Origin of the sequence: Amycolatopsis sp. DSM 110486, from assembly GCF_019468465.1 — a bacterium.
Classification (GTDB): Bacteria; Actinomycetota; Actinomycetes; order Mycobacteriales; family Pseudonocardiaceae; genus Amycolatopsis.
Genome location: NZ_CP080519.1, coordinates 506,495 through 561,891 on the forward strand (window position 1 = coordinate 506,495; position 55,397 = coordinate 561,891).

56 protein-coding genes and 1 pseudogene (2 of these 57 running past the window's edge) are annotated in these 55,397 nt (G+C 69.1%); 23 read left to right on the forward strand and 34 right to left on the reverse strand.

The window, feature by feature from the left end; genetic code table 11:
• The 7 genes from K1T34_RS02505 to K1T34_RS02535 form a co-directional block, all read right to left on the reverse strand.
• Nucleotides 1-255 carry the beginning of a CGNR zinc finger domain-containing protein gene (locus K1T34_RS02505; protein ID WP_220242685.1) on the reverse strand. 336 nt of this gene lie to the left of the window's left edge, so only the first 255 of its 591 coding nucleotides appear in the window; its start codon is at nt 253-255; its stop codon lies off the left edge, out of view.
• Nucleotides 252-1,214 carry an alpha/beta hydrolase gene (locus tag K1T34_RS02510; RefSeq protein ID WP_220242686.1) on the reverse strand — a complete coding sequence of 321 codons (963 nt, stop codon included), beginning with the start codon at nt 1,212-1,214 and terminating at the stop codon, nt 252-254. Before K1T34_RS02510 ends, K1T34_RS02505 begins: the two co-directional genes overlap by 4 nt.
• A gap of 27 nt (nt 1,215-1,241) precedes the next feature.
• Complete coding sequence (locus K1T34_RS02515) at nt 1,242-2,147, reverse strand: NmrA family NAD(P)-binding protein (protein WP_220242687.1); 906 nt, start codon at nt 2,145-2,147, stop codon at nt 1,242-1,244.
• Between the two features lie 191 nt (nt 2,148-2,338).
• Nucleotides 2,339-3,106, reverse strand: coding sequence for an SDR family oxidoreductase (locus K1T34_RS02520; RefSeq protein ID WP_220242688.1), 768 nt, complete (start codon nt 3,104-3,106; stop codon nt 2,339-2,341).
• Nucleotides 3,107-3,195: 89 nt separating this feature from the next.
• A complete protein-coding gene (locus tag K1T34_RS02525) occupies nt 3,196-4,104 on the reverse strand; it encodes an MBL fold metallo-hydrolase (protein ID WP_220242689.1) in 909 nt (302 codons plus the stop codon).
• A gap of 55 nt (nt 4,105-4,159) precedes the next feature.
• Nucleotides 4,160-4,927, reverse strand: coding sequence for an SDR family oxidoreductase (locus tag K1T34_RS02530; protein ID WP_220242690.1), 768 nt, complete (start codon nt 4,925-4,927; stop codon nt 4,160-4,162).
• 266 nt (nt 4,928-5,193) lie between these two features.
• Entirely contained in the window at nt 5,194-5,781 is a 588-nt protein-coding gene (locus K1T34_RS02535) for a TetR/AcrR family transcriptional regulator (RefSeq protein ID WP_220242691.1), read from the reverse strand.
• A 187-nt stretch (nt 5,782-5,968) separates the two neighbouring features.
• Here K1T34_RS02535 and K1T34_RS02540 point away from each other — a divergent pair, with 187 nt between their 5' ends.
• The 3 genes from K1T34_RS02540 to K1T34_RS02550 all read left to right on the forward strand — a co-directional run bounded on the left by K1T34_RS02540 (nt 5,969) and on the right by K1T34_RS02550 (nt 7,979).
• A complete protein-coding gene (locus K1T34_RS02540; protein ID WP_220242692.1) occupies nt 5,969-6,274 on the forward strand; it encodes an alcohol dehydrogenase catalytic domain-containing protein in 306 nt (101 codons plus the stop codon).
• Complete coding sequence (locus tag K1T34_RS02545) at nt 6,264-6,977, forward strand: zinc-binding dehydrogenase (RefSeq protein ID WP_220242693.1); 714 nt, start codon at nt 6,264-6,266, stop codon at nt 6,975-6,977. The genes K1T34_RS02540 and K1T34_RS02545 overlap by 11 nt, the downstream gene beginning before the upstream one ends.
• A gap of 123 nt (nt 6,978-7,100) precedes the next feature.
• Nucleotides 7,101-7,979: a patatin-like phospholipase family protein gene (locus K1T34_RS02550; protein WP_255638258.1), complete on the forward strand. Its 879-nt coding sequence runs from the start codon at nt 7,101-7,103 to the stop codon at nt 7,977-7,979.
• Between the two features lie 159 nt (nt 7,980-8,138).
• On the opposite strand, the gene K1T34_RS02555 is transcribed toward K1T34_RS02550, so the two are convergent.
• On the reverse strand, nt 8,139-8,486 hold the full coding sequence (locus tag K1T34_RS02555) for a DUF1330 domain-containing protein (RefSeq protein WP_220242695.1): 348 nt from the start codon (nt 8,484-8,486) through the stop codon (nt 8,139-8,141).
• A 260-nt stretch (nt 8,487-8,746) separates the two neighbouring features.
• Here K1T34_RS02555 and K1T34_RS02560 point away from each other — a divergent pair, with 260 nt between their 5' ends.
• The 5 genes from K1T34_RS02560 (at nt 8,747) to K1T34_RS02580 (ending at nt 13,142) form a co-directional block, all read left to right on the forward strand.
• Nucleotides 8,747-9,964 carry an MFS transporter gene (locus tag K1T34_RS02560; RefSeq protein WP_220242696.1) on the forward strand — a complete coding sequence of 406 codons (1,218 nt, stop codon included), beginning with the start codon at nt 8,747-8,749 and terminating at the stop codon, nt 9,962-9,964.
• 20 nt (nt 9,965-9,984) lie between these two features.
• Nucleotides 9,985-10,461 (forward strand): helix-turn-helix domain-containing protein, encoded by a 477-nt coding sequence (locus K1T34_RS02565; protein WP_255638259.1) that lies wholly within the window; start codon nt 9,985-9,987, stop codon nt 10,459-10,461.
• Between the two features lie 13 nt (nt 10,462-10,474).
• Nucleotides 10,475-10,993: a hypothetical protein gene (locus tag K1T34_RS02570; protein WP_220242697.1), complete on the forward strand. Its 519-nt coding sequence runs from the start codon at nt 10,475-10,477 to the stop codon at nt 10,991-10,993.
• 73 nt (nt 10,994-11,066) lie between these two features.
• On the forward strand, nt 11,067-11,651 hold the full coding sequence (locus K1T34_RS02575; RefSeq protein WP_220242698.1) for a TetR/AcrR family transcriptional regulator: 585 nt from the start codon (nt 11,067-11,069) through the stop codon (nt 11,649-11,651).
• 81 nt (nt 11,652-11,732) lie between these two features.
• Nucleotides 11,733-13,142 carry an amidase gene (locus tag K1T34_RS02580; protein ID WP_220242699.1) on the forward strand — a complete coding sequence of 470 codons (1,410 nt, stop codon included), beginning with the start codon at nt 11,733-11,735 and terminating at the stop codon, nt 13,140-13,142.
• Between the two features lie 113 nt (nt 13,143-13,255).
• Here the strand turns inward: K1T34_RS02580 and K1T34_RS02585 are convergent, their stop codons facing one another.
• Together K1T34_RS02585 and K1T34_RS54590 are read right to left on the reverse strand one after the other, a co-directional pair.
• Nucleotides 13,256-14,170 carry a 2-dehydropantoate 2-reductase gene (locus tag K1T34_RS02585; protein WP_220242700.1) on the reverse strand — a complete coding sequence of 305 codons (915 nt, stop codon included), beginning with the start codon at nt 14,168-14,170 and terminating at the stop codon, nt 13,256-13,258.
• A gap of 271 nt (nt 14,171-14,441) precedes the next feature.
• Nucleotides 14,442-14,813: pseudogene (locus K1T34_RS54590) on the reverse strand (maleylpyruvate isomerase N-terminal domain-containing protein); the annotation flags it as partial.
• 103 nt (nt 14,814-14,916) lie between these two features.
• Here K1T34_RS54590 and K1T34_RS02595 point away from each other — a divergent pair.
• From K1T34_RS02595 to K1T34_RS02615, 5 genes are all read left to right on the forward strand, one after another.
• On the forward strand, nt 14,917-15,747 hold the full coding sequence (locus K1T34_RS02595) for an alpha/beta fold hydrolase (RefSeq protein WP_220242702.1): 831 nt from the start codon (nt 14,917-14,919) through the stop codon (nt 15,745-15,747).
• A gap of 98 nt (nt 15,748-15,845) precedes the next feature.
• Nucleotides 15,846-17,585: a protease pro-enzyme activation domain-containing protein gene (locus K1T34_RS02600; protein WP_220242703.1), complete on the forward strand. Its 1,740-nt coding sequence runs from the start codon at nt 15,846-15,848 to the stop codon at nt 17,583-17,585.
• Nucleotides 17,586-17,841: 256 nt separating this feature from the next.
• Nucleotides 17,842-18,378: a hypothetical protein gene (locus K1T34_RS02605; protein WP_220242704.1), complete on the forward strand. Its 537-nt coding sequence runs from the start codon at nt 17,842-17,844 to the stop codon at nt 18,376-18,378.
• Nucleotides 18,378-18,605 (forward strand): hypothetical protein, encoded by a 228-nt coding sequence (locus tag K1T34_RS02610; protein WP_220242705.1) that lies wholly within the window; start codon nt 18,378-18,380, stop codon nt 18,603-18,605. Before K1T34_RS02605 ends, K1T34_RS02610 begins: the two co-directional genes overlap by 1 nt.
• Nucleotides 18,559-19,770 carry a flotillin family protein gene (locus K1T34_RS02615; RefSeq protein WP_255638260.1) on the forward strand — a complete coding sequence of 404 codons (1,212 nt, stop codon included), beginning with the start codon at nt 18,559-18,561 and terminating at the stop codon, nt 19,768-19,770. The genes K1T34_RS02610 and K1T34_RS02615 overlap by 47 nt, the downstream gene beginning before the upstream one ends.
• Before the next feature lie 575 nt (nt 19,771-20,345).
• Here the strand turns inward: K1T34_RS02615 and K1T34_RS02625 are convergent.
• Nucleotides 20,346-21,578 carry an epoxide hydrolase family protein gene (locus tag K1T34_RS02625; protein WP_220242706.1) on the reverse strand — a complete coding sequence of 411 codons (1,233 nt, stop codon included), beginning with the start codon at nt 21,576-21,578 and terminating at the stop codon, nt 20,346-20,348.
• A gap of 144 nt (nt 21,579-21,722) precedes the next feature.
• On the opposite strand from K1T34_RS02625, the gene K1T34_RS02630 reads away from it, so the two are divergent.
• Complete coding sequence (locus K1T34_RS02630) at nt 21,723-21,887, forward strand: hypothetical protein (RefSeq protein ID WP_220242707.1); 165 nt, start codon at nt 21,723-21,725, stop codon at nt 21,885-21,887.
• Nucleotides 21,888-21,981: 94 nt separating this feature from the next.
• On the opposite strand, the gene K1T34_RS02635 is transcribed toward K1T34_RS02630, so the two are convergent.
• From K1T34_RS02635 to K1T34_RS02665, 7 genes are all read right to left on the reverse strand, one after another.
• Nucleotides 21,982-22,431: an ester cyclase gene (locus tag K1T34_RS02635; protein ID WP_220242708.1), complete on the reverse strand. Its 450-nt coding sequence runs from the start codon at nt 22,429-22,431 to the stop codon at nt 21,982-21,984.
• A 221-nt stretch (nt 22,432-22,652) separates the two neighbouring features.
• On the reverse strand, nt 22,653-23,276 hold the full coding sequence (locus K1T34_RS02640; RefSeq protein WP_220242709.1) for a DNA-3-methyladenine glycosylase I: 624 nt from the start codon (nt 23,274-23,276) through the stop codon (nt 22,653-22,655).
• A complete protein-coding gene (locus K1T34_RS02645; RefSeq protein WP_255638261.1) occupies nt 23,273-23,929 on the reverse strand; it encodes a hypothetical protein in 657 nt (218 codons plus the stop codon). Before K1T34_RS02645 ends, K1T34_RS02640 begins: the two co-directional genes overlap by 4 nt.
• Before the next feature lie 115 nt (nt 23,930-24,044).
• Nucleotides 24,045-24,779 (reverse strand): 2OG-Fe(II) oxygenase, encoded by a 735-nt coding sequence (locus tag K1T34_RS02650; protein WP_220242710.1) that lies wholly within the window; start codon nt 24,777-24,779, stop codon nt 24,045-24,047.
• Nucleotides 24,776-25,390, reverse strand: coding sequence for a methylated-DNA--[protein]-cysteine S-methyltransferase (locus tag K1T34_RS02655; RefSeq protein WP_370643608.1), 615 nt, complete (start codon nt 25,388-25,390; stop codon nt 24,776-24,778). The genes K1T34_RS02650 and K1T34_RS02655 overlap by 4 nt, the downstream gene beginning before the upstream one ends.
• The gene (locus K1T34_RS02660; RefSeq protein ID WP_255638262.1) at nt 25,387-25,884 is read right to left on the reverse strand and encodes an RNA polymerase sigma factor; all 498 of its coding nucleotides are present in this window, start codon (nt 25,882-25,884) and stop codon (nt 25,387-25,389) included. The genes K1T34_RS02655 and K1T34_RS02660 overlap by 4 nt, the downstream gene beginning before the upstream one ends.
• A 43-nt stretch (nt 25,885-25,927) precedes the next feature.
• Nucleotides 25,928-26,437 carry a methylated-DNA--[protein]-cysteine S-methyltransferase gene (locus K1T34_RS02665; RefSeq protein WP_220242711.1) on the reverse strand — a complete coding sequence of 170 codons (510 nt, stop codon included), beginning with the start codon at nt 26,435-26,437 and terminating at the stop codon, nt 25,928-25,930.
• A gap of 429 nt (nt 26,438-26,866) precedes the next feature.
• Between K1T34_RS02665 and K1T34_RS02670 the strand changes: the two genes are divergently transcribed.
• A complete protein-coding gene (locus K1T34_RS02670; protein WP_220242712.1) occupies nt 26,867-27,208 on the forward strand; it encodes a hypothetical protein in 342 nt (113 codons plus the stop codon).
• Nucleotides 27,209-27,338: 130 nt separating this feature from the next.
• On the opposite strand, the gene K1T34_RS53040 is transcribed toward K1T34_RS02670, so the two are convergent.
• The 4 genes from K1T34_RS53040 to K1T34_RS02685 form a co-directional block, all read right to left on the reverse strand.
• Nucleotides 27,339-27,893 (reverse strand): IS5 family transposase, encoded by a 555-nt coding sequence (locus K1T34_RS53040; protein ID WP_255637898.1) that lies wholly within the window; start codon nt 27,891-27,893, stop codon nt 27,339-27,341.
• Complete coding sequence (locus K1T34_RS53045; RefSeq protein ID WP_255637899.1) at nt 27,841-28,248, reverse strand: transposase; 408 nt, start codon at nt 28,246-28,248, stop codon at nt 27,841-27,843. The genes K1T34_RS53040 and K1T34_RS53045 overlap by 53 nt, the downstream gene beginning before the upstream one ends.
• A 101-nt stretch (nt 28,249-28,349) precedes the next feature.
• Nucleotides 28,350-28,847, reverse strand: a complete 498-nt coding sequence (locus K1T34_RS02680) for a nitroreductase family deazaflavin-dependent oxidoreductase (protein ID WP_255638263.1) — start codon at nt 28,845-28,847, stop codon at nt 28,350-28,352.
• A complete protein-coding gene (locus tag K1T34_RS02685) occupies nt 28,844-30,169 on the reverse strand; it encodes an erythromycin esterase family protein (RefSeq protein ID WP_220242713.1) in 1,326 nt (441 codons plus the stop codon). Before K1T34_RS02685 ends, K1T34_RS02680 begins: the two co-directional genes overlap by 4 nt.
• 171 nt (nt 30,170-30,340) lie before the next feature.
• Between K1T34_RS02685 and K1T34_RS02690 the strand changes: the two genes are divergently transcribed.
• The gene (locus K1T34_RS02690) at nt 30,341-30,961 is read left to right on the forward strand and encodes a TetR/AcrR family transcriptional regulator (protein WP_220242714.1); all 621 of its coding nucleotides are present in this window, start codon (nt 30,341-30,343) and stop codon (nt 30,959-30,961) included.
• Between the two features lie 354 nt (nt 30,962-31,315).
• Here the strand turns inward: K1T34_RS02690 and K1T34_RS02695 are convergent, their stop codons facing one another.
• From K1T34_RS02695 to K1T34_RS02740, 10 genes are all read right to left on the reverse strand, one after another.
• Nucleotides 31,316-31,564: a hypothetical protein gene (locus tag K1T34_RS02695; protein ID WP_220242715.1), complete on the reverse strand. Its 249-nt coding sequence runs from the start codon at nt 31,562-31,564 to the stop codon at nt 31,316-31,318.
• 174 nt (nt 31,565-31,738) lie between these two features.
• Nucleotides 31,739-33,730 (reverse strand): right-handed parallel beta-helix repeat-containing protein, encoded by a 1,992-nt coding sequence (locus K1T34_RS02700; RefSeq protein ID WP_220242716.1) that lies wholly within the window; start codon nt 33,728-33,730, stop codon nt 31,739-31,741.
• A 196-nt stretch (nt 33,731-33,926) separates the two neighbouring features.
• Nucleotides 33,927-34,697 (reverse strand): SDR family oxidoreductase, encoded by a 771-nt coding sequence (locus K1T34_RS02705; protein WP_304504303.1) that lies wholly within the window; start codon nt 34,695-34,697, stop codon nt 33,927-33,929.
• Nucleotides 34,694-35,761 carry a zinc-binding dehydrogenase gene (locus tag K1T34_RS02710; RefSeq protein WP_220242717.1) on the reverse strand — a complete coding sequence of 356 codons (1,068 nt, stop codon included), beginning with the start codon at nt 35,759-35,761 and terminating at the stop codon, nt 34,694-34,696. The genes K1T34_RS02705 and K1T34_RS02710 overlap by 4 nt, the downstream gene beginning before the upstream one ends.
• Nucleotides 35,758-36,618: an amidohydrolase gene (locus K1T34_RS02715; protein ID WP_220242718.1), complete on the reverse strand. Its 861-nt coding sequence runs from the start codon at nt 36,616-36,618 to the stop codon at nt 35,758-35,760. The genes K1T34_RS02710 and K1T34_RS02715 overlap by 4 nt, the downstream gene beginning before the upstream one ends.
• Entirely contained in the window at nt 36,615-37,559 is a 945-nt protein-coding gene (locus tag K1T34_RS02720) for an aldo/keto reductase (protein WP_220242719.1), read from the reverse strand. Before K1T34_RS02720 ends, K1T34_RS02715 begins: the two co-directional genes overlap by 4 nt.
• On the reverse strand, nt 37,556-39,487 hold the full coding sequence (locus K1T34_RS02725; protein WP_220242720.1) for a hypothetical protein: 1,932 nt from the start codon (nt 39,485-39,487) through the stop codon (nt 37,556-37,558). Before K1T34_RS02725 ends, K1T34_RS02720 begins: the two co-directional genes overlap by 4 nt.
• A gap of 94 nt (nt 39,488-39,581) precedes the next feature.
• Nucleotides 39,582-40,403: a carbohydrate ABC transporter permease gene (locus K1T34_RS02730; RefSeq protein WP_255638264.1), complete on the reverse strand. Its 822-nt coding sequence runs from the start codon at nt 40,401-40,403 to the stop codon at nt 39,582-39,584.
• A 118-nt stretch (nt 40,404-40,521) separates the two neighbouring features.
• Nucleotides 40,522-41,442 carry a carbohydrate ABC transporter permease gene (locus K1T34_RS02735; protein WP_255638265.1) on the reverse strand — a complete coding sequence of 307 codons (921 nt, stop codon included), beginning with the start codon at nt 41,440-41,442 and terminating at the stop codon, nt 40,522-40,524.
• The gene (locus K1T34_RS02740) at nt 41,439-42,806 is read right to left on the reverse strand and encodes an ABC transporter substrate-binding protein (protein WP_220242722.1); all 1,368 of its coding nucleotides are present in this window, start codon (nt 42,804-42,806) and stop codon (nt 41,439-41,441) included. Before K1T34_RS02740 ends, K1T34_RS02735 begins: the two co-directional genes overlap by 4 nt.
• 327 nt (nt 42,807-43,133) lie before the next feature.
• On the opposite strand from K1T34_RS02740, the gene K1T34_RS02745 reads away from it, so the two are divergent.
• Both K1T34_RS02745 and K1T34_RS02750 read left to right on the forward strand, forming a co-directional pair.
• A complete protein-coding gene (locus K1T34_RS02745) occupies nt 43,134-43,913 on the forward strand; it encodes a FadR/GntR family transcriptional regulator (RefSeq protein ID WP_255638266.1) in 780 nt (259 codons plus the stop codon).
• 418 nt (nt 43,914-44,331) lie between these two features.
• Complete coding sequence (locus K1T34_RS02750) at nt 44,332-45,993, forward strand: long-chain fatty acid--CoA ligase (RefSeq protein WP_255638267.1); 1,662 nt, start codon at nt 44,332-44,334, stop codon at nt 45,991-45,993.
• Nucleotides 45,994-46,002: 9 nt separating this feature from the next.
• Here K1T34_RS02750 and K1T34_RS02755 read toward each other — a convergent pair whose 3' ends face one another.
• Nucleotides 46,003-47,826 carry a GAF domain-containing protein gene (locus tag K1T34_RS02755; RefSeq protein ID WP_255638268.1) on the reverse strand — a complete coding sequence of 608 codons (1,824 nt, stop codon included), beginning with the start codon at nt 47,824-47,826 and terminating at the stop codon, nt 46,003-46,005.
• Between the two features lie 103 nt (nt 47,827-47,929).
• On the opposite strand from K1T34_RS02755, the gene K1T34_RS02760 reads away from it, so the two are divergent.
• Together K1T34_RS02760 and K1T34_RS02765 are read left to right on the forward strand one after the other, a co-directional pair.
• The gene (locus tag K1T34_RS02760; RefSeq protein WP_220242724.1) at nt 47,930-49,318 is read left to right on the forward strand and encodes an MFS transporter; all 1,389 of its coding nucleotides are present in this window, start codon (nt 47,930-47,932) and stop codon (nt 49,316-49,318) included.
• Between the two features lie 51 nt (nt 49,319-49,369).
• The gene (locus tag K1T34_RS02765; RefSeq protein WP_220246963.1) at nt 49,370-50,983 is read left to right on the forward strand and encodes a tannase/feruloyl esterase family alpha/beta hydrolase; all 1,614 of its coding nucleotides are present in this window, start codon (nt 49,370-49,372) and stop codon (nt 50,981-50,983) included.
• Between the two features lie 300 nt (nt 50,984-51,283).
• Here K1T34_RS02765 and K1T34_RS02770 read toward each other — a convergent pair whose 3' ends face one another.
• Nucleotides 51,284-52,384, reverse strand: a complete 1,101-nt coding sequence (locus tag K1T34_RS02770; protein ID WP_220242725.1) for a LacI family DNA-binding transcriptional regulator — start codon at nt 52,382-52,384, stop codon at nt 51,284-51,286.
• A gap of 228 nt (nt 52,385-52,612) precedes the next feature.
• Between K1T34_RS02770 and K1T34_RS02775 the strand changes: the two genes are divergently transcribed.
• The 3 genes in view from K1T34_RS02775 to K1T34_RS02785 are tightly spaced (at most 33 nt apart) and all read left to right on the forward strand, a layout consistent with a single transcriptional unit that may run on beyond the window.
• On the forward strand, nt 52,613-53,869 hold the full coding sequence (locus K1T34_RS02775; protein WP_220242726.1) for an ABC transporter substrate-binding protein: 1,257 nt from the start codon (nt 52,613-52,615) through the stop codon (nt 53,867-53,869).
• 33 nt (nt 53,870-53,902) lie between these two features.
• On the forward strand, nt 53,903-54,862 hold the full coding sequence (locus K1T34_RS02780) for a carbohydrate ABC transporter permease (protein WP_220242727.1): 960 nt from the start codon (nt 53,903-53,905) through the stop codon (nt 54,860-54,862).
• Nucleotides 54,859-55,397, forward strand: partial view of a carbohydrate ABC transporter permease gene (locus K1T34_RS02785; RefSeq protein WP_220242728.1) — the 5' portion only. Its footprint extends 343 nt past the window's final position; the window shows 539 of its 882 coding nt (coding positions 1-539); the start codon lies at nt 54,859-54,861; the stop codon falls past the right edge of the window. Before K1T34_RS02780 ends, K1T34_RS02785 begins: the two co-directional genes overlap by 4 nt.

Here is a 55,397-nt window from a genome sequence, read left to right on the forward strand (position 1 = left end):
CACGAGCTGGTCGCGGAACGCTCGGAGCTCCTCGACGTCGGCGGCCCTGAGCCGAACACCACGGCCGCGGCCACCGCCGGCGACCGCCCACTCCACGATCGCCGCGCTCGCCCACTCCTGAGCCGAGCGGACCGACGACAAGAGGTCACCCGAGGTCCCCTGCGGGCTGCGACGGGTGTTGAGCAGATCCTGGACGAGGGCGAGCCCGCCCGGCGCCGGCGCAAGACCGTAGCGCTCGTTCCCGCGCCACGTCATGGCAGCCGCGCAGAAGCCGGCAGCGCCAAGGCCGACGCTCGCCGCAGTACGTCGACCAGATCGGCCGTCATTCGGCGGGACACCGCGGCGCCGGCGACGAACGTCGATCCGTGGAACGTGCCCGGGTACAAGTGCAGTTCCACCGGCACGTTCGCCTGCGCGAGCCGGCGCGCGTAGTCCAGCGCCTCGTCCCGAAACGGGTCGAACTGGCTCGCCGTGACGTACGCCGGCGGCAGCCGGGTCAGGTCGGTGGCGCGCGCGGGTGCGGCGTACGACGACACGCGCGGACCGCCGGCCTCGTCGCCCAGGTAGGCGGCCCAGCTCTGCTTGGCGTTGCCGCGGTGCCAGACCGGAGTGTCCACGCAGGTCCACATCGACTCGGTGGCGAGCCGGTCGTCAAGCTCCGGGGTGCCGAGCGCCTGGAACGCGAGTGCCGGGCCGCCGCAGTCGCGGGCCAGCAGCGCGACGGCTGCCGCGAGCCCGCCGCCGGCGTTCTGCCCGGACACGGCGATCCACGCCGGGTCCACCCCGAGGTCTTCCGTTTCCGCCAGCCACAGCAGCGCCGCGTAGCAGTCGAGGAGCGCGGCGGGATGCGGGTGCTCGGGCGCGAGCCGGTAGTCGACGGAGACGACCACCGCGCCCACCGACTCGGCGATCGCCGCCGCACCGGCGTGTTCGGTGTGCAGGCCACCGGTGACGAAGCCACCGGAGTGCATGTGCAGAACCGCCGGCAGGCACCCGCTCGCCTGCCGCGGCCGGTACACGCGGACCGGCACCGACGGCGCGCCGTGGCGGCCGGGCACTTCGCGATCTTCGACGGTCAGCCCGGCCAGATCCGGTTCCGGGCACTGCGCCGACAGGGAACGCTCGGTCTCACGAGCCTTCCGGGGATCGCCGAGGTCGATCTCCGGGATCCCCGGCAGCCAGGGCGCCAGCTCCGGATCCACCGCGTAGGACAAGGAAAACTCCTCGGTTGGGCCCGCGCGTCAGGCGGCGGGGACGAAGCGTGGTCCGCTGGTCTGGAAGTCGGCGCGCTTCGCACGGACGAACTCTTCGACAGAAAGCGGGGGCCGGCCGCCGATCTTCTCGATGACGTCGTTCGTCCCGGAGAACACGCCGTTGAGGTAGTCGAGCGCGACGCTGCGCAGGTGCTGGACGAGGTGCGGGTCGTGACCGCGCTCGAGCATCGACGCGGAGAACTCCTCGACGCCGATGGGCTCGTAGTGCACCGGGTGGCCGAGCTCGCGGGCCATGGCCCCGGCGATGTCGTGGTGGTTCATCTCGACCGGGCCGTGCAACGGGTAGATCGCGCGGTCGTGCTGCTCGGGTTCGACCAGGAGAGCCGCGATCACCCGGGACTGGTCGGCCGAGGCGATCGGCGCGTGCCGGCCCTCGCCGAACGGGAGCCGCAGGTAACCCTCGCCGTCGCGCATCTCCCACGACACCGTGAGCCACTCGGCGAAGAACGTCGGCCGGATGTGCGTGGTGAGCAGATCGGTCCGATCCAGCAGGCGCTCGCACAGCCAGTGCTGGCGGGCGGCGTTGCTGCCGGCCTCGCGGCGGGCGGGGATCTGCGACATGTTGACCACCGAGCGCACCCCGGCCTCGGTCGCCGCCTGCGCGAAGATCACCGTCGACTCCACCAGGCCCGGCAGGATCGGGTGACAGAAGTACGCGCCGGTCACCCCTTGCAACGCGGTCGTCATGCCGTCGAGGTCGTGCAGGTCGGCCACGACCACCTCGGCACCGGCCTCCGCCAGCGCACGAGAGCGCTCGTCCTCCCGGTGCACCATCGCGCGGGCGCGATGGCCGCGCTCGAGGAGCAGCTTGATCGCCCCTCCCCCCGTCCTGCCGGTCGCCCCGGTCACCAGGAACAGCCTGTCGTCGGACATGTGAACACCTTTCGTAGAGCCGAAAATCGTGATCTGGGAGAAGTGCGGTACTCAGCCTGCAGCGGCACGGCGAACCCGGCGCCTCAGTCGCGAGGGCATGCTCAGCCACGACGACAGGAGCTCCGAAACAATCGAGTACGTGCTCACCGACAGGGACAAGCGCCGGGCGGGTGCGCCGCTCAGGCGGACGGTCACCAGTCGATCTCGCGCATCAGGAAGGGCTTGTCCTCCGGCGCCGACTTGCGCGCTTCAAGGACCTGCTTGGCCGGCACGCCGGCCGGCACGCGAAGCGCGGGTTCGGCTTGCTCGATCGTGTCGGCGACCGTGACCGCCACCGCCTCCTGGGTGACGGCCTCACCGCGGAGAACGGCCAGCGCCCCCAGCAGCGGCGTGTACGGATCACCGTCCGGCAGGGACACCTTGGCCGGCTCGCCGCTGCCCGAGGAAACTACGCCGGGCTGCACGATGCTCACCTTGATCCCGAAGTGACCGGTCTCGATCGCCAGGGTTTCGGCAAGCGCCTCCAGTGCCCACTTCGTCGCACCGTACGGACCGACCAACGGCAGCACCATGCGCCCTTGGATGCTCGAGACGAACACGAGCCGCCCCGCTCCCCGCGCTCGCATGGCCGGCAGAACTCCCTGCGCCACGCGCAGCGCCCCGAGGGTGTTGAGCTGGAAGAGCCGCTCCACGTCGTCGAGCGGAACGCTCTCCAGCGGCACGCGAACGGTCGCGCCGGCATTGCTCATCAGGACGTCGACTTCACCGGCGTCGCGGATCGCCGCGTCGACGCTGTCCTGATCGGTGACGTCGAGGCGCAGCCGCTGGTCCACCGGCAGGTCTGCGAGCGCCTCCGGACGACGCGCGGTGGCGATCACGCGGTGGCCGCGACCGGCCAGCTCGATCGCGATGGCATGGCCGATGCCCCTGGACGCACCGGTGATGAGGACGGACGACATCGTGATTCTCCTTGTTCCTTAATGAGGTTCGCCGCGCGAGCGTGACCACAGTGGACGCGAAGGTGAGGCGACCGGAACGGCACCGGCCCTCAGACGGTCGTCCAGGAGTCGATCCGGAACGCGCCGCCGGCGGCACTGATCCGCGCGCCCCGGCCACCGGGGAAATGACCGCCGAACACGGGTGCGGAGTGCTCCACCGCCCAGCCGAGCATCCGGATCCGCGATTGCGCGGCAGCCTCGGCATCGGCGTCGAGCGCGTTGCGCTGCTTCGGGTCGAGGATCTGCATGGGATGGTGCACGAGATCGCCGGCGAGCAGCGCGTGGTCACCACCCGAAGAGATCGTGACGGCGGCCGCGCCCGCCGAATGCCCCGGAACGGCGACGAGCCGGAGGGCATCGTCGATCACGTGTTCTTCGCCGTCCCACAACTGCGTTTCGGCGTGCTCCACGACGGGCGCGACGCTGTCGAGGAACGCGGACACATATCCGAGCGGGTCCGGCGCATCCCCGCTCTTCGCCATGCCCGACAACAGGTCGAAGTCGGCTTTCGGCAGCAGGTGCGTCGCGTTGGGGAAGGTCGGGCGCCACTCCTCGCTCTCCAGGGTGGTGTTCCACCCGATGTGGTCGGGGTGCAGGTGTGTGCACACCACCACGTCCACGTCCTCCGGCCGCACGCCGAGCGCGGCGAGGTTGGCGAGGTAGCCGGTGTCGAGATGGTCGAACGGCGGTACGCCCGGGCGCGGCTTCCCGTTGCCGATCCCGGTGTCGACCAGAATGGTCCGGCCGCCGCTGCGCACGAGGAAGCTCTGCGAGCACAGCCAGGCGTCCTCGGACTCTGCCGACCAGAAGACCGGCTCGAGCCAGCCCTTCTCCGCCTCCCACTCCGCGCGCCCGGAGTCCGGCAGGAGCTCCGGCCGGGAGAACAAGTGATCGCTCCACTCGGAGACGCGGGTGACTTCGACGTCGCCGAAGGCGGCCGAGGTGGTCTTGTCGGTCATGGGATTTCCTTCCCACTGTGATGGCGGACGGACGCGGGCCGGACCAGCCGACGCTTCACCAGTTGATGTCGTAGGGGAAGAAGACCTCGTCCTCGGGCGCGGTCTTGCGGGCGGCCAGGACCTTGGTCGCGGTCGCACCGGCCGGCACGCGCAGCGGCGGGTTCTCCTGCTCGATCGTGTCGGCCACGACCGTGGCCACTTCCTCAGGCGTCACAACGTCGCCGCGGGTCTTGACCAGCTCGTCGAACAGCGGACCGTACGGGTCGTCGTAGGCCCGGTAGACCTTGGCCTTCGCGCCGCCGTTCGTCGCCACCACACCCGGCTGGACCAAGCTGACCTTCACCCCGAAATGGCCGGCCTCGATGGCCAGCACCTCGGCCATGGCCTCCACCGCCCACTTGCTCATCCCGTACGGGCCGATGATCGGCAGCACCATCCGGCCCTGGATGCTGGACAGGAACACCAGGTGGCCGGAGCCACGTTCGCGCATGCCGGGCAGCGCGGCCTGGACGACGCGCAGCGCTCCCAGCGTGTTCAGGTCGAACAGCCGGGCGACCTCGGCCACCGGGACGCTCTCCAGCGGGGCCCGCATGGTCTCGCCGGCGTTGTTGATCACGACGTCGATCTCGCCCGCAGCGGCGATCGCAGCGTCCACACTGGACTGATCGGTCACGTCCAGCCGGAGGCGCTGGGCGGTCGGCAGGTCGGCCAGGCTGTCCGGATTGCGGGCCGTGCCGATGACACGGTGACCCCGCTTTGCGAGCTCCAGCGTCATGGCGCGACCGATTCCCTGCGAAGCGCCGGTGATGAGGATCGAAGACATGTCTGGAATCTCCAGTTCGCTGATGGGCTGGTGAGGTTTGCGGTGGTGGACGACACGTCGCAGCGAGTACGCCGTTCGACCAGGACCCATCCACGTCAGGCAGCCATTTATGTCTCACCGATCCGACGTGGACTCGGCCGGACCGGCGAGACACCCTTCCGGTCCTCCGATGGCGGCGTGCGCCAACACCAATGAGGCTAGCACGTATATATACCGACCGACATAATTGAAGCGCCTTGTTCGGGTAATTCACCTAACTCGCGGTGTCAGTCGCGGACTGCGGTGAGAGCGCGGGCTCGGGCGACCACGGTGTCGCGGATCGCGTTGAACGGCTCGGGGCTGCGCAGTGCGCGCGAGGTCACCATCGCTCCCTCGACACCCGCCACAGTCGCGTGCGACAGCTCCCGGGCGTCGGCAGCCTCAGCGCCGAGCACCACAAGCTGGAGCGCGAGGGTCTCGGTCATGAGGACGAAGGCCCGCCGGCTGGCGGCGCCGAGTTCTTCCGAGGTCTCCCCGACCTCGAGCACCAGTGGCGCAATGGTGCAACCGCGCCCATAACCGCTGTTCAGCATGCCTTCACGGGCCAGCTCGACGTACGCCCGGACCAAGTCCTCGGCCGACGAAGCCTCGCCGGCGAGCTGGTTGATCAGGTCGACCTGCTCGCGGGTGTGCGCTTCGGCCGCTTCGGCGGCCATCTGAACCTTGCCTTGGGGAAAGTGGTAGTAGACCGATCCGCGGGGGGACGCACTGCGCTCGACCACGTCGGACAGCGCCATGGAGTGGTAGCCGTGTTCGCGGATGAGCTGGCGAGCGGCCCCGATCATGCGCCGCTTGGTGTCTGACCGTCTGACCATGCCGCGAGTGTACCGCGGTTGCCTGCATGACGCCCGACATATATAGTCGCTCTCAGTGTTATGCCGGTCGACATAACCCGGCCGCCCACAGGCGATCCCGTCCGGAGCCGTTGCTCGCCATCTCCCGGACTGCACTCGCGTCGGCCAGTCAAATCCGAATGAGCCCAGTTTCACGAGGAGTCACACCATGAGCCGTGCCGTCCGCTTCCACCAGATCGGCGGTCCTGAAGTACTGCAGATCGAAGACGTGCCCGAGGCGAAGCCGGGAGCCGGCGAGGTCCTGATCGACGCCCGCGCTTGGGGGCTCAACCGAGCGGATTCGCTGTTCCGCCAGGGACTTTACAGTGTCGCCCCGGTCGTCCCGGCCGGCCTCGGATTCGAGGTCGCAGGGCTGATCGCGGCCGTCGGCGACGGAGTCGGCGAGTTTCACGTCGGCCAAGCCGTCAGCGTATTGCCCGGCTTCAACCTGCTTCGAGTACCCGATGCACGGTGAAGCGGTTCTCGCACCCGTCCACGCCGTCGTGGCCCACCCCGAAGAGCTCTCCTTCGAGCAGGCGGCCTCGACGTGGATGCAGTACATCACCGCCTACGGCGGCCTGGTGGAGATCGCGAACACGCGACCCGGGGACACCGTGGTGATCTCAGCCGCGTCCAGCAGCGTCGGTCTCGCGGCCATTCAGATCGCCCGGCGGGCGGGCGCGAAAGCCGTCGCACTGACCCGTACCGGCGCAAAGCGGCAACAACTGCTGGACGCCGGAGCCGACGTGGTGATCGCCACCGCCGAGGAGGACGTCGTCGGGCGAATTCGAGAGCTGACCGAAGAGCGGGGCGCGAGGGTCATCTTCGACCCGGTCGGCGGCGCCACCCTCGCGACCTTGATCGAGGCCGCCGCCCAGGACGGGGTCCTTGTCATCTACGGCGTGCTCGACTTCACCCCGGCAACCGTGAACGTGATGGACGTGCTGCTCAAGCGGCTCACCATTCGTGGTTTCGGAGTCGCGGAGCTCGCGTCGGACAGCCTGCGCCTGGCCCCCGCGGTGGACTACGTCCGGAAGGGCATCGTCGACGGCGACCTCGTCCCCGTCATCGACAAGGTGTTCCCGCTGGAGGACTACGCCGACGCGCACCGTCACCTGGAGCGCAATGACCAGGTCGGCAAGATCGTTGTCTCCGTCGACGCCCACACGGCCGGCTGACCGGACAATCGCCGCGTGGCGTCAGCGTGGTTCTGTCCGAAGTGGACCTGGCCCGCGTCCGCCAGGTCCACTTCGGCACTGTGCAAAACGAACACCGCGCACAAACGAAAGGTTCTTCCTCGAATGAACGAAAGTCGACAACCGGGTTCTTCTCCGAGGAGAGCATTGGTACTGGGTGGCGGAGGACCCGTTGGCGCATCGTGGGAGGCAGCCCTGCTTCTTGCCCTCGGCGCGGCAGGATTCTCGGCAGCCGATGCTGATGTCGTCCTGGGGACGTCGGCCGGCTCGATCGTCGGCGCTTGGCTGACGATGCGCCCGGAAGGCCTCGCCGGGCTGCCCGACCGGATGCGCGCACGAGCGGCCTGGCACGCCGACCGCGCGGCGAACGGTCGCAGCGACCGCGAGAAGCTGACGCGCCTCATGACCAAGAGGTCCGATGCCGGCGCACCTTCGATGTTGGCCATGGCCCGGGCCGCGGTCGAAGCGGAGCCGCCGCTTTCCGCCGGCGAGGCCGAAGAACTGTGGAAATTGGGCGCGCCCGAGGGCTCGTGGCCGCGAAACCTGGTGATGGCGGCGGTGAACGTCAGCACCGGCGCGGCACACGGGTGGTCGGCCGACGACCACCTCCCGGTAGCAGTCGGCATCGCGTGCTCCACCGCGGCGCCGGGCGTCGCACCGGCCGTCGACGTGGCCGGTTCCGTCTGGGTCGACGGCGGTGTGCGCTCCGCCACCAACGCCGACCTGATCGTCGATGCGGACGACCCGCTCCGCAGCGGGGGCAAGGTGCTGATCGTGGCGTGCAGGCCGGCGGACGACATCGCGCGCGAGAAGTCCATTCTCACCGAGCACGGCTACGACGTGCGAGTTCTCGTCTCCGATCCCTACTACCGGAAGTCCACTGATCTGCTCGACTCACTCTTCGTCGACGCAGCCACGCAGGCCGGCACACAGCAGGGGCGCGAGGCCGCCGAAGATCTCGAGAAATGGTGGAACGAAGACTAAGTCTCCTCCTCGACAAGCCGCGCGGAGTCCACTTCGGACACCCCCGACAAACGGCGAAATCGCGTACGTCGCAACGATCGCGGCGTCCGCGAATGCCGGGCGAGCACTCCAGCCCACGGTGTCCGAAGTGGACTTCGGGGCCGATTCAGGGGGCGGGAGTCACGCCTGGGGCCGCAGCAGCGGGCGCAGGTCGTCCAGCCGGTCGAACAGGTGCCAGACGTAGGAGGACGAACCGTTCTCCCGGTGCGGGTGCAGATCGGCCAGCGCCGGGTCGGCGCGGTAACTTTCGAACGCCGCGCGCGACTCCCACTCCACGACGATCATGACCTTGCGCGGCTCGATGTCCCCGGTGACCGACTCCCGGAACTGTCCCAATGCGACAACGCGGCCGCCGTGTGCGGCGACCTCTTTCGGCGATCGCCGAGAGTAGGCCAGGTACTCCTCGCGATCGGCGATGTCGAACAGATTCAGCGCGTAGACCGGTCCTCCGTCGTGCGGCTGCGCCATGTGTGCTCCTCGGGTCGAGTCGGTGGTGTCCGGATGGGGAAGCCGGCGGCTGTCGTGGTGTCTTTCTACCCGGCCTGGCTTTCGCCGCCACCGTAAGCCTGTGCGCGCTCGGGTTCACGGGCGCTTGTGCGCCGGATCACGGAGCGAGCCGCACTTCCCGAGTGACGAACCGGCTCTCGGCGACGTCAGTCTCCCCCACTTGACCAGGGCAGACGCCGAGTTGACTTGCGTAGAGAAAGCCAGCACTCTACGGTGCCCCCATGTCGGAGACTCGATTGAACGCGGCCCCCGTGTCCGCCGGGCACAGGGCGTTCGCGGCCGGGGCGGCGACGCTCGCCGCGTTGTACGTCGGGAACAACTTGCCGAGCGCGTTGTATGCGTTGCTGCGGACGACGTTCGGTTTCTCGGCGTTGGTGCAGACGTTGCTGTACGCCGTGGCCGTGGCGGTGATCGTGCCGGGCCTGCTGGTGGCTGGGCCGCTGTCGGACGCGGTGGGGCGGCGGCCGTTGATGCTGGTGGCGCTGACGGCGTTCTTCGCGGGCGACGTAGCGTTCACCTTCGCGACCGGGACGGGTTGGCTGTTCGTCGCGCGGATCCTGCAGGGGCTCGGCATGGGCGCGGGCGCCGCGGCGGCCCAGGCGATGCTGAGTGACAGCGCGGGGCAGGATGCCGGTGGCCAGCGGCGCGCGGCGATGACCGCCACGGCGTGCGTCACGTTCGGGCTGGCGCTCGGCCCGGTGGTCGGTGGCCTGCTCGCTCAGTACGGCCCGCTGCCGCGGCACTTGTCGTTCGTGGTTCACGCGGCGGCCGTGGCGGCGGTGGCGCTGCTGGTGCTGAGGACGCCCCAGCCGGTCCGCGCCGAGGGCGTGCGCTGGCGCCGGCCGAGGCTCGGGGTGCCGGCGGAGATCCGGCGGACGTTCGTGGTGGCCGGGGCGTCGTCGTTCCTGGCGTGGGCGGTGCTGGGCGTGTTCTCCGCGGTGGTGCCCTCGCTCGTGCAGAGCATGCTGGGCTCGACGAACCTCGCGATCGCCGCGGCGGCACTCGCGCTGATGATCGCCACGTCGGGGTTCGTCCAGTTCGGAGCCCGCAAGCTGCCGCCGATCGCGGCGCAGGCGAGCGGGCTCGTGGTACTCGCCGCCGGCCTGGCGTTGCTGGTGCTCGCGAACGGGACCGGCGCCACGTGGCTGGTGGTGCCGGCGATGCTCGGCACGGGAACCGGGCACGGGCTCGTGTTCACGGGCGCGCTGGCAGAGCTCACCGTCGTCACGCCGCCGGCCGAGCGCGGCGCCGTGATCGGGACGTACTACGTGGTCAGCTACGTCGGCCTCGGCGGACCGGTGGTCGTGGTCGGGCTGCTGTCGCTCGCGCAGGGCCTGCCCGCCGCGACCGTGCTCGTCGCGGCGGTCATCGGCGTGTTGTGCCTGGTGCTGGCGCCGCTGGTGTTCCTGGAGACCCGCCGCCGGGCGGGTGTCCGGTGACCCGTCCGGCAAGGATCGTCGTGGCCGGCCAGCCGTGCCCGATCGGCCGCGCGGCCGATGTCCTCGGTGACCGGTGGACCCTCCTGATCCTGCGCTCCATCACCGCCGGCGCCACGCGGTTCGATCAGCTCCACAACGATCTGGGCGCCTCGACCAACGTGCTCTCGAGCCGGCTGGCGGGCCTCGTCGGCGCGGGGGTGCTGACCAAGGTGCCCTACCGCGACGACCACCGCACCCGCCACGAGTACCGCCTCACCGACGCGGGCGCCGACCTGCTGCCGGTGCTGCACGCGCTCGCCCGGTGGGGCGAGGACCACACCCGCTCCGACCGGCACACCCGGCCGATGAAGGCCGTCCACGCCGTCTGCGGCGCGGAAATGCCGTTCGGCGACCACTGCCCGCACTGCGATCGGACAGTGGCGCGGACCGAGCTCTCCTGGCTGCGGCCCTGGCGCTCGGCCGCCCCGGTGCCGCTTGCCGAACCCGTTCACGATTGAGGAGAGCACACCGATGGCCACTGGACTTCCGGTCACCACGACCACCCACGAGGTGCGCCGGCTCGCCGTGCCGCTCGGGCGGCCTTACGCCGAAGCGATCCGCCTGTTCGAGGAAACCGTGCCGGTGCTGGACCGCACCCGCTTCGACGGCTTGCCGGACTGGGCCGCGGTCGTCGCCAAGGCCGACGAGGTCGCGCCACTCGGCTTCCTGCGGTTCGCGAGCATCGAGGTGCCGCCGTTCATGGCCGGTTCCGGATTTTCCTGGGACTGCACGGAATACCTGATGGGCAACCACGTGATCGCCGAGCAGATGTACCGCCACAACCCGACAGTGATGCTGCACGCGCCCCTGCGGCTGCTGATCCAGGCCGACGAGCACGGCGACGGCGTGTTCGTGACCGACCAGCCCGGTACGCTGTTCGCGAGCTTCGGAGATCCGCGGGTGACTGCGGTCGGCCACCTGCTCGACACGAAGCTGGCCGGGCTGTTCACCGCGCTCGGGGCCGAACCGCCGGCGGAGCTGACGCACTGAGGGTGATCTTCAAAGGAAACTCGCACGCCAGAGGCTATAGACGACTGGTCTAATCGGCTGCTACGGTGGTGCCATGCCAGCCAAGGTGGACACACGCAAAAGCCTTCTGGACACCGCTCGGCGGATCGTCCTGGCCAAGGGTTACGCCGCGGTCGGCATCAACGAGGTGCTCGCCGACGCCGGCGTTCCGAAGGGGTCGTTCTACCACTGGTTCGATTCCAAGGACGCCTTCGGCGAAGCGATGATGAAGAGCTACTTCGACGATTACTTCGCCACCATGGACCGCATCGTCGCCGACAAGGCGAAGAACTCGGGCGAGCACCTCATGCAGTACTGGCAGTACTTCCACGACACGCAAGCCGCGGACGACTGCCAGGGCGGCTGCCTGGTCGTCAAACTGGGCGCCGAGATCGCCGACCTGTCGGAGGCGATGCGCGTCACGACGAAGACCGGGACCGCGGCGATCGTCGACCGGATCGAGCAGATGATCACCGACGGTGTGGCGGACGGGTCCGTGTCCATTCAGGACACCCCGCGCGCGACGGCCGAGACCCTGTACGACCTGTGGCTCGGGGCCAGCATGATCGCGAAGATCCACGGCAACCCCGGCCAGCTCGACCGCGCCATGGCGGTCACGCGCCAGGTCCTTCACGTCTGACGAACCACCACTGACCGCGGGTGTACCGGGCCCGAGTCAGTGCTGACCACTACTAGTAGACCGGTCTAAGAGAGGAATCCGATGTCCACCGAGCTCACCCGGTCCGACGCGACCGAACTCGCGGAGCTGATCCGCACCAAGAAGGTGTCCTCCGTCGAGGTGGTGCAGGCGCACCTCGACCGCATCGAGGCCACCAACCCGAAGGTCAACGCCATCGTCACGGTCGCCGAAGGTGCACTGGAAGCCGCGAAAGCAGCGGACGAGGAGCTCGCCTCGGGTGTCGAGGTGGGACCGCTGCACGGCGTGCCCTTCACCGTCAAGGACTCGTTCGACACCGCCGGAGTGCTGACCCAGCGCGGTTCGCCGATCTTCGCGGGCCGCGTCCCGGACACGGACGCCACCGCGGTGGCGCGGTTGAAGAACACCGGCGGGATCCTCCTGGCGAAGACCAACCTTCCGGAGTTCTCCTACGCCGTCGATTCCGACAACCTGCTGACGGGCGACACGAACAACCCCTGGGACCTCGGCCGTACCGCCGGCGGTTCGAGCGGCGGCGAGTCCGGGGCGATCGCCGCCGGCATGTCGCCGCTCGGTCTCGGCAGCGACCTGGCCATCTCGGTGCGCGGGCCGGCCGCCCTCACCGGCATCGCGGCCCTCAAGCCGACGCACGGGCGCATTCCGATGACGGGGGCCTGGCCGCGCGAGCCGCGCCGCGACTGGCACGCCGGTCCCATGGCCCGCACCATCCGCGACCTCGCGCTGGCGTACTCGTTCCTGGCCGGCCCCGACGGCGCCGACGGCTTCTCCTCCACCGTCCCCGCCGGCCTCGACGCTGGCCTGGGCAGCTCGCCGCAGCGGACCGTCCGCGTCGGCTGGCTGGTCGACTCCGGGCTCGGCCCCGTCCACCCCGAGGTCGCGGCGACGGTGCAGGCGGCCGCGGAAGCCTTGCGGGGCGCGGGAGTTCACGTCGACGCCGTGAGTATCCCCGCTCTCGAGCGGGACACCCCGCTCGAACTGTTCAACCTTCAGCACGTGATGGAGGTGAAGCCCGCCTACGCCGAGGCCACCGCGGGCCACGCGGACCAGATGTACACGGCCACCAAGTTCATGCGCGACGCCCCCGAAACGTCCATTCAGGACTACGTGCACGCCGAACAGGGCGTCGAGCGGCTCCGCGACGGTTTCGCGGCGTACTTCCAGCAGTACGACGCGCTGCTGCTCCCGGTGACGACCGTTCCCGCGCACAAGCACGGGACCACGGAACTCACCCTGGACGGGAAGACGCTCAGCATCTTCCACGTGATGTCCACGACCGCCCCGTTCAACCTGACCGGGCTCCCCGCCCTGTCCATGCGCTTCGGGACGACCACCGAGGGCCTGCCGATCGGTGTGCAGCTGGCGGCCTCCTGGCACGCGGAGTCGACGATCCTGCACATCGCCTCGCTGCTGGAGACGCTGAGCCCGGTCCGAGGACTGCACCCCGTCCTCTGACGCCCCACACACGCCGGGCGCTTCGAGGGAGCGGACTACCGACCCCTCGAGGCGCCCGGCCACGTCTCAGCTCCAGTCTTCGATGTGGTTCGTTCGATGCGCTGTTGTGCCGATCAGGCGGCTGAGACGCGATTCTGGTGCACCCGCAGGTTGATGGTCGCGAGCTTCAGCAAGGGGGTGTCAACCCCAAGCTTCTCGCCGCGCAGCACGAGGTCGGCGAAAACGTGTTCAACCTCGGTGGGCAGGCCGCGGGAGAGATCCCGGTAGAAGGAGGGCGCGAAGGCCGAGTCAGGCGCCGTGAGCAGCTCCCTGGTGGTCGCGAACTCCCGGCCGGTCATCGGATGGCCGGCCGCGGCGGACACGGCCGCCGCTTCGGACAGGACCGCCGTCGCGAAGTCCGCACCACCGGGAACGGCGGCGATTTCGCCGATGTTGCCGTGCATCAGAGTGGTCACCGCACCGGCCGAGGCGATGAAGACCCATTTGTGCCACATCTCCGTGACGATCCGGCCGGATGTCGCGAAAGGGAAGCCGGCGGAGCCGAAGTCGTCCGCGAGCGCGGCCAGCCGCGGCGTCTGCTCGCCGGTTTGCTCACCGATGACCATGTCCGCGAGCGCTGCCAGCTGGCGGATGTCGCCGTTCTCGTCGACGAAGGTGACGACCTTGACCACCCCGCCCAGCACCGAACCGGTTCCGAACCGGTCGTTGAGGACATCGAGGTGGGACATGCCATTCAGGAAGGGGATGATCCCCACTCCCGGTCCTACTGCCGGTGCGAAATCCTCGATCGCAGCCGGTAGCGCGTCGGCCTTGACCGACAGCAAGATCGCGTCGTACGCCTCGGAGAGCTCCCCCGCGACAAGCAGCTCGGGGTGCAGCACCTCCGTGCCCTCCGCGCTCACGATGCGCAGGCCGCGCTCACGCAGCACCTCACGACGCCGGGGCCGAACCAGGAAAGCCACCTCGTTGCCCGCCTGCAAGAGCCGCGCACCAAAGAAGGCGCCCGTTGCTCCTGCGCCGACAACCAATACTCGAGCCATGCCGAAACCTCCGAGAAGTCAACGCGCGGCATCACAGCGCAGCACCGCGGCAGCGTAACACTGCTGGCTTTCAATAAACAAGCCAGAAGTCGCCAGCGCGATCGCTGGTCAGAGGTGCGCTTCGCGGGCCCAGACGTCCAGTGCGCGTCCGTCTCCCCGCACGTCCAGCCCTGTGGCCTTGCGACGGTTCCAGAGCAGCAGAAGCAGCTCCCCCGACTGGGCGGTCACCTCTGTGTCCACTGTGGCAGGTCCGCGGCCGAACTCCGGCGCGTGTCGACGCCGTCCGCTCGGCCGGCGCGGTCCTGAGGGCCTCGAGCACGTCGTGGTGAGCCGCGCTCAGCGCCTTCCCGGGGTCGGCGAGAGGATCGGATTCCGGCTCCGGCAGGGCGGGTGGCCTGTTTCGCGCACCCCGGACGATCAGCTCGACCCAGCGGTACACGCTCGTGGTGTGCGTGACGAGGTCGTCGCGTGTCCAATCAGGACAGCACGGGATGCGGTCGCCGGCGTCGGCCCGGTGGGCCGCGGCCACCAAGACTGGACCCCGTTGTGCCAGAACGTCGAGGTAGTACCCGACGTTCGACTGCGGACGATGGACGGCAGTCCGGGCACCAGGACTGGGCTGAAGAGGCATCGATGTGCCCCGATTTCCGCCTGAGGCTTCCTATGTATGTCAACCGACATAGTATCGGAGGCGTGATTCGGCGACTTCGCCCGAACCTCCTGAGGAGCAAGAGATGCGCACACGTACTCGCCTGACCCGGATCGCCGCCGTCACGACCGCGCTGGCCGCAGCCGCCGTGGTCGCCGCGGTGCCGTCGTCGGCGGAGCCACAGCAGGCCGACCACCACGCCCCGGCGAAGCCGAAGCCGACAATCGTGTTGGTGCACGGCGCGTTCGCCGACACGTCCAGCTGGAACGGTGAGATCACGCGGCTCGAGCAGCGCGGCTACAACGTGATCGCCGCCGCCACCCCACTGCGCGGCGTCGCGTCCGACGGCGCCTACAGCAAGGCCCTGGTCGACAGTGTCGACGGACCGGTCGTGCTGGCCGCACACTCCTACGGCGGCTCCGTGATCACCGACGCCGCGCTGAACGACCCCAAGGTGCAGGCGCTCGTCTACATCGCCGCATTCCTCCCCGACCGAGGGGAGAACGCGCTCGATATCACGAAGAAGTTCCCGGGCAGTACGCTCAGCGCGTCGCTGCGACAGGTCACTCTCCCCGACGGCGAGACCGACCTCTATGTGAAGCAGGACCTCTTCCCGGAACTCTTCGCTGCCGACATCCCGCTGCCCCAGGCCCGTCAGATGGCCGCCGGCCAGCGCCCGGTCACCGCGGCCGCCGTGAACGAGGTATCGGGCGCGCCCGCGTGGAAGAACATCCCGACCTGGGACCTGATCCCGACCGCTGACAACAGCATCCCGTTGGCCGCGCAGGAATGGATGGCCGAGCGCGCCCACGCGCACACCGTCGTCGTGCCGGGCGCCGCGCACGACGTGTACGTTTCGCATCCTGACAAGGTCACGGACATCATCGTGGACGCCGCGGACGCGACCACCGAGTGACCCGCAGGCCAAGCAGTCCCAGCTACCTCGGCCGGCTTGTGCACCGGGAAAACAATTCTCTGACAAGTCGCTGACATCCGCGCCCTACGGTCGCGACCATGAAGTACTCCAGGTGGTTTGCCGTCCTCGCTGCGGTTCCGCTTCTCGGGGCGGGAGCGGTCCCGGCGTCGGCGGCACCACCGCAGATCTCCGCACGAGCTTATCTTTCGGGACAGAATCCGCAGGGCATGGCCGCCCTGGCCAAGGCGGTGTCCGATCCGGCCGGCCCCGCGTACCGGCATTTCCTGTCGGCCCAGCAGTTCTGGCATGATTTCGGCCCGACCCCCGCTCAGACCACCGAAGTGCAGGACGAGTTGCGAGCGGCGGGTGCCACCGTGACCGGGGCGACCTCTCACTACGTCGCGTTCACCGCATCGCCCGCCCAGGTCGAAGCGTGGGCGAAAGCCGCGCCGGACCACGTGATCGCCGTGGTGCCCGTAGCGGGGAACGGCTCGCCCGCCCAGCAGGCGAATGACGCCGAAACGGACGCGCCGGCCACCGCCTGTTCCCACTACTACGGCGAGGTCGTCGTGAAGTCCCTGCCGGAGGCGTACGGACGAACCGAGTTCCCCGCAACCTCGTGCGGTTACCTGCCTTCACAGCTTCGCAAAGCATACGGTGTCACGCACTCCGGTCTGACCGGCAAGGGTGTCAAGATCGGTGTCGTGGGCATCGGCACGGACCCGCAGTTCGAGAATTCCCTCAACGCCGACGCGACCGCGTTCGGCGACAAAGCCTTTGCGCCCGGCCAGTTCGCCCAGCGCTACCCCACCGGCCAGTCCTCCGTCTGCGACGAGCCGACCTGGGGAATCGAGCGCGAGATGGACGCCACCATCGCGCACGGCATGGCTCCCGACGCCGACGTGGTCTATTCGGCCGCGAACTGCGCTGCCGACAAAACCGATCCCCAAGCCACCATGATCTCTCTGCTCGACGGTCTCGACCGGCTGGTCGACGATCGGGCCGTCGACGTGGTGTCGACGTCCTGGACCACCCTCGACTCGAACGTCTCGCCGGCGATGATCGCGGCGTGGGACCAGACGTTCCAGCAGTCCGCGATCGAGGGCATCGGCCTCTACTACAGCTCGGGAGACAAGGGCGACAACTCTGCCGGAGGAACCCGCGCCCCGCAGACCGAGTACCCCGCGTCGGATCCGTGGGTGACCGCCGTGGGCGGGACGACACTGGAAGTCGACAAGAACAGCGACTACTTGTTCGAAACCGGCTGGGGCACCACCGAAACCGACTCTTCGGGCGACGGGAAGACGTGGAGCACCTCACCTCCCGGCTCGTTCAACACCGGCACAGGAGGGGGCCGCAGCGCCCTGTTCCACCAGCCGCCGTATCAAAACGGGGTAGTTCCGGCGGCACTGTCCAAGGGGGACCGAGTCGTCCCGGACGTGGCCGTGGACGCCGACTTCTACGCCGGCCTCGCGGTACCCGATCCGTTGCCCGGCGGCCTCACCAACGGCGGAACAAGTCTTGCCAGTCCCTTGTTCGCCGCGATCCAAGCGGACGCGCAACAGGCGGCCGGCACCCCGATCGGATTCGCCAACCCGCTCCTCTACGCCCACCACGGCTCAGCGTTGTTCCATGACGTCACCGACCACCCGTTCGGCGGCACAACGGTCGCCCGCGTCGTCTCCGAGACCGACGAGCACGGCAACGCACTCCCCGGCACGGCAACCTTGATCACCGACGGCCACGACGGCGCCCTCACCGCGACGCCTGGCTACGACGACGTCACCGGGTTGGGCTCGCCTGCGCTCGGCTATCTCGCCGCCTTCTCGACCAGATGACCTCTTCGCAATGGACTGCGGAATACGAAAGTGATCTCGTATCCGAGCGCTCCAGCCGCGAACCGGTAGCTCGCCGCGGGAAGCCGTTCGGAGGTAGCGGTACGCCAGCACCACTGAGCCAGAGCCGAGCCGGCCAGGGTGACGCGAAGCTGGGTCAGAACGCCGGACAGGCCCGTTCGGTTGCCTTCGCGGGCGGTGTTTTCGATCGCAGAGACTCCCCTGGTGGAGCTGCACTTCTCGGTCGTACTCTCTGCTGATGGATCTGGGGATGACCGGCGCGGGCGAACCCCCGCGCCAAGAAGACGACGAACCTCTCTTAGCCCGCACCGGGCGGCTGCAGAAGCCGGACCCGGTGACCTCGGACCGAGCCGTCCGGGTGCGCATCCGCCAAGCCGTCGGGGCCGTGGTGAACGTCGGCGAAGTGACGGCGTACGCCGACCCGGCCGATCCGTCGCATGTGCGCACCGCGGACGAGCCCAACGGCGACGACTCCTGGACCTGGGGCTCGAACACCGTGGTCGTCCCCGAGGCGAGCGCGCTCCCCTGGGCCGGCGCGTACACGGTGGTCCAGCATCGTCATTGCGGACCGTCGGCTCCAAAACGCATCCGCGCGCTGGCGAGGAGAACCTGCTGCCTCCGCGGGCGAGGCCGGCGCCGGGGTGGTGTGGTTCTGCGCTGGTGGCCGGTATGCCGCCGTGGGACACTTGACATTGATCGTTCCCATGGTGCCGCGCAGGCTCTGAACCTCGGCAGGTGGGACACCACGCCCGATTTGTCCGGAGGTGTCGGGTAATGGACTCCAATCGATCGCCGGAAGGGCAAACCGGCGTGCTGCTCATCGGCACCCGCGGGCCGGCGGGACCGGGTGAGGTCCTGCTCCGGATCCGCGGAGGCACCGAGACCTACCGGGCCTATTCCGAGGTACCGCTCGCGAAGGGCACGACCGTCCTCGTCGTCGAGTCCCTCCCCCATCGTGCCGTCGAGGTCATCGCCTGGACGGATCCCTTCACCAGCAACTAGGAGAACGACGATGTTCGGTTATCGCGTGCCCGCGCCCGACGAGGCGATGCTCATTTCCGGCGGGAAGAGCAATGGCACAGGGGGAGCGCCGTTCCGGGTGGTCACCGGCCACGGCGCGTTCGTCATGCCGTTCTTCCGGAAAGTGCGGTTCCTGACGCTGAGCATGTCCGAAGCCGAGGTATCGGAAACCTGTGTGACGAAGCAGGCCATCGCGCTCAACGTCCGTGCGGTCATCGCGTTCAAGGTGGGCAATGACACCGAGAGCATCGTCAACGCCGGCCAGCGATTCCTGTCCGACCAGGAGCAGATGTCGATCCTGACCGGCCGGATCTTCGCCGGCCACCTGCGTTCGATCGTCGGCTCGATGACCGTCGAGGAAATCGTGACCGAGCGGCAGAAGCTCGCGACCGAAGTCCTCGACGGGTCGGCCGCGGAGATGGCGAAGATCGGCTTGACGATCGACTCGTTGCAGATCCAGTCGATCGACGACATGAAACTCGGCTACATCGCCGCGATGGCCGCACCGCACAACGCCGCCATCCAGCGCGAGGCCCAGATCGCGCAGGCCCGGGCCGACCAGGCCGCGGCCGAGGCAGCACAGGAATCGCAGCGGCGGCAGGCGGAGTACGCGCGGCAGACCTCGGTCGTGCAGGCGCAGTACAAGGCCGAAATCGACCGGGCCCAAGCCGAGGCAGCGCAGGCCGGGCCGCTGGCGCAGGCCACCGCCCAGCAGGAGGTGATCGACGCCAGGACCTTGCTGGCGCAACGGGAAGCGTTGTTGCGCCAGCAACAGCTGGTGGCAGAGGTCGTCAAGCCCGCCGAGGCGCAGGCCGAGCAGGTGCGGATCATGGCGCGGGCGGACGCCGAGGCGACAGAGGTCACGGCCGCGGCTGCAGCGTCCCACAACCGGGTCGCGCTCGATCGATTGCTCATCGAGCAACTGCCGCAGATCGTGAAAGAAGCAGCCGCGGGCCTCAGCGGCGCGAACGTCACCGTCCTCAATGGAGCCGACGGAATCGGTCAGGTCGCGGCCGGGCTCGTCGGTCAGGGGCTGGCGATCCTCGAATCCGTGAAGAAGAGTGTCTCCGACTCCGGCACGCAGCGGCCGGCGGTGTCGGAGAACGGACCTGCGGAGCGGGAGAACAACCACACCGTGACGAGCTGACGACACCAGCGCCGGTGACCCGGCGGCGGCCTGGCCGGATCATGACTCCGGCCAGGCTGGTCAGGACGTCGGCAACCCTGGCGCACTGAGCCGACGTCGAACACGCGGATCACGTCGGCACCTCGGCTGGGCAAGCGCGCCCGCGTCACGTCAGCGCGGTGTCAGGGCAGTGTCAGGCCGGCGAGCGAACCGGGATGGGACGTCGACGGCAGTCCGACCACCGCGGAGTGGCACGGTGACCTCGCACGCGGAGACTGGCGGATCGGCCTGACCCCGGTCCGCGCCGAGGTCGTCGCCGCGATGCTGTGGACCGGCGATCGCCTGGTCCACCATGCGCGCGGCACCGAAGCAGCGATGTGCGCGATTGCGCGACACTGGATCAGCATCGTGGCCGAAAACGGAAATCTCGCGTCGAAGTGACCTCGTACGCCGCGGCAAAACGAGAAGCCGAATCTTCCACGGCGTTAGATTCGTGAGTTTCTTGCCAATTGGCACGCAGAACTTCGTGCGAAGGAGGCGTCAGGACCGGCAGGTTCCTTCTTCGTGAGATCCAGTTGTTTGTGGTGGCCCCGGGATCAGCGACTCGGCCGCGCAGTCGTGGCTGCTCGCAGCGGTTGGAAGGCGGCCCGCAGCTCGGCCGCGAACAGCTCGGGTTCTTCCCACGCGGCGAAGTGGCCGCCGCGCTCCGCCTCGTGGAAGTAGTCGAGTGTGGAATACGCCTGCTCGGCCCAGCTGCGCGGTGTCCGCCAGATCTCGCCGGGGAACGTGGTGAACCCGACCGGGACGCCGACGTCGGGTGGCGGCGTCTGGTTCTGCGCGGCGGGTGCATCGGGCCCGTACGCCTCCCAGTACGACCGGGCGGCCGAGGCTCCGGTGCCGGTCAGCCAGTACGCCGTGATGTTGTCCAGGACGTGGTCGGGGGTCAGGTTGCCGGAGGGCTGCCCGTCGACGAAGCCCCGGGCGATCTTGTCGTAGGCGTCGGTGTCGTGGTCGAGCATCCAGGCCGCGAGGGCCGCGGGCGAGTCCAGGAGCGCGTAGCCGATCGTCTGCGGCCGGGTGGACTGCTCGACGAAGTAGCCGTTGCCGCTGGTCTGGAAGGTCTTGATCGCTGCCTGCGCCGCGCGTTCCTGCTCGGTTCCCGAAGGCAGGGCGGCGGGGTCGTTCAGCGCGGGCACGAGCAGGTTGGTGTGGATGCCCACCAGTCCTTCGGGTGCCTGGCGGCCCATCGCGTCGGTGACGCCGGCGCCGACGTCGCCACCCTGCGCCACGAAGCGGGTGTAGCCGAGGCGGTGCATCAACTCCGCCCAGGCGCGCGCGGTGCGACCGAGGTCCCAGCCGACCTCGGCCGGCTCGGCGGAGAAGCCGTAGCCGGGCAGCGACGGCAACACCACGTGAAACGCGTCCTGGGCCAGGCCGCCGTAGCTGGTCGGGTCGGTGAGCGGACCGATCGAGTCGAGCAGCTCCATGACCGAGCCGGGCCAGCCGTGCGTCATGATCAACGGCAGCGCGTCGTCGTGCCGCGACAGCACGTGCACAAAGTGGATCTCCACACCGTCGATCTCGGTGAGGAACTGCGGCAGCGCGTTCAGCCGCGTCTCGACCCGGCCGACGTCGTACCCGCTCGCCCAGTAACTGCAGACCGCCTGCAACACGGCCAGCTGGACACCCTGCGAGCGGTCCTCGACGAGCTCCGCGCTCGGCCATCGGGTCGCGGCGAGGCGACGCCGCAGATCATCGAGGGCCTCGCGCGGTACGGCCACCGAGAACGGGCGGATGGCATCGGTTCGCCGCTCGACAGTCGTTGCCACAATGGACCTCCCGAAGCGCAGGATGATGACGACCCAGGAGACTGGCACGCGCTCGCATGCCACGGGTCACCTCCCGGAGGTGATGCCGTCCGCGATGGGGCCCAGAAGCATTCCTGCCTCAGGGCAGCTCCCAGCGAGGCGACGATGAGCACGAGCAAGAACCGCGGCGGCGGCGCAGGTGAATCAACGACCGAGCATGCGTCGTGGCTGGGCGGCAGCGACCACCCCGAGGTCGTCGACCGGGTCGCCATCCTCAACGCGGTCCGGCCAGGGTCCGCAGTTCCGGGATATGCCGTCGTGGTGGCGTAGCCGAGGCGCCTCGAGATGCTCGACTGCCGCCCGAGCAGCGGCCGGTCCGCGGGGACCGGCCGCCCGCCTTCGCCGCGGGGCGTCGGCACCCGGCTCACGCGCGGGGAATGATCCCGAGCTGCTGGAGAACCTTCACGCCGTCGTCGAGCCCGAGTTCCTCGACGATGAGACCGTTCTGGACTTTGAGGACGGTCGTGCCGGTGAAGCGAAGCGTCTTGCCGGACGCCGCCGACGCGGACCCGATGGGAAGGTCGTCGAAGACGACCGGTCCGGTGTGCGTGCCGCCGCCTTCCCACTGGCCGACGACGTAGTCGCCCTCGGCGATGAGGTCCGCGGTGCCCCAGAAGTTGAGGTCCGGAAACGCGGTGCGGAACTTGGTTGCGAATTCACGCACCTCGTCGCGCCCTCGCATGGGTTTGTGCAGCGAGTACTCGAACCGGACGTCCGGAGCGGCGAGTTCGTCGATGACGCCGGGGTTGAAGGGGTTTCCCCAGAATTCCGTGAACCATCGGCCGACGATGTCTTTGTTTTCCTGCAGTGCCATTGTTTTCCTTTCTGTGGACGGGTGACCGCCAACAGTTTCCGAAGCCTGGCGATATAAGGAAGACGTCGGCCGGGCCTCAAAGGTGAGATCGGGCGCCGAAATTCATGCGCGGAGGCCGATTTTTTCGTAGAACGCCCGGATTCCGCTGTCGGACGACCGGTCATCGCTCGAAGGTCCGAGCAGCGGCGAGTGGGACTTGCCCGGAACCAAGCGCAGCGGCGTCACGCGGGCCAGATTCCCGAGCTGCCCCGCCGGTGCGAGCCGAGCAGATGGGTGTCGACGATGCCGATCGCCTCCATGAGCGCGTACATCGTGGTCGGTCCGACGAACGCGAACCCGCGCCGACGCAGCTCTTTCGACAAGGCGACCGATTCAACGGACTTCGTGGGGATCTCCTCGAACCGTACGGGGCGGGGAGTGTCCGCCGGCCGGAACGACCACACCAGGTCGGCGAGGCCCGTTTCCTCGCGCAGCGCGAGGGTGGCACGGGCATTGGCGATGGTCGCCTCGACCTTCCGCCGGTTGCGCACGATCCCGGCGTCGGCCATCAACCGTTCGACGTCGGTCTCGGTGTAACCGACGACCGTATCCGGGACGAAGCCGTCGAACGCCGCGCGGAAGGCTGGGCGTTTGCGGAGGATCGTCGCCCAGGACAGACCCGCCTGGAAACCTTCGAGGCTGATGCGCTCGTAGACGCCGTGCTCGTCGGTGACGGGCATGCCCCACTCGGTGTCGTAGTAGTCGCGAAGCAGCGGGTCCGCGACCGCCCACGCGGGCCGGACGAGTCCGTCGTCCCCGACGACGACGCCGCGGTCAATGTCGGCGGGGCTCGTCTCCTGCGTCATGCGTTCACCTTTCGGAACCGGTCGTGCGCCACGCGCCACAAAGCGCCGTCCGCGGTCGCGCCGGCCAGGCCGTCCAGATGGGCGAGGCCGACGAGCGCGAGGGTGCGCGGATCGCCGATTCCGGCAGTCGCCAACGTGCGGTCCGGGCTCCAGCGGGTCGACCACAAGAGGCGCCGAGTCATCTGTGCCCAGCCGGTCGCCGGTCCGGTCATGATCCACAGATCGGGGTCCGCAGCGGCGAATCGTGAGGCAGGGCGCAGCCAGGACGCCGCGGTCTCGGGCCAGGTGACCGTGCCGAGAGTCCGGCCGCCGGCGCGGTCCCAGGCGGATTCGACCGAGCGTGCGGTCGCGAGGGCGCGGGCAGTGCGGCCGGAGCCGATCGCGATGTCCCGGGCGCCGCGGCCGCGGGCGAGCCGGACGATGGCCTCGATCTCGACGTCGGTGGCCATCAGGTCCGCGTCGTGAGTGGCGGGCCTCGTCAGCAAGGGGCTGGTCAGGACTTCCATGTTTCGCCGTTCTCCCGGGCGGTCTTCCGTTTCCGGTGGCGGTCCTCGCAGCACGTCCCGCAGGGGGCGGAAACCGGCCGCGGTGGCCTCGTCGGCGAAGAAGACACGATGCGTGACGTAGCCGTCGCGGGCGATCGCGCAGCGCACGGGCAGTCGAGCCGCCCGTGGATCTTCGCTTTGCGGTGGCCGCCCCACGCCGCCTTGACCGGCGACTGGCACGGGAGGCCGTCTGGTCCGAGCAGGTAGGTCTTCGCCTCGTCGATCATGCTGCGTCGTGGAAGACGAGCGCGAGGGTGTGCCGTTCGCCCGATCTGATGGCGGACACGCCGTGCCGGACCGGTGCGGCCGACCAGCCGCGAGCGGATTCGACCGGCCGGTCGCGGGTGGTGAACAGATAGCCGTGACCGTGCGGCAGCAGGGTGGCCGTGCCCCGCGACTGGGCACGAGGACGCTGTTCCAGCAGCAGGAATTCCCCACCGGTGTGGTCCACGCCCGGCTCGTTGAGGTTGATCACGACCTGCAGCGGGAACACCAGGTCGCCGTACAGGTCGCGGTGGAGGGCGTTCCAGTCCTTCTCGGCGTAGCGGAGCAGGATCGCGGTGGACTTCGCCTGGCCGGCGTCGTGGCACATCCGGAGCCACTCGTCGAGCGTGTCCGGCCAGGGCGCGGGCCGGCCCAGCTTGGTCCACCAGTCGCGGGCGATAGGCAGCAGGCGCGGGTACAACGCCTGCTTGAGCCGCTCGATCGGCTCCGGGTACGGCGCGTGGAAGTACCGGTACTCGCCCCGGCCGAAGCGATGCCGGCCCATGTCGACAGTGCTGCGGAACAGGTCGTCCTGCTCGTACAGCTTTCTGATCTCCTCGGTCTCCTCCGGGGCCAGCAGCCGGGGCAGCAGTGCCCCGCCGTACTCGTTGACCTCGGCGGTGATCGCCGTCCAGTCTCCCGACTCGACCCGGTCACGCCAGCGGTCGCCGGTCTTCCGCCGTGCAGCGCTCATGCCGCCTCCAGCTTCAACAGTGCCGTCTTGGCTTCGAGCCCGCCGATGTACCCGCCGAGCGTGCCGTCGGAACGCAGCACGCGGTGACACGGGACGACGATCGGCAACGGGTTGGTCGCGCAGGCGGTGCCGACCGCGCGGACGGCCTTCGGGTTGCCGACGAGCTCGGCCATGTCCCGGTAACTGCGGGTCTGGCCGTAACCGATTTCGGGCAGATGCGTCTGCACGAGCCGCCGGAATCCGCGCGACAGCGACAGATCGAGGGGCACGTCGAAGGCCCGGCGGACTTTGGCGAAATACTCGTCGATCTCGCGTGCGACCGGGTCCAGCCGTTTCGGAGCGCGCAGGATGCGCGAGCTCACCTTCTGGCCGAGGACTTCCAGCACCCGGTCGTGGTCCTCGCTGGCGAATGCCACGCGGACCACACCCGCCGGCGTCGCGGCGAGCAGCAGCTTGCCCACCGGCGAGTCGACGGTGGAGTACGCGACATCGAGCAGGCCGGCCAGCTCGGCCTCATTCGCCAACCGACGGTGCAGCCGATCGAGAAGATCGGCGTCCACGGGCGTCGACAGCAGCGCGACCATGTCGTCTTCGTTGCGAATGTCGTTCATGACGATGCTCCTCTCGTGATCGCGCCCGGACGGTTCTTTCTGAGGTTCTTCAGCCCGTCGGCAGCGGCTCTGCGCGCCGCGTCGACGGAACCGCCGAGAATCTCCGCGATCTCGGCGTACGCCAGACCCCCGACGTAGCGGTACGCCACGGCTTGACGCTGTTTCACCGGCAGACCACCCACCGCGGCCCAGAGGTCCCGATCCTCCAGATCAGGAATGCCCAGCGTTGTCGGCACCTCCGGGACCTCCCCGACCGGCAGCGGATTCCGCTTCGCCGCACGCAGCAGATCGATGGCCTTGCGGTGCGCGATCGTCACGAGCCACGCCTCGACGTTCGCCGTCTCCGGCAGGTCGGGATAGGCGCGCATGGCGGAAAGGAAGGTCTCCGACCACGCGTCCTCCGCATCGTGCGGACCGAGGACGACCCGGCAGACCCGCACCACGGTTGCGCCGTGCCGCGCGACTATTTGCTCGAAAGGCAGCTGCATGTCCATCCCACTGAAGACGAATTCGACGTAGCCGCTGTGAGATCGCCGGTCACGACGAGCGTCCCACACGGACCCGGGACTGCTCGTGTTCCAGCAACGCCCGCTTCCGCCGCAATCCGCCGGCGTACCCGGTGAGCGAGCCGGTGGAGCCGACCACGCGGTGGCACGGCACGAACACACACAACGGGTTCGCGCCGACGGCCTTCCCGACGTCTCGCGCGAGGTCGCGGCCGCCCAGCTGCTCGGCGATCCGGCCGTAGGTGGTCGTCTCGCCGCAGTGAATGGCCTTCACGATGTCCCACACAGCGTGCTGGAACGCATCGCCCTCGGCAGCGAACGGAAGATCGAATTCCCACCGTTCGCCGGCCAGATACTCCCGCAACTGCCGGGCCGCCTCGCCCAGCAGCGGATCCGCCGAAACAACCGCCTCCGGGCCGAACGCCTCCGGCGAAGGCCGGCCGACATGACGGCTGAAATACAGGCCGGTGACAGCCTCACCCCGGGCCACCAGCGTGACCGGTCCGAGCCCTGTCTCGACGACGACGTGTCGGATGCTCATTCCTGCCTCCTCTCCTCCGCCCCGTAGACGACCGCCGCGTACAAAACGTGAGATGGCCTCTTACCGCGATCGACGCTGAAGCCCGCTCGCGTACGTCCTGGGCGAGCACGACGAGGCTGCACCTTCAGCCGGACCAGCGTGCAGGCGCGCTGCGCCTCCGCCAGCGGACGGCCGGTGTGCTCGCTGCGGGCCAGCAGGCGATGTTGGTACGCAGGCTGGTCAACGGCGTGCACAGCGATTTCCTTCGGCATACACGCCGTCGTCCGGTCGGAACGGCCGATCGACGTCGACGGATTCGCCGTCCTCCGAGTAGCCGACGGAAAAACCGTGACCGCGAAGATTGACCTTCGCGACACTCCACCGTCTGGCGACCGGCCATTATCACCCAAATTACCGCCAATCTTGACTCGCAGGCGGTAGTGTGCGGCAGTGGGCAGCCGCGAAACACCTCATCAACGCTTCTTCAGGGAAGACCAACTGGGTGGTTCTTACACGCCGCTGGGCTCCGGTACGGCGGACGCAGGCACATCACCTGACGGCCCTGCCTTCCGCGCTCGTACCGCTGGCTTCATAACGATCTTGCCGCCTATCGGACGTCGGCCGTGGACTGCGAACTGGTCCGAAGAGCGCAATGGCGAAATTCTGGACATGTTCGAAGCTGACACCTTCGATGAAGCGTCAGCTTGGTCGTTCGAGCAAACGACCGAAGTGTTCATTCGACAGGAAACTGGCGAACTCGTTCGCGCCGAACGACCCAAACCGACCCGATAATAAAAGACAAGCCACGCTGAGCGCTTCTGGACGCACCCCCTGCCTGCCACCCCGAGCAGAACCCACACCGTCGCGGCGACGACGGGCTGGGAAGCACCATCCGCTCTATCCGGCAGAATCCGTGCTCGGACTAGGGCATGTCTGACAAAGCCTTGGTCCAGGTGATCACGGCATGGAGGACTACTGCGGAGCGGTAGACGATGGCCAACTTGTCGAAGCGGGTGGCCAGGCCGCGCCATTGTTTGAGCAGGTTGAAGCCGCGTTCGACGACGTTGCGGCCTTGGTAGTCGACCGGGTCGAACGCTGGTGGGCGGCCGCCTCGTGAACCCCGCCGTGCGCGGTGCCCGACCTGATCGGCAGGTTCGGGGATCACGGCGGTGATGCCGCGGGTGCGCAAGTGCCCGCGGATCGCTCGCGAGGAGTAGGCCTTGTCGCCCCGGACCCGGTCGGGACGGGTGCGCGCCCGGCCACGCCCCATTCGAGCGACGCGCAGATGTCGCATCAGGTGCGGAAACATCGGCGCGTCCCCGGCTTGGCCGGGCCCGACCAGAGCTACCAGCGGCCGCCCGTTGCCGTCGACGAGGTGGTGAACTTTGGTGCTCCAGCCTCCGCGGGAGCGGCCGATCGCGTGATCAGGCGGCTCGGCGAGCAGATCCGTGTAATTCGACCCAGCCCCCCGTGACACGCCTGACGTTGGTGGCGTGCTGATGCGCCCGCGCGATCGTGGAATCCACCGACACCGCCCAGTCGATCTGCCCGGCCGCGTCCGCGGCGGTGAGCAGCCGCTGCAGCACCATGTCCCACGTGCCGTCCCCCGCCATCCGGCGATGCCAGGTCCAGATCGTCTGCCACGAACCAAACACCTCGGGCACGTCCCGCCACGCGATCCCACACCGATATCGGTAGACGATCCCCTCCACCATCGCCCGCGCATCCGAAAACGGACGACCCCGCTTACCGGTCCGCGCCGGCAACAAGTCTTTGATCAACGCCCACTGCTCGTCTGACAGCAACTGAAACCGCGACACGACCGACAGCATCCCAGCTGCCACAGACGATGTTTGTCAGACACGCCCTAGTCCTCACTCCATCGCTGATCGATCCGTTGGAGTGGAGGTGTTCGACGAGGCTGAGCGGGACGTCACCGCGATCCGGCACGAGGCCGGCCCGACGCGTCCACCGGTTCCAGGATGACGACGGGGATCCGGCGAGCGGTGCGCTGTTGGTACCGTTCGTACCCGGGGTACACCGAGACGATCCTCTCCCAGAGCGTCGTCCTCTCGTCTCCCGCGGCGGTGCGCGCGACCATCGGCCGCGTCGTGCCGCGCAGTGTGACCTGGACGTCGGGGTTGGCGCGAAGGTTGTGGTACCAGGCCGGGTGCCGGTCGTCGCCTCCGAATGAGGCCACCAGGACGACGCGGTCGTCGTCGACGATCGGTGCGGCGAGTGTCGTGATCCGCCGCTGCCCTGACTTCCTGCCGATCGTCACCAATCCGACCACCGGCATGCCCATGGCGTGGCCGAACACCCGTCCGCTGGACCTCATGAACACGGCAGCATGCATCTTCGTCGCCGCTTTGTAGAACACATCCTTCAGCCGCGACGACGCGGACGTCGGGTGGGTAGACGCAGTACTCATCGGAACTCCTCGAGGGTGGGCTGATTCCGGGGTGGTGGCTCGGCGCCGGCCCGGCGTGATGAGTGGGTGGCGACGTAGTCGTTGCAACTGATGAGGGGGGTGTGGGCGATCGCGTCGAAGGCGTCGAAGACGGGGACGTCCATGAAGTAGTCCTCCATTCGTGTCTGCTGGAAGGATTCGGCGTCGTTGATGTCGCGGCGGGCGGCGCTGAGGATGGCGATGGTGAGTGCGGTTTGGCTCACGAACGCGTTCTCGATGGCACGCTCGGTGAGCGACGGCAGCGGGACATCGGAGACCTCAAACCCGGGGACGCGTTCGGGGGCGGGGCGGACGCGGGCGGTTCGGCCGTGACCGCCGGTGACGGCGATGGCCCGGTAGTCGTCGCCGAGAGCTTGGGCGAGGTGGTAGCCGGCGGGGAACAGCCCGGCGGGACCTGCATGAGGCACCTTGCGGATGTGCACGTTGTGCAGGGCAAGCACGACTCGGGTCTCCGGCTCGTCGTCGAGGAGCTGCAGGACCTCCTCGGCCATGCATTCGTCGAGGGCGGCCGAGCCCACGGGGAGGCCACGTCCAGCGACGTCGCGGTGGAAGTGGTCCAGACGCCACGCGAAGCCGAGATGCCGCAGCGCCGCGGCGTGCTCCTGCTCGCGATGCGTGCCGCGCTGGCTGGCGGCCATCGTCTCAAGCCGGAACCGCAGGCGGCTCAGCGTGGCGGTCAGGGCGTCCTGGTCGGCCGGTTCCAGGGCCGCGTAGCGGCTCAGCGTCGTGAAGATCTCGCTGTCGTGATACTTTCGCGCGCGCTCGGCTGCCTGCTCCAGTAGCGGCAGCGCATCGGGGTCGGCTGACCGCAGATGGCCCGCGGCCGCCTCGAGCTCGGGCAGCGGCGATCCTCCGCCAGGCACGGTACCGATCCACCGCAGTGGACGGGACGCGGTGCGGTTGTGTGCGCGGATCCAGGCCAGCAGGTCGTGCACCTCGCGGGACTCCAGCAGACCCACCATGCTGGCGCGGGAGGCGATCTCGGCCACGGTTCCGGCTCCGCCGTGCAGCCAGGCGTCGATCGCGTCTGCCCCGACGGTAGGGGCCTCGACCGCGAGCACGGTGAAACCACAGCGTTCCGCCAGGAAGCGCAGCAACCGGTGCCGCACCAGGGAGAACTCCCGGACATGGTGCGCGGCCTCACCGATGGCGACGACGCGGGCGTTGCCGATGAACTCGCGCACAGGTTCGAGGTCGTCCAGGCCGGCGTGGGGATCGAGGGTGTCCAGTGACAGGGCGTGCGAACGCACCCAGTCGGCGAACCCCATGCTGTCGAGCTTCATCTCGACATGTTACAGAGCTGTCAAAGTTACTGCCACCCCGGAATTCTCCATCCTTGCTCTTCGGCGCGTTCCAGTCCGGACTATTCCCTGGCTTGTGGGATCCTTCGCCTGATTCTGTCGTGCGCCACCGACCCCTCAGAAACACGCGGCGGGCTGCTAACATTGACAGTGATGTCCACAAACGCAGTTCATCATTCACCGCGGCAGCATCGCCGGGCAGACGCCGAGCGCAGCATTGCGACGATCCTCGACGCGGCGGTGATCATCCTGCGCGACCGCCCCCGCGCCAGCATGACCGAGATCGCGACCGCCGCCGGCGTCGCCCGCCAGACCGTCTACACGCACTACCCGTCCCGAGCGGCCCTCATCCACGCTGTCGAGCAGCGCGCCCTGACCGATGTCGTCGCAGCCATCGACGCCGCCGACATCGACCACGGTTCCCCCGCGGCGGCGCTCGACCGCCTGCTCACCGTCGCGTGGCAGACCGGGAATCGCCATCACCTGCCCGAGATCCCGTCCACGCAAGCCACTGGCGAGGCCACCCGCAAGCAGCACCAACCGATCCTCGACCGCCTGCAGCAGTTGATCACCCGGGGCCAAGACGAGGGCGCGTTCGACCCCCGGCTACCAGCCACCTGGCTGGTAGCGACCTTCCTCGCCCTCGCCCACGCTGCAGGCGACGAAGTCAGAGCCAACCGGATGAACGCCGACGACGCTCTCCGCGCACTCCGCCGCTCCCTAAGCCGCGTCCTCGGCGTCGACCACCTCGCCGCCGCGCCAGATCCGGACTGATCCCTCCGAGATCTCAACCAAACACGACGATCGAATCTCGACCGGCACGCGGCTACGTACTTCGCGACATCCCGTAGTCCGGTAAAGCACGTCGCCGCGCCAGGCTCGGACTTCGCGCATTTGAAGCACTTCTTCGCCTGCCACCGTCAGGCGAACACTGCGATACAGCGGGCGAACCGAACCAGGATCTGCGCAACAGGATGGACCGACGCCCCTGCGGTCCCCAGCGACGGCTGTGACTCCGCTGGCGCGGAGCGGACGGGCCTTGAGGTGTGCGGTGTCCACTGTGCTGACCCATTCGTGGGTGGTGTTGCGCCAGTTGATCACAGCTCAAGCGTATGTCGTCAGTTCCGGTCATGCGGGCGCATCGCCCTCGGATCCGACATCCCTGAGACTCAGCATCCGGTCGCCGGACAGGAAGAGTGTCGGTTTGTTGTCGTTCAGCCAATCTGCGCGTGGTGCGCCTGTATCGCGGGCCGAGCGCGGGCAGACGTGCGCATCCTCGCTTTCGGCCCGGTACCACGCACCTCCAGGCCCGAAGTCTGCCGAGTAAGAGACTTCCCAGTCCGCCGTCACCAGCGAGAATCGGAACGGGCCGTCCATGCCGTGGTCGTCGACGCGGAAGTCCAGGTCGATCAGCAGGTGCTTGATGCCACCGAACTGTCCGGCGCGGCGGAGAACGCCGTAACGCCCGGGAGAGATCCCCAGAGCGGAGTCTGTCCCGGGCGTCGCGGTGTGCCGGTTACGGTCGGCGTGTGACGGAAATGCCGTTCGGTGTCAGGACGAGGCGCCGGGGTTCGGGCGGATGCCGGCGTTTTCCATCACCGCTTGCGCCGCCGGGGGCCAGGTCCCGTCGGTGAGGTGGACGTTGCCGTCGAGCACGTTGTTGTGCGGGGAGCCGGTCGCGACCTGGGTGGCGCCGGTGTTGTACCAGTTGCCGGTGAAGGTGTTGTCGTTGGTGTTGTTGGTGGAGCTCGCGTTGGTGAACGCCCAGACGCCGGCGTCCTGGATCACGTTGTGCGACAGGCTCACGTAGCGCGAGCCCTCATCGAGGTACAGCCCGACCGTGCTGTGGTTGTCGTAGATGTAGTTGTCGTCGATCATGGCGCCCGGGTCGGCGGAGAGGTTGTAGATGCTCCCGCCGTCGTGGAAGACCTTCTTGGTGCCGTGGACGAGGTTGCCGCGCACCACGGTGTCCTTCAGCGTGGTGGGTGTGGTGTACACCGGCTGATAGTCGTACAGACCGCGGTTGCGATAGTCCTGGCTGCCACCGCGATCGTTGGCGCCCCAGCCCCAGCCGACGTCGATGCCGTCGTAGGCGAGGTCGGACACCTCGTTGTGCTCGATCACGGCGTGGGTGACGTAGGTGCTCAGGATGCCGGCCATGTCCTTGTAGTCCCGCGCGACGTCGGTCACGAGGTTGTCGGTGATGGTGATGTCCTTGTTCGTCATCGCCGGGTTACGCGGGTGATGCGCGTCGGGTTGCACCCCGCCGACGACGATGCCGGAGCCGGAGTCGTCGGTGAAGGTGTTGTGCTGCACGGTGATCCCCGACGCGCCGAGGCCGATACCGGAGGCGTGGGCGTTCGCGTCGTTGCCGATGCCGAGCGCCACCTGGCCGAGGTGGGCGAACGTGTTGCCCACGAACGAGATGTTGCGAGCGGCCGAGACCTGGACGGCGGCAGGCACCTGGTTCCAGCCGTTGCGCGTGGCCTCGAACTGGGGACACCCGAGCTGACAGGACGTGAGGACGTCCGCCGGCTGCGGGTAGGTGCCGGTGATGAACGTGCCGCTCTGCTGGTCGGCGTAACCCACCGCGGTGCCGGGCTGCAGCCAGGTGGTGTGCTCGAAGCTCAGGCCGCGGAAGGTGAGGTCGTGGATGGGCTGGGCCTGCGTACCGCTCAGCCGGACCAACGAGCTGAGGCGCGGCAGTTCCACGTCGCTGTGCGCCGGGGTCTGGCCGGGGGCGGCCTTGTAGTAGAGCTTCCCGGCCTGGGGATCGAGGTACCACTGCCCGGCGGTCTTCAGGAACGAGTACGAGTTCTCCAGCTGCAGCGTGCCTCCCGCGAACGGGTGCGCGAGCGTGTCGTAACCCCAATTGTTGTTGTTCCACGCGGGTTGCTGCATGGTGATCGTGGTGCCGCTGATGTGCTGCACCGGCGCGTACCGGTCGGTGAAGGAGTTCTGGCTCTCCACCTCGATCCGGTTCTGGTCGGGCAAGGTGGCCAGGTAGTCGAGCGCCGGGTTCACGATGGACAGCCCGGTCGTGGTGACCGCGACGTCGCTGCGGGCGATGGTGATCGCGGCCCGCGGCGCGAGTGCGCCGTCGACGGCGAGCTGGCGCGTGTCCACGCCCTTCGGGGTGTCGGCGACGTAGATGTTCGCCGCCGGGTCGTGCAGCTTCCAGCCGGTCACGGCCTGTCCGCCGGACAGCACCGGGGCCTGGCCGGGGCGGGCCTGCCACGTGATGGTGTGGCCGTTTCGGCCGGAGTCCTCGGCGGTGAACGTGAGGGGGGCCGTCAGCCGGTACGTGCCACCGGCGAGCTCGACGGTCACGTTCGCCCGGCCGACGAGGTCGCGAGCCAGTTTCTGGGCCTTCTGCAGCGAGGCGAGGGGGCGGCCGGCGCTGCCCGGGTTGTGGTCGTTGCCGTTCGGCGCGACGACGATCGTGAAACCGGGCGGTCCGGCCGCCTGCGCGCCGGGCGCGACCGCGACGGCCGCGGCCGAGACGGCGAGGGCCGTCAGCACTGCTCTTGCGGTGTGACGCATGTGCACCATCCTTTGTGGAGGGGAACGGAGGAGTTCGCGAGGACGGCCGGCGAGCGAACCGGAGTAGCGCTCGGCCGGCGTGAACCGGTGGTCCTCGCGGACGCGGAACGCGGTGTTCGAAGAAGCCGGACGGCATCGTCGGCCTTTCGTCGCGGTGGCTCGCGGGAGGATCAGGCCCGCGCCGCGCGGGCGGGGTTCATCGGCCCAGCCATCCGCCGTCGACCGGGATGAGGGCGCCGTGCACGTAGTCCGACGCCGAGGAGGCGAGAAAGACGGCCACACCTGCGAAATCCTCGGGCCGCGCCCACCGGCCGGCGGGAATGCGGTCGAGGATGGCGGCGAAGCGTTCGGGATCGGCGCGCAGCGCCTGGGTGTTGTCGGTCTCGACGTAGCCGGGGACGATGGCGTTGACGTTCACGCCCCGGCTCGCCCACTCATTGGCCAGCGCACGGGTGAGCCCGGCGATGCCCGACTTGGCCGCGGCGTAGCCGGGCACGTTGATGCCGCCCTGGAAACTCAGCAACGAGGCGGTGAACACGATCTTGCCCCGGCCGCGCTCGATCATGCCTGCGCCCACGGCACGGGTGAGCGCAAACTGGCTCGTGAGATCGACGGTGAGCACCCGGTCCCAGTCGGCGTCGGAGTGTTCGGCCGCCGGGGCGCGGGCGATGGTGCCGGCGTTGTTGACCAGGATGTCCACGGGCCGGTCGAGACCGGCGAGCGCTGCCGCCAGATCCGCGACGGCCGCCCGGTCGGCGAAGTCGGCGCTCAGCGCGGTGCAGCGGCGGCCGAGCGCGGTCACGCGTGCCTCGACCTCGCTGCCGGACGGCTCCTGGTGCGCGCTGACGGCCACGATGTCCGCACCGGCGGCGGCCAGCGCCTCGGCCATGCCGAGGCCGATCCCGCGGCGGGCCCCGGTGACCACCGCGAGCTTGCCGGTGAGGTCGAAGGCGGACAAGCCGGTCACCGTGCCTCCTGCCCCGCGCCGGTCCGGCAGTCGACGAGCACCTTCATCACGCCGGCACCGCTTTCCAGTGCGGTGAAGGCCTCTGTGACGCGCTCGAGCGGTTCGATCCGAGAGATCAACCTTTCGGCCGGGATCACTCCTTCAGTGAGCAGGTCGACCGCGGCGGTGAAGTCCTCGCGTTCGTACAGCCGCGCGCCGAGCAAGGTGAGTTCCCGCCAGAAGAACCGGTGCAGGTCCACCTCGCGGGCCACCGGGTGGATCGCCACCTGGACGAGCCGACCCCTCGTGGCCAGCGCGTCGACCGCCGTGGCCACGCCCGCCGCCGCGCCGGACACCTCGAACGCCACCGCGGCGCCGGCGCCGCCCGTCCACTGCCCGAGGGTGCCCGCGAAGTCGTCGGCCGCGGGGTCGAGCGCGGTGAGGCCCAGTCCCTCGGCGACGGACCGCCGGTACGCGTCGGGCTCGGCCAGCACGACCGACGCGCCCGCCCGGCGCGCGACGAGCGCGATGAGCACGCCGATCGGTCCCCCGCCGACGACGAGCGCGTGCTCGCCCTGGCGCAGCTGGGCACGCCGCACGTCGTGCACGGCGACCGCGGTCGGCTCGACGAGTGCCGCGTGGTCGAGCCGGAGGTCATGTGGCAGCGGCACGAGCGTGTCCGCGGGCACCGTCCAGCTGTTCTGCAGGGCACCGGACGCGTCGATGCCCAGGAAGACCAGGCGGTGGCACACGTGGGTGTGGCCCGCCCGGCAGGCGGGGCAGTCACCGCACCACCGCAACGGCAGCACCGTGACGGGGTCGCCGGGCCGCCAGCCCGTCACCCCGGCGCCGACCTCGGCGACCCGGCCGGACATCTCGTGTCCGATCACGGCGCCCGGCGGGACCCGGCCGTCCATGTCGCCGTGGAAGATGTGCAGGTCGGTTCCGCAGATCCCGGTGTAGGCCACGTCGACCCGGACGTGGCCGGGCGCGGGTGGCTCGGTTTCGGTCCGCTCGACGACCAGGGCGCGGGCGCCGCCGTAGGCGACCCGGCGGGCGGCGGTAGCGCGTGTCGGGGAGGTCATTCGGGGTCCTTTCGTGGTCCCTGCGCGGCGCTGCGCACCCGGTAGGCCCGGGCCGCGTTGTCGTGGAAGACGGCTTCGGCCGCGGCGGCCGGATGAGCGGCGAGTGCCGTGTGAACGAGGTCGAGCCACGCGGCGTACTCGGTGGCCAGCGTCAGCACCGGCCAGTCGCTGCCGTAGAGGCAGCGGCCGGGGCCGAACACGTCGAGCGCTTCGCGCAGCGCGTCGACCACGGCGCCGCGGTCGGTACCCGGTGTGGTTTCGGTGGCCAGGCCGGACAGTTTGCAGAGCACGTTGTCGCGCCGGGCCAGCCGCCGCAGGTCCCGGCGCCACCGGTCGTAGCCGGGTCCTCCCGGTGCGGGTTTTCCGAGGTGGTCCAGGACTATCGTGGTCCGCGGGCAGGCGGTGGCGAGTTCGGTCAGTTCCGGCAGCTGGTGCGCGCGGACGCAGGCGTCGAACGGCAGGCCGGCCTCACCCAGCAAGCGGGCTCCCGCGCGGAAGTCGTGGTCGTCGAGGAAGCCGGGCGGTTCGTCCTGCGCGTTGCGCCGCACCCCGACGACAAACGGATCGTGCTCTTCGACGAGCTCTCGCGCCCGCGCGGGATTCCCGATTTCGACGTGGGCGACGATTCCGCGGATCCGCGGGTGCCGGCGCGACTCCTGCCGGATCCACGCGATCTCGGCGGCGGCGCCGTCGGGCACCCGGCCGGCCTCGACGACGATGACCTCTGCCCGGCCCGGGAAGTGCTCGGGGGTACGGGCACGGTCGAGCTCGGCGACGTCGTCGAGCCACGGGTAACGCATCCGGCGCGGATCCCAGAAGTGCACGTGGGAGTCGAGGATCGAGAGAGCTGCCGTCACGGCCACTCCCCCGGATGCTGGTTCTCCGGGCGCCCGTTGACCCACCCGCGGTCGCGGACGGGTTCGAGGCAGGCCTCGACTTCGCGCACCAGGCTCTCGTCGAGGGGCTCGGTCAGCCAGCGGACGTCCCGCCGCACCTCGTCCGGGTCCGCGGCGCCGACGATCGTGACCGGGAAGTCCCCGGTGCTCACCGCGTACTGCAGAGCCACGCGCGCCAGGTCCGCCCCACGCTCCCGGCACACCGCCGCGGCTTCGGCGCACCGCTGCAGCACCTCCTTTGGTGCGGGGTGCCAAGGCGGTGCGCCCTGTTGCGTCAGCGCGCCCATCGCCAGCGGAGCCGCATTGAGCACGGCGGTGCCGAAGCGTTCGAAGCGCTCGCGCCACGCGGCGAGCCGCCGGTTCTGCAGCGTGTACTGGCAGTAGGAGATGATCGTGTCGACCGGGGCTCGTTCGGCGACGTACGCGAGTGCCGGCAAGGGAAAGCCGGTGATCCCGACCGCGCGCACCAGCCCCGTCTCCTGCAAAGCCCGCAGGGCGGGCAGCGTTTCGCCGATCACCTGGTCGAGGTCGCCGAACTCGATGTCGTGGCACTGCACGAGATCGAGGTGGCCGGCATCGAGCCGCGCCAGGCTTTCGTGCACGCTGCGCGTGACCCGATCACCGCTGAAGTCGAAGTCGGCCTGTCCGTAGCGGCCGACCTTGGTGGCCAGCACGTAGGCGGACCGCTCGACACCGCGCAACGCTTGTCCCAGAACGGTTTCCGCGACTGTCTCCCCGTAGAAGGGCGACACGTCGAAGAAGGTGATGCCCAGCTCGAGCGCCGTGTGCACGGCGTCGATGCCGCGTTGGCGAGCCGGGGCGGCCAGCCGGCCCAGCGGCGCGGCGCCGAAACCCAGCCGGGAGACCGTGAGCCCGGTGTGGCCGAGGGTGGTGCGGTTCATGCGGACCCGCTCGCCGGCCCGGCCTCGAAGGGCGAAACGTAAGACGGGGTGCAGGCCCGCAACTCCAGCTCCAACGTCAGGCTGATGCGAGTGGACGGGGGCAGCTCGACTTGCAGCCAGGGACCGTCAGGAGCGATCGACGAGGACGTCACGACCGGTTCGCGGTGGCCGTAGTCGTACATGTCGCCGATCCACGACGGGTCGTCGCAGACACTGTGGCGCGCCGTCCGGATGTGGTGCTCGGCGAACGCGCCGGCCTGCACGATCACCGACCGGGTCGCCAGCGGGTCGAGGTTGACGAGCTCGACCACCGTTTCCTCCGGCTCGATGCGCGAGACGAGCGCCGCGACCGACGGGGGCAGACCCGGGCGGCGGGCGTTCGCGTCGTAGTAACGCACGCGGGCCTGCTGCAGTCCGCCGTTGTAGACGACCTGCGGACCTCCCCAGGTGAGCTGGACCAGCGCTTCGGTGACGACCGGGTTCGATTGCTGCCAGAGGTGGATGTCGGCCTCGGGGACGTCGAGGCCTCGGTAGCGCTCCATCCGCGCCAGCCGGTGCCGTACCTGGGCCTGGGCCGCCGCGAGGATCCGCTCGGGGTAGTCGGGATTGTCGCCGGACAGGTACGCGAACCACGGCTCCTCGTGCCCGGCCTCTTCCTTGCTGCGGAAGGAGCGCACCGTTCGCCAATCGTGGCCGGCGGCGGCGCGCAGCCGTTCGAGGCGCTCGCGGTCGTCCCGGGACCCGGAGTGGTGCCACAGCGCGGCCGGCACGCCCATCAGTATCGGGTTGTGGTCGAACCACCCGTGGTCACCGTAGCGGTAGGGCACGTGCAGCGTGGGCGTGTCGACGTCCGGGCCCAGCTGCACCGTCCACTTCGACTCCAGGCTGGAGTCGGCGTCGGTGAAGGCCATGACCTTGCCCTGGCCGATGATCGTGTCCAAGGCGGGCCGCACGAGGTCGGTGTAGCCGTCATCGCCGGTGGCCGTCGCCGCGGACAGCGCGGCGACGATCGCGGCGTGCCCCACGCTGTACCACCCGTGCGGCCACGACCAGCCGTAGTGCCCGCCGTACCAGCGGCCCTCCAGCAGGCCGCCGACCGTGCCGTCGGGAGCGACGTTGTCGGGCAGGACACCGCCGTTGGCGGCCGCCCGTTCGCGCCAGGCACCCACGTAGTCGGCGAGCCAGTCGCCGTAGCGGCGGTCGCCGGACAGCAGCAGGGCGTTGAAGACCAGCCCGGACACGGCGAGGTTGACCGCGGTGTCCCCCACCCCCATCCGGCGGCGCATCTGCTCGCCCAGCCGGGGATCGGGATCCGTCGTCGGCTGCTCGGCACCCGTCGGCACGAGCCAATCCAGGGGGAAGCCGTACATCCGCGCTTCCTGGGGCAGCCACGGGTACGAGTCGCCGTCGAAGAGCCCTTCGCGCCCCGGATCGCTGCCGTTGTGGGGACGCCGGATGATGCGGTGCTCGGGGTCGTAGTTGCCGTGGGCCGGATCGACGTACAGCTCGGCGAACCGCACCGCACGCTCGCGCCACCGCTCGGGCGCGGCCATGCACAGGAAGTACAGCAGCAGCAGGCTTTCGCCTTGGTGGAACCAGTCGTAGCCGCGTTCGTACTCCTCGCTCAGCATGCCCAGCTCGGTCAGCTGACGGGTGACACCCGCCCAGTGCCGCTCCGCCTCGCCGAGCAGGTCGTCGGCCCCGCCGAGCAGGTAGAGCTGGGGCCAGTTGAAGAAGGTTTCGTAGAAGTCGTCCACCCCGTCGCGCGTGGTGAGACCGCCCCGGTAGACGAGCCGCCCGTCCGGGCCGGTGTAGTCACGCGCGAACTGGCGCCAAGCCGTGTCGAGCAGGTCGAACAGCTCGCGCTGCGCGATCGCCCAGCCCGGGGGTTCGAGCAGCGGTACCGAGGCCGTGATGACGGGAAACATCGAAGATCTCCATTCGGGGGCGGCCGCCACCCGCGGACGGCACCCGAAGTGCCGCCGCGCGCGTGGACGGTGGTTCCGCGTCGAGCCGGGTGGGTTATTCCTTCGTCGCGCCGGCGAGCATTCCTGCGACCAGGAAGCGTTGCGAGAACAGGAAGACGAGCAGGACCGGCGTGATCGCCAGCAACGTCGCCAGCGCCAGCTCCGGGCGTTGCACCGCGGCGGTGCCGACGGTGGGGTTGAACTGCGGGACCGCGTTGAGCAGGGTGCCCAGGCCCACCTGGACGGGGAACTGGTCGCTCTCCGGTAGCAGGACGTAGGGCAGGAAGTAGTTGGTCCAGTTGGCGACGAAGCTGAAGAAGCCGACGAGCGCCACCACCGGCATCGCCAGTGGCAGGGCGATGTGCCGGAACACGCCGAACTGCGAACACCCGTCGAGCTCCGCCGCAGCGACCAGATCACGCGGCAGCGAGGTGCTGAAGTAGATGTAGGTCAGGTACACCCCGAACGGGTAGAACGAGTACGGCAGGATGATCGACCACATCGACCCGATGAGGTGGACGGCGTTCACCTCGAGGAACAGCGGCACCACCAAGGTCGCGTTCGGCATCAGCATGACCACCAGGGTCGCGACCAGCAAGGTACGGCGGCCGCGGAAATGGTTCATCGCGAGGGCGTACCCGGCCGGGATCGCGACGCACAACGTGATGGCCAGCGCGATGAACGAGTACACCGCGGAATTGCGCAGCCACAGGAAGATCGCGTTGTCCTGGAAGGAGGTCAGCGCGGTCCAGTTCTCGGCGAGCGCGTGCCACGAACCGAACGACAACGGGTTGCCGTGCACGAGCTGGTCGTCGGTCTTCGTGGCCGCCAGCAACAGCCACACGACCGGGAGCACGAAGAACACCAGAAACAGCACGAGCACCAGAACCGACAGCGGGTTCGGCCACCGCCGGCCACCACGGCCGCGCCGCGGCCGCCCGGAGGATGAGCGGGCGCTTCCCGCCGAAGTCGTGGCCACTGCCGGGATACGGGTGTCAGTCGGCATCGAAGAACCCCGATCGGGCCACGAACACACCGGCGACCACGAGGCCGATCAGCAGCAGCTCGACCGAGATGGCCGCGGCCGTGTTCACGTTGTTGTTCTGGAAGGCGAAGTCGTAGGACAGCTGGTTGAGCGAGTAGTCCCGGCCGGCGACGCCGACACTGGCCTGCGAAAGCAGCTGCGGTTCCACGAACAGCTGCGTCCCGCCGGCGAACGCCAGGATCGCCATGTAGACGATCCACTTGCGCAGCAACGGGATCTGGATGTGCCACGCCGTGCGCCACGCCCCCGCACCGTCGATCCGGGCGGCTTCCAGCAGATCGGGAGAGATGTTGTTCAACGCTCCGTACATCACCACGATCCAGCCGCCCGCGCCGGTCCAGAACGCGATCAAGGTGAACAGCACCGGCAGGTGGCCCGGCGCCACGACCTGACCGAAGGTGCTGAAACCCAAGGCACGCATCAGGAAGCTCACCGGGCTCACCGTCGGGTCCAGCACGAACAACCAGACCATCACACTCGCCGCACCGGCGAGCGCTCCCGGAATGTAGTACAGGAACCGCAGGACCCGGCTCACCCCGCCCGAGCGCAGGCGATGCAACACCAGAGCCAGCCCGACCACAAGCACCACCAGCGACACGAGCCAGCACACCAGGTACAGCGCCACGTGCCCGATGGCGGACAGGTACCGGAAGTCGCCGGCGGCCGCGACGAAGTTCGCCAGGCCCGCGAAGTTGTCGCCGGCGTCGGTGAACGCGAAGTACACCGCGTACACCGTCGGCACGACCCCGAACGCGATCAGCAGCACCACATACGCGGCGACGAACAGGTGCCCGCCCCGGCCCGGCCAGGTCGCCCGCCGTCGTCGCGACGGGCTCCTGACCGGGCGGGCGGTGGTGGACGCGGTGCTCACTGACTGACCTCGTAGCCGTTGGACCGCGCATAGTCGGTGACGGCCTTCTGCCAGTCCGGCAGCATCGAGACGATCGTCTTGCCCGCGGTCAGCCCGGGGGTGACCGTCGCGGCCCAGATCGCCTCCTGGCTGAACTGGCCGTAGCCCCAGCCCGGCCACACCTGCGCCGCCGCAGTCTGCAAGGGCCCGGTGATGTCACCCGAGTAGTAGCCACTGGACGCCTGCTTCGCGAGCCAAGTCTTCGCTGCCGGCGCGTACGCCGGGTAGCCTGGTGAGACCTTGCCCTGGTACTCGTCGGAGGTGGCCGCCCACGTGAGGAAATCGGCGGCGTCCTTGAGGTTGGCGCTGTGGGCCGACAGCAGCCAGGTGCCACCGCCGACGTTGCCGACCGAAGGCGCGTTGTCCCCGGCCCACTGCGGCAGCGGAGCGGCCGCGATCTGGCCCGCGGGCGTCTTGAACGCCTCGTTGAAGATCGAGCTGCCGAACCACGAGGGCCCGGGCATCATGAGGACCTTGTCCGCGGAGTTCTTGTCGAAGTCCGAGCTGAAGACACTGCTGGTCGCCATGGTGTGGTTCTGGACGAGGCTGTCGAGGAGCGCGGCCATCCGCGTGCACTCGGCGCTCGTCGTGTCCACCTTGACCGCCTTGGGGCCGGTGATCCGGTTGGCGCCGCACTTGCTCGCCCACAGGTAGATCTCCGGGGTGAAGTTGTCCCCCGCCGTCCCTACGAGGTAGCCCGGGTGCTCGGTGGCCAGGCGTTTGCCCAGAGCCTGGTACTCCTCCCAGGTCTTCGGCACCTGATAGCCCCACTGCCGCATCAGCGGTGCGTTGTACCAGAGCACGGTCTGCGCGAGATCGTTGCGCACGCAGTAAAGCGTGCCGTCGACCGTGCACGGGTCGTTGGCGCCCGGAGTCCACCCGCGCAGGGTGGCGTCGGGGACCAAGCCCTTGTTCAGCGGCGCGGTGAACCCCGCCTGCACCGCCCAGGAGGCCTCGTTGTTCTGAGAGCTGAAGACCACGTCCGGCCAGCCGCTGCGGGTGCGGTTGAACAAGCTCACCTTGGTCTGCAGGTAGTTCGAACCGTTGGCGTCGCCGTCGTAGGTGACGATGTCCATCTTCACCGCCGGATGCGCCTTCTGGTACAGCTGCGCGGCCGGCAGCCGCGTCGAGTCGACCCAGACGGTGAGCTTCCCGCCCGTCTGCTGCACCGGCTGGAACCCGTTCTGCGCACCGGATCCGGTCCCGCCGTTGCCGCACGCGGCGACCGCGGCCAGCACGGCGGCGACGCCCAGCGCGAGACCCGCGAACCGGGCGCGGCGGTGGGTTGCTCTCCTGGCGCCGGCGGCATCGGCTTTGGCTGTCATGACTACTCCACTCCATCGTGGGGACCGCAGGTTTACCCGAACCATGTGTCGGATATATGTCCGACACATTCGGCACGATCTACGCACCCAAGTCTTGTGATCCGTGAGCGAGACCACGCGGTGCGGGCGGTCGCTTCGGAGCTATATAAGAGCCCGTACCAAGCCTTCCGTCAAGGGGTGCGGGCCAGTTTCCCTCAAGGAGACCTCGAGCCTGAGCCACAAAATGAGTAGTACTTATTTCTCAATCCGCTGCCGACGTGTAGGATCCTTAGGGCGGCGAGGATCAAGTCGTACCCTCGCGGTGACCGAAACGAAGGAGGCGAGTGGGTGGACGGCGTGCCCGCACCGGTCGAACCCGATCCGAGTGGTGGCGACCAGGCGGCGACCCCGCCGCAGGCCGCGTACCGGCCCGGGTACGAGGTCGTCGCCGAGCAGATTCTCCAGCTCATCGCGGAGCTGCGACTCCAGGCCGGTGATCGCATGCCCACCGAGAACGAGCTGGCCACACGACTGGGGACGTCCCGCACGGTCGTGCGCGAAGCGGTCAAGATCCTCTCCGCGATCGGTCGCGTGCGCGCGCAGAAGGGCCGCGGGCTCTACGTCGCCGACGACGAGGGCATGCTGGGTTCGGCGCGCTGGGGCAGCTTTTTCCTGCCGACCGACCTCGATCACGTCTACATGCTCTTCGAGTTCCGCCGCGTGCAGGAGATGACCGCGAGCCGGCTGGCGGCGACCCGGGCCACCCCCGGGGAGCTCCGGTCGATCGAAGCGGCCGCGGAAACCTGCCGCGAAGGGCACCTGACCGGAGAGGCGGCGCTGTTCGACCGCGGGGACGACGAGTTCCACCTCGGCATCGCGGCCGCGTCCCACAACCAGTTCCTCCTGGCCGCCGTCCGCGAAGTCCGGCGGCTGCAGCACCAGTCCAGCACGATCGGCCTGCGCGGCACGGTCGGCGGGCACGCCGCCGAGGCGATCGACGAACACGCCGCGATCTACCAGGCGATCCGCGACGGGGACTCGGAGGCCGCCGCGCAGGCCGCCGCGGTCCACCTGGACAACACCCTCGAGGACTACCGCCGGGAAATCCAGCGCCGGGTGTTCGGCTGACGCGCGAGGTTCGGCTCTCACCGCGCCGTCCCCCACGGCTGACCGACCGGCGGAGTCGTCGGTTCCGCCGGTGACCCGAACCCCGGCAACCTCGACCTCGGCCGGCCGGGGTGCGTGACGGCTCGGCTTTTCGGGGCAACTCACGGCCTGCGTTGTCGGTTTAGTCCAGCCCGAGCGCGAATCTCACTGAGATCAGCCGTCGGGAAATGGCGCGGCCTCGGTGAGCAACACCGCTCGCAGCCCTCCTCCGGCCTCGGCCGGGACCGAGCGGAGTGTGGGGAATCTCCGCCGAAACCGGCGGGCGAGTGGATGGTTCCTACCTCTTGGTCGAAGCTGGGCCGCGCTTAGAGTCTCTTGCGGCGGTAAGCGGATGCCGCCCGTCTCCTGGGGCGAACTCGCCGGCCGAAAGAGAAAACCGATGCCTGAGCAGTCCCGCGTCTCCCCTCCTGCCGAGGCGACCGGCGCCGTGGAAGGGCTGATGCAGCCTCGGCCGCTGACCATCGCGCACATCCTGGAGCGCGCCGAGCGGCTGTATGCGCACAAGCACGTGACGACGGCCGGTGGCGAGCGGCTCACCTACGCCGAAGTGGCAGGCCACGCCCGGCGGCTGGCCACCGCGCTGGACTCACTCGGCGTCCCGGCCGGTGCCCGCGTCGCCACGTTCGCGAGCAACAGCCGCCGTCACCTGGAGCTCTACCTGGCGGTACCGGCGACCAAGCGGGTGCTGCACTCCATCAACATCCGGCTCTCGGCCGAGCACCTGGAGTACATCGCCGGCCACGCCGAGGACGACGTGGTGTTCGTCGACCGTGGGCTGCTGGCGAGGATCTGGCCCAGCGCCGGGAAGCTGCCGCGGGTGCGGTACTGGGTGGTGCTGGCCGACGGCACCGACGACCCGATCCCGGCGGACCCCCGGATCCTGGACTACGACGAGCTGATCGCCGGTGCCGAGCCGTTCCAGGGCTCGTTCGAGGAGACCTTCGAGCTCGCGGAGGAGAACCTGGCCTCGGGGCTGTGCTACACCTCCGGCACCACCGGACCGCCCAAGGGTGTGCTCTACAGCCACCGCTCGACGATCCTGCACTGCCTGGGGACGCTCGCGGCCGGGCTCATCGGCCTGCGCGAGAGCGACGTCGTGATGCCGATCGTGCCCATGTTCCACGCCAACGCGTGGGGCCTGCCGTACGGCGCGATGATGGCGGGCGCGTCCCTGGTGCTGCCCGGTGCGTCCGCGGAGCCGGCTCACCTGCTGGGGTTGATGGAAACCGAGCGGGTCACCGTGGCCGGCGCCGTTCCGACGGTGTGGACGAGCCTGCTTCCTCGGCTGCGCCGGCACGACCTGAGCGCCACGCGGTTCCTGCTCGGCGGCGGTTCGGCGGTGCCCCCGGCGTTGTCCGAGGCCTACCGCGCCGCGCTCGGGGTGCCCGTCACGCACTCCTGGGGGATGACCGAGATCAGTCCGGTCGGGGCCATCGGTGGCACCCGCACCCAGCACCGGGACGCGACCGAAGCGGAGCAGGTGGCCGTGCGGGCCGCTCAGGGGCAGCCGCTGCCGCTGGTGAACGTGCGGATCGCCGACGTCGAGACCGGCCGGGAGCTGCCGCGCGACGGCCGCGCTGTCGGCGAGCTGCAGGTCGCCGGCCCGTGGGTGGCCGGCGGCTACTTCCGGACGGACGGCGGCGAGAGCTTCACCGGCGACGGCTGGCTGCGCACGGGCGACCTGGCCACCATCAACGCGCACGGGTACCTGCGGCTCGTGGACCGGATGAAGGACCTCATCAAGTCCGGTGGCGAGTGGATTTCCTCGGTCGAGCTCGAGGCCGCCCTCTCCGCGCACCCCGACGTCGTCGAAGTCGCCGTGATCGCCCGCCCGGACCCGCGCTGGATGGAGCGCCCCGTGGCCTACGTCGTCGTGCGCGAGGGCAGCGCCGCCACCGCCGAGGACCTCACCCGGCACCTCACGCCGAGGGTCGCGAAGTGGTGGCTGCCCGACGAGTTCGTCTTCATGACCACGCTGCCCAAGACAGGCACGGGGAAACTGTCCAAGACCGCGCTGCGGGAATCGCTGCGCCCGGCCTGAACCAGTCCGTCACGACGAGGTGATCGCGATCGCGCGCAGCCCGTGCAGCCGCAGTCCGAGCTGCAGTTCCAGGTCGTCGTTGTCCCGCCAGTTCTGGCCGAGCACGCTGCCGGCGCGGTCGAGCCGTTTGAGCAGCGTGTTGACGTGCACGTGCAACGCCCGGGCGGTTGCCGCGACGTTGGCGCGATGGACGAAGTAGGCGGTGAGCGTGCCGACGAGATCGGTGCCGCGGCGCTGGTCGTAGTCGAGCAGCGGGCCGATCGAGCCGGCGATGAACCGGTCGAGTTCCCGGACCCGTTCGGGGTCGAAGACCATCGCGTAGAGGGCGTATCGGCCCGTGGTGGCGCCCACATCGGTGTGCCCGAGCGCGCGCATGACCGCGCCGCAGCGGCCGGCGAGGGAGAAGGCGCGTGACCAGTCGTGGTTGGTCGCCCGTTCGGCGACGACCACGACCGGGCCACCCACCGCGCGGCGCAGCCGGCGCTGGACCTCCTCGACGGTCTGCTCGTCGTCGGCGCTGGGCAGGATCATCGTGGCCCGGCCGAGGTGTTCGCCGGCCAGTCCACAATGGTCTCGCGCGATGTCGTGCAGGTGGCGCGAGAGTTCGGTCGAGGACGACGTCGCGGACTCCGCGACGAGGACGAGAACCAGGCGGTCGGGATCGATGCCGCGGGCACGGGCCCGGACGCGCTGGGCCGCGTCGATCCCCGGGCTGCCCACCATGAGCTCGGTCAGCAGCTCTCCGCTCAACCGCTCACTCGCGTCGGCGACCGCACGCTCCTTCAGGATGAGCAGTCCCATGACGTGCGTGGCTCGCTCCAGGGTCCGCAGGTCGAGATCGGCCACGTCGCCGGCTTTCCGGCTCCACGCCAAGGCGCCGAGATGGCTGTCGCCCGCCCGGATCGCCGCCACACTGCGGGCGACACCCGCCTTCTCGACCGACGTCGTGCAGCGCCCCGAACGATGCGCGGTCCGGACGGCCTCGGCCAGGTCCGCCTCCGCCGGGGGCGGGCTCGGGTCCACGACTGAATCCCGGTGCACGACGACCGCGCCGGTCCGGTCCAGGAGGGTGACGCTGCCACCGAGCTGGTCGGCCAGGAGCTGCGCGACATCGCCGGGTGTCCCGCCCTGCAGCACCGCACCGGTCAGCACTTCGTGGGTCGCTTGCGCCCGTTCCATGACCGCCATGTGGTCCTCGATCTTCCGGTACGCCACCTGCAAGTCCTGCAGGGCCGTCCGGCTCGCCTCGTAGAGCCTCGCGTTGTCCAGGGCCACCGCGGCGTGGTCGGCGAACGCGATCAGCAGCGCGATCTCGTCGGCTTCGAAGGACCGCTCGGTACGGTCGGCGGCGAACAGGGCGCCGACGGCTTCCCCTCGGATGACCAGCGGCACGCCCAGAAGCGCGACGAGTTTCTCGGTGCCGACCAGACGGTCGAAGCTCGCGTCGTGGTCGATCACCGTCGCGGAGGCGTAGTTGCGCACCCAATACGGCCTGCGGGACGCCAGCACCTTGCCGCCCAGTCCCACATCGGCCGGGATGCACGCCGCGAGAAAAGCAGCGGAGATCGTCCCTTCCGAGGCCCGGGCCGAGAGCTTGCCGTCGTCGCCGACCAGCGACAGGTAGGTGAAGTCGGTGCCCGTCAGATCGTGGGCGTGGTGGACGATCGACTGCAGGACCTCGTCGAGTTCGCCCAGTGCGGTCAGCGACTTGGCCGTCGCGTACAACGACGCCAGTTCACGTTGGCGGCGCAGCAGCGATACCGACTCCGCTTGCTCAGCCCGACCACCGGCCACGATGCCGTCCTCCTCCGCGCTGGTGGGCGAAAGCCCCACCGAATCGGCGTGAGGTGTGGGTGATGCACACCTCATCCGCAGAGTAGTGGCTCCTTAATATGACCGCCATCACGTGCCGATGTCCTCGACGAAGGCGGGATCCATGACCAATCCGATCGCCCATCCCACCGGACAGTCCGGTGACGTCGGCTCCGACCTTTCCCCGGCCGGCCGGCGGGCCTTCCGCAAGCTCCTGGTCGCCGGGCTCGTCGGCAGTTCGATCGAGTGGTACGACTTCTTCTTGTACGGCACGGCCGCGGCGCTCGTGTTTCCCCACGTGTTCTTCCCGAACGCCTCGGCTCTGACGGGAACTCTGCTCGCGTTCAGCACTTTCTGGGCCGGATTCCTGGCGCGGCCGATCGGCGGGGTGCTCGCCGGGCACCTCGGCGACAAGTACGGGCGCAAGCCGGTCGTCGTCGCCTGCCTGGCGGTGATGGGGGCAGCGACCTTCCTGATCGGGTGCCTGCCGAGCGCCGGCTCCGTCGGTGCACTGGCTCCGACGCTGCTGGTCGTCCTGCGCTTCGTCCAAGGACTCGCGACAGGCGGGCAGTGGGGTGGGGTAGTCCTCCTGCTCACCGAGTCCGCGGGTCCCAAGCGGCGTGGTTTCGCCGGCACGTTCGGGCAGACCAGCGTTCCCGTCGCCGTGATCATCTCCAACGTGATCTTCGTGGCCGCCAGCGGCTTCATGCCCGACGACGCCTTCCTCAGCTGGGGCTGGCGCATCCCGTTCCTGGTCAGCGTCGTCATGTTCTCGGTCGTCATCTACATCCAGTCCAAAGTGGAGGACACCCCGGAGTTCCGCGCGCTGCAGGAGAAGGCGGCCCAGTCCAGCAACACGGTGCTGCGGGCTCCGCTGGCCCAGGTCGTGCGGAGCAAGTGGGGCACCATCCTGCTCGGCTGCGGGCTCCTCTCGGCCACCAACAGCCTGTTCTACGTCAGCATCTCCGGGCTGCTCAGCTACGCGACCGACGCACTGGGCGTCAAGCGTGACCCCCTGCTCGCCGTCGTGCTGGCCGGCTCCGTGGCGATGCTCGTGGTCATCCCGTGGTCCGGGCACCTCTCCGACCGAGTGGGTCGCCGGCCGCTGATCCTGATCGGCGGCCTCGGTGTCGCCGTCTGGGCCTTCCCGTACTTCTGGCTCGTGGGCACCGCATCATTGGCCGCGATTTTCGTCGCCGTCGTGGTGGGTTTCGTCTTCCAGTGCCTCACCTACGGCCCGATCGCCAGCTTCCTCGCCGAACTGTTCGCGCCGGGCGTCCGGTACTCCGGTGCGTCCCTGGCCTATCAACTCTCCGCGGTCATCGTCAGCGGTGGCACACCGTTCCTCATGACCGCGCTCATCGCCGGGACCGGGAGCACCGTCCTGGTCGCCGTCTACATCTTGCTGATGGGGCTGATCACCTTCGCCAGCGCCTGGTTCCTGCCCGAGACCAACCCCGCCGAAGTCCGCAACGATCCGCACGCCGTTCCGGGCGCGCACCTCTACCGCTGAGAAGGGAACGGCGTGAGTGCAACAACGGTGAAGGGCGCGATCGCGCTGGCGATGGCTCTGGTGCTGGGGACCACCGGAATCCTCGGCTCCGGGCCCGCCGCCGCGGAGGCTTCCTCGACGACACCGGACTGCGCCGGGCTGGCCGGTCTCCGGATTCCCGCGTCGGTCATGAGCCTGCCGACGACCGGCGGACGCGTCGAGGCCGCTACGGAGACCACGAGTGTCCTTAGTGGACAGACCGTCGAGTACTGCCACGTCGACGCCGATCTCTTCCCCGTCGACCCGGCCGCGCCCGACATCAAGATGAGCGTCGACCTGCCCCGGGGCTGGAATCGGAAGGCGCTCATGTTCGGTGGCGGCGGCTTCGACGGCACCGTCCCCGACCAGACGGCGAACGTGCCGTTCGGCCCGGTCGACCAGCCGGTGCCGCTGGCCCGGCACTACGCGACGTTCGCGAGCGACTCCGGCCACCAGCAGGACCCGGCCGCCCCTCCGTCACTGGACGGGACGTTCGGCGTCAACGACGAAGCCCTGACCAACTTCGCGGCCGGCGACGCGCTCAAGAAGACGCGCGACGCCGGACTGTTCCTCATCCGGCACGCCTATCGGGCAACGCCGGCCGAGGTCTACTTCGCCGGCGGTTCGACCGGAGGCCGCGAGGCCCTCATCGTCGCCCAGCGGTGGCCGAACGCGTTCGACGGCGTGATCTCCGCGTACCCGGCCTGGAACAACCTCAGTGAGGTCCTGGACCTCGGGTACCTGGCGCAGATCCTGTCCCGTCCGGGAGCTTTCCCCGAGCCCGCCAAGCAGACGCTGCTCTACACCAGCGTCGTCCACGCCTGCGACGACCTGGACGGGGTCGCGGACAACGTCATCTCCAACCCGAGCGGCTGCCACTTCGACCCGCACTCGCTCCGGTGCCCCGGTGGCGCCGACACCGGGCCGGCGTGCCTGTCCGACGCCCAGATCGACGCCGTGACCGCCATGTCCTCACCGTTCCGGTGGCCGTACCCGGTCGCCAGCGGCGAGACCCAGTACCCCGGTTTCCCGTTCCTGTCGGGTGCGGACATGAGGACGCCGTTCCTCGGGTTCGGCACCACCGCGCCCGCGAATCCCATGCCGGTGACCAGCGGCTACGGGATGCAGTACTGGGCTCAGTGGGTCAAGTACTTCCTGACCCGGGACCCCGGCTACAACCCGCTCGACCTGGATCCCCGCAACCCCGGCAAGTGGCTCGGGCGAATCAGCCACCTGTCGACCATCGAAGACCGCAACAATGCCGACCTCCGCCCGTTCGCCCGCGCCGGCGGCAAACTGATCCTGCTCCACGGCGCCGCGGACGAACTGGTTTCCCCTTACTCCACCAGCGACTACTACTCCCGCGTGCGCAGTCTGCTCGGCCCCCGTCCGACCGACGCGTTCATGCGCTATTACGTCGTGCCGGGGTCGAACCACGCGAACTCGGGCACACCCGCCTTCGCCGCGTCGTGGGACTCACTGTCCGCGCTCGACCAATGGGTCCGAAGCGGCCAGTCTCCCGCGAACCCGGTCGTCGCCGACGCGAACCACGGCAACCGCACCCGTCCACTGTGTGCCTATCCACAATGGCCCAAGTATCAGGCCGGTGATCCGGACAACGCGTCCAGCTTCGTCTGCACGCGCTGACGGCACCGGCGGGCTCTACGGCACGCCTTTCGTGCACATCGGGCTGCAAGAACTCGATGCCGATCAACTCGTCGGGCGTCGGCTCGATCTCGCCCAGACCTGATCGTGAGAGAGGTGGTGGCAGGAAAGCCCTTCAGCCCGCCCGTCATGCATCAGTGCTCGACGGCAGGTGCCTCGGAACGGGAGCACAATGGTCAGTCGCTCGCGCGGGCCGCGATCACCGGTAGGCCCGAACCGACACGGGCTCCGGCTGCCGCCGCGACGGTGCACCGCGGCGGCCGGTCGCCGAGTGGGGTCGGGTCAGGGCGCGTGGTACCGGGTCGTGGTCGACCGCACGACCAGTTCGATCGGCCAGAGGGTGTCGGTGGGGCTGGCCGGCTGGTCGCCGGACAGCACTTCGAGGATCAGCTCGGCGGCGCGGGCACCTTGGCCTCGAGGGGACTGCGCGACGGTGGTCAGGCCGAAAAACTCCGACAGGTCGTGGCCGTCGATGCCCACGATGGACACATCTTCCGGGACCTTCATGCCGAGGTCCTTCGCGGCCAGGATGGCACCGATCGCCATTTCGTCGGACGCCGCGAACAGAGCGCTGACGCTCAGCCGCGGGTCGCTCAGCGCGGTTTTCGCGGCCGCGTAGCCGCCCGCGATGGTGAAGTCGGCGGGGAAGAACGAGGTGTCGGACACCGGGAGCCCGCTTTCCGCCATGGCTTCCAGGTAACCGCCGTGGCGAGTCTCGGGCTGGCGGAAGTCCATTTCGCTCGCCGTGTCGCCGCCGATGAGCCCGATGCGCCGGTGTCCCAACGAAATGAGGTGCAGTGTCGCGAGCTTGGCGGCCCCGAAGTCGTCGATGCGCAAGGTCGCGGCTCCCGGGACAGGTCCGCCGACCGCCAGCACCGGCTTGTCGAGCCGGTGCAGCACTTCGAGCTCGTGCGGCTCCAGCCGGACCGCAACCGTGATGAGAGCGTCAACGTGCTTGCGGAGCAGGAAATCCGTGAACACCGACGCCCGCTGCTCGGCCGAGCCGTTGAAGTCGTAGAGCGACAGGTCGTAGCCTGCGCGCATGAGGCGGGATTCGATGCCGGCGAGCACCGTGCCGAAGTACCACCGTTCGATGTAGGGCAGGACAACGCCGACATTGCGATTCCGGCCGGTAGCCAAGGTATACGCGCTGGAAGACGCGACGTAGCCGAGCGACTGCGCTGCCTCGGCGACGCGGCGGGCGGTGTCCCGGGAGATGCGCGGGTGACCGTTGAGCGCGCGGGACGCCGTCGAGATCGAGACGCCGGCGCGCTTCGCCACGTCCTCGATCCTCGCCACCGCTACCCCCTCCGGATCTTCCCGCGCGAACTTACCCACCCACGGCTGCCCCAGATTATGGGCTGCCCCGCCCAGTCTGTGCAAGCGCTAGGCATAGATCTCGTGGATTTTCGGATCTGAATCGACACATAACGCCATGACATGGGACTTTGTCCGAGATTCTGCGCCTCGAACCTGTGCAAGCGCTTCCTTGACACAGGGCTTCTCCTCCCTCATGCTGTGCGCCAACATCGGAAAACGGCGGAACCCGGCCCAGTCCCCGCTGCCGTCGGCACGCCGTTCCGAGCGCGACTGACTCATTGGAGAGACACAGTGCGGAGACGACTGACCCGGCTGGGTATGGGCCTGGCCGCCGTCGCGGCCGCGGCCACGACGCTCACCGCCTGCGGCACGGGAGGCGGCACCACCGGCAACGGCACGGGCCCCATCACCTTCGCCTCGGGCAAGGACCTCACCGGCGCGATGCCACAGCTGCTCGCGGAGTGGAACAAGCTGCACCCCGACCAGAAGGTCACGTTCATCGAGCTGTCGGCCTCCCCCGACGACCAGCGCAACTCGTTCGTGCAGGACCTGCAGGCCCGCAGCGGCAAGTACGACGTGATGTGGGACGACGTCGTGTGGACGTCCGAGTTCGCCGCCCACGGCTGGCTCGAACCGCTCGACAAGGCGCAGGTGGGTGGTCCCGACGTGCTGCCAGCCGCCGTGGACACCGCCACTTACCAGGGCAAGATGTACGGCGCCCCGTTCATGACCAACAGCGCCCTGCTCTACTACCGCTCCGACCTCGTGCCGAAGCCCCCGACGACCTGGGCCGAGCTCCAGGCGGATTGCGCCATCGCCAAGGCGCACGACATGGCGTGTTACGTGGGGCAGTTCGCGCAGTACGAAGGCCTTACCGTGAACGCGGCCGAAGCGATCACCTCGGCGGGCGGTTCTTTCCTGAGCCCCGACGGCTCGAAGGTCACCGTCGACTCGCCGCAGGCGCGGGCGGGGTTGCAGCACCTGGTCGACATGTTCCGCAGCGGAAACATCCCGGCGGCCGCGCTCACATACCAGGAGCAGGAAAGTGCCAACGCCTTCGTGACCGGGAAAGCGATGTTCCTCGCGAACTGGCCGTACGTCTACACCGCGGCGAGCGCGGCCGGCTCCGCCGTGCAGGGCAAGTTCGGCATGGCACAGCTGCCCGGTCCGAATGGCCCCGGGATCGCGTCGCTGGGCGGCATCGACCTGGGAGTCTCAGCCTTCTCCAAGCACAAGCAGACGGCGAAGGACTTCGTGGCCTGGATGCAGTCCGAGTCCAGCCAGCGGGTTCTGGTGAAGGTAATGAACCAGGCCTCGGTGCTGACCAAGCTGTACACCGACCCCGACCTGACGAAGGCCTCACCGTACCTGCCGACCTTGCAAAAGGCCGAGCTCACCGCGGTGCCCAGGCTCAAGACACCGAACTACAACGCCGTCAGCCTGGCGATCCAGAAGAACGTCTACGCGGCGTTGCAAGGCAAGGTCTCGGTCGACGGAGCCGTCAAACAGCTCGCCGCCGATCTGCAGCAGGCCATCAGCGCCGCTTGACCGTGATGACCCAGCAATCCAGGAAGGTGAGCCGTGTCCGTCAGAACCGGTGACTCCCGGGCGTTTGTCCCGCGCGCGTCCACGCGGCGGGAGCGGGCGAGCGGGAGGAAGGAAAACGACGGCCGGTTCGCCTTCTGGCTCGTCGTACCCGCGATCCTGGTCCTGACGGTCGTGATCGGGTACCCCGTGATCGCCGCGCTGGTGCGCTCGCTGTTCAGCGACCCGATCGCGAGCGCACCCCGGTTCATCGGGCTGGACAACTACTTCAGCGCGTTGTGGGGGGTGAACAGCGGGAAGTTCTGGGATTCGGTCGGAGTCACGTACTTCTTCGCGGCCGTCACGATCGTGCTGGAGACGGCGATCGGGCTGGGCATGGCGCTGGTGATGAACCAGGCGTTCCGGGGCCGGGGACTGCTTCGCGGAGTGGTCCTCGTGCCCTGGGCCGTGCCCACGGCGGTGGCCGCGGTGCTGTGGAAGTGGAGTTTCGATCCGGTCGGCATCATCAACGCCCTCACGGGTTCGCACGTGGTGTGGACCGGATCGGACTGGCCGTCGAAAGCCGCGATCGTCATCGCCGACACGTGGAAGACCTCGCCGTTCATCGCGCTGCTGATCCTCGCGGGCCTGCAGATCATCCCGGGCGAAGTCTACGAGGCCGCGAAAATCGACGGGGCCGGCGCGTTCCAGCGCTTCCGGCTGATCACGCTGCCGCTCGTGCGGCCGGCACTGCTGGTGGCGATCCTGTTCCGCCTCCTCGACACCCTGCGCATGTACGACCTGCCGGCGATCCTCACGCACGGCGCGAACGACACGACGACCCTGTCGATCCTCGTCGTGCAAGCGACGCTGAACGAGCTGAAGCCGGGGTTCGGCGGGGCGCTGTCGACGCTGACCTTCCTGCTGATCTTCGTGACTGCGTACGCCTTCGTGCGGCTGCTGGGCGTCAACGCGGTGGAAGCCCAGATCGGCGGCGGACGAGGAGGAAAACGATGACCACCGCGACCGTTCCGGCACCGCGGACCGCGGACCGGCGCCGCGGAACGACGCGGCGCGGTCCCGCCAGCCGGTGGCTTTACGCCGCGCTGGTCACCATCGTGCTGTTCTGTCTCCTGCCGTTCTACTGGATGGTCGTGACCAGCCTGAAGGATCCGAAGGAGGTCTTCGACAATTCTCTGGTGCCGACGCATCCCACTTTCCTGAACTACACGGCGGTGTTCGGCAGCCAGAACACGTTCCTGCTGGCCCTGCGCAACAGCGTGGTGATCGCCGGATCCGTCACGGCGTTGGCGCTCGTGTTCGGGGTGTTCGCGGCTTATGCGTTGGCGCGCCTGCACTTCCGCGGCAAGAACCTGGTACTCGGGCTGTTCCTCGCCACTTCGATGTTCCCCGGTGTCGCCATCCTCACGCCCTTGTTCCAGCTGTTCGCGGACCTCGGGTGGATCGACACCTACCAATCGATGATCATCCCCGACATCAGTTTCTCCCTGCCGCTGGGGATCTGGATCCTGGCCAGCTTCTTCCGCGCGAT

What these genes read in the sequence shown, in the direction of transcription:
- K1T34_RS02515 (WP_220242687.1), bottom strand. Translation starts at nt 2,147, where the DNA reads ATGTCCGACGACAGGCTGTTCCTGGTGACCGGGGCGACCGGCAGGACG.
- K1T34_RS02520 (WP_220242688.1), bottom strand. Translation starts at nt 3,106, where the DNA reads ATGTCGTCCGTCCTCATCACCGGTGCGTCCAGGGGCATCGGCCATGCC.
- K1T34_RS02525 (WP_220242689.1), bottom strand. Translation starts at nt 4,104, where the DNA reads ATGACCGACAAGACCACCTCGGCCGCCTTCGGCGACGTCGAAGTCACC.
- K1T34_RS02530 (WP_220242690.1), bottom strand. Translation starts at nt 4,927, where the DNA reads ATGTCTTCGATCCTCATCACCGGCGCTTCGCAGGGAATCGGTCGCGCC.
- K1T34_RS02535 (WP_220242691.1), bottom strand. Translation starts at nt 5,781, where the DNA reads ATGGTCAGACGGTCAGACACCAAGCGGCGCATGATCGGGGCCGCTCGC.
- K1T34_RS02540 (WP_220242692.1), top strand. Translation starts at nt 5,969, where the DNA reads ATGAGCCGTGCCGTCCGCTTCCACCAGATCGGCGGTCCTGAAGTACTG.
- K1T34_RS02545 (WP_220242693.1), top strand. Translation starts at nt 6,264, where the DNA reads ATGCACGGTGAAGCGGTTCTCGCACCCGTCCACGCCGTCGTGGCCCAC.
- K1T34_RS02550 (WP_255638258.1), top strand. Translation starts at nt 7,101, where the DNA reads ATGAACGAAAGTCGACAACCGGGTTCTTCTCCGAGGAGAGCATTGGTA.
- K1T34_RS02555 (WP_220242695.1), bottom strand. Translation starts at nt 8,486, where the DNA reads ATGGCGCAGCCGCACGACGGAGGACCGGTCTACGCGCTGAATCTGTTC.
- K1T34_RS02560 (WP_220242696.1), top strand. Translation starts at nt 8,747, where the DNA reads ATGTCGGAGACTCGATTGAACGCGGCCCCCGTGTCCGCCGGGCACAGG.
- K1T34_RS02570 (WP_220242697.1), top strand. Translation starts at nt 10,475, where the DNA reads ATGGCCACTGGACTTCCGGTCACCACGACCACCCACGAGGTGCGCCGG.
- K1T34_RS02575 (WP_220242698.1), top strand. Translation starts at nt 11,067, where the DNA reads ATGCCAGCCAAGGTGGACACACGCAAAAGCCTTCTGGACACCGCTCGG.
- K1T34_RS02580 (WP_220242699.1), top strand. Translation starts at nt 11,733, where the DNA reads ATGTCCACCGAGCTCACCCGGTCCGACGCGACCGAACTCGCGGAGCTG.
- K1T34_RS02595 (WP_220242702.1), top strand. Translation starts at nt 14,917, where the DNA reads ATGCGCACACGTACTCGCCTGACCCGGATCGCCGCCGTCACGACCGCG.
- K1T34_RS02600 (WP_220242703.1), top strand. Translation starts at nt 15,846, where the DNA reads ATGAAGTACTCCAGGTGGTTTGCCGTCCTCGCTGCGGTTCCGCTTCTC.
- K1T34_RS02605 (WP_220242704.1), top strand. Translation starts at nt 17,842, where the DNA reads ATGGATCTGGGGATGACCGGCGCGGGCGAACCCCCGCGCCAAGAAGAC.
- K1T34_RS02610 (WP_220242705.1), top strand. Translation starts at nt 18,378, where the DNA reads ATGGACTCCAATCGATCGCCGGAAGGGCAAACCGGCGTGCTGCTCATC.
- K1T34_RS02630 (WP_220242707.1), top strand. Translation starts at nt 21,723, where the DNA reads ATGAGCACGAGCAAGAACCGCGGCGGCGGCGCAGGTGAATCAACGACC.
- K1T34_RS02635 (WP_220242708.1), bottom strand. Translation starts at nt 22,431, where the DNA reads ATGGCACTGCAGGAAAACAAAGACATCGTCGGCCGATGGTTCACGGAA.
- K1T34_RS02640 (WP_220242709.1), bottom strand. Translation starts at nt 23,276, where the DNA reads ATGACGCAGGAGACGAGCCCCGCCGACATTGACCGCGGCGTCGTCGTC.
- K1T34_RS02650 (WP_220242710.1), bottom strand. Translation starts at nt 24,779, where the DNA reads ATGAGCGCTGCACGGCGGAAGACCGGCGACCGCTGGCGTGACCGGGTC.
- K1T34_RS02655 (WP_370643608.1), bottom strand. Translation starts at nt 25,390, where the DNA reads ATGAACGACATTCGCAACGAAGACGACATGGTCGCGCTGCTGTCGACG.
- K1T34_RS02660 (WP_255638262.1), bottom strand. Translation starts at nt 25,884, where the DNA reads ATGGACATGCAGCTGCCTTTCGAGCAAATAGTCGCGCGGCACGGCGCA.
- K1T34_RS02665 (WP_220242711.1), bottom strand. Translation starts at nt 26,437, where the DNA reads ATGAGCATCCGACACGTCGTCGTCGAGACAGGGCTCGGACCGGTCACG.
- K1T34_RS53045 (WP_255637899.1), bottom strand. Translation starts at nt 28,248, where the DNA reads ATGCTGTCGGTCGTGTCGCGGTTTCAGTTGCTGTCAGACGAGCAGTGG.
- K1T34_RS02680 (WP_255638263.1), bottom strand. Translation starts at nt 28,847, where the DNA reads ATGAGTACTGCGTCTACCCACCCGACGTCCGCGTCGTCGCGGCTGAAG.
- K1T34_RS02685 (WP_220242713.1), bottom strand. Translation starts at nt 30,169, where the DNA reads ATGAAGCTCGACAGCATGGGGTTCGCCGACTGGGTGCGTTCGCACGCC.
- K1T34_RS02690 (WP_220242714.1), top strand. Translation starts at nt 30,341, where the DNA reads ATGTCCACAAACGCAGTTCATCATTCACCGCGGCAGCATCGCCGGGCA.
- K1T34_RS02695 (WP_220242715.1), bottom strand. Translation starts at nt 31,564, where the DNA reads ATGGACGGCCCGTTCCGATTCTCGCTGGTGACGGCGGACTGGGAAGTC.
- K1T34_RS02700 (WP_220242716.1), bottom strand. Translation starts at nt 33,730, where the DNA reads ATGCGTCACACCGCAAGAGCAGTGCTGACGGCCCTCGCCGTCTCGGCC.
- K1T34_RS02710 (WP_220242717.1), bottom strand. Translation starts at nt 35,761, where the DNA reads ATGACCTCCCCGACACGCGCTACCGCCGCCCGCCGGGTCGCCTACGGC.
- K1T34_RS02720 (WP_220242719.1), bottom strand. Translation starts at nt 37,559, where the DNA reads ATGAACCGCACCACCCTCGGCCACACCGGGCTCACGGTCTCCCGGCTG.
- K1T34_RS02725 (WP_220242720.1), bottom strand. Translation starts at nt 39,487, where the DNA reads ATGTTTCCCGTCATCACGGCCTCGGTACCGCTGCTCGAACCCCCGGGC.
- K1T34_RS02740 (WP_220242722.1), bottom strand. Translation starts at nt 42,806, where the DNA reads ATGACAGCCAAAGCCGATGCCGCCGGCGCCAGGAGAGCAACCCACCGC.
- K1T34_RS02750 (WP_255638267.1), top strand. Translation starts at nt 44,332, where the DNA reads ATGCCTGAGCAGTCCCGCGTCTCCCCTCCTGCCGAGGCGACCGGCGCC.
- K1T34_RS02760 (WP_220242724.1), top strand. Translation starts at nt 47,930, where the DNA reads ATGACCAATCCGATCGCCCATCCCACCGGACAGTCCGGTGACGTCGGC.
- K1T34_RS02765 (WP_220246963.1), top strand. Translation starts at nt 49,370, where the DNA reads ATGGCTCTGGTGCTGGGGACCACCGGAATCCTCGGCTCCGGGCCCGCC.